Here is a 57,671-nt window from a genome sequence, read left to right as displayed (position 1 = left end):
CGGCGACCCGCACCTGACCGGGGAGGTACCACTCGAGTTCGTCGTTGGTGGCGATCGTGCAGCCGCCCTCGTCCCACCAGTGGCAGGTATTCCACACCCCGGCGTCGAGTTCCGTGCCGGCGAACTCCTCGTCGAGGATGAGCCGCTCCCCGTTGTTGGCGACCCTCTGTGGGCGAACCGTGCCGTCCGTCGGGGCCGGTGCCGTCGACTCGTCCGCGTCGACGCGACCGGATCCCAGGTAGATGTCGACGGAGCACGAGGAGACCACGGCCACGGTCAGGACCGCGGCGCCGATCGAGGCCCACCACCGACGGGTCCCGCGTACGCCGCCGCCGCGCCTACTCATCGCTGAAGCCGATCATGCGCTTGATGCCGTTCCGGACGGCGGTGTCTGCTCGTGTCCACGGCAGCCTCTCGATACGGACCTCGGCGTAGTCGTGCGCGCGGGCGCCGAACTTCTCCTTGGCCTGGGCCAGCGTTCGGGACGTCCCGGACTCGCCCATGTGGAATGTCGTGCAGCCGGACTCGCAGGCCAGCTCGATCGCCGTCCAATAGACCAGCTCACTGGCATGGGACCTGCCGATCCGGTCGCGGTCCATCGCCGCGCGCGTCCCGTGTCCGGTGCGCGGGCCGTAGAGCACGATCGCCCCCGCCACGGGGCCGTCGTCGAGGTACGCCAGGATGACGCAGAAGCTCTCCCCGAGGTGGCTGCCCATCGCGCGCAGCTTGCCGATCGGATCTCGGAGTCGCGCCCGGGCCCGGGCGAGGGCCAGCGGCTCGTTCTGGTTGCCCGCCCATCGGTCGACCGACGAGAGGAACAACTCGTAGTACTGGTCGAGCAGTTCCCCGCCGCGTCCCGTCTCGACGCGGACACCGGCGCGGCGGGCCAGACGCACATTGCGTCGGCCCGACTGGGACATCCCGTCCCACACGGCGTCGACGCCTTCGGTCAGGTCGAGCACGTGAGCTCGCCTCGGCACCGACAGGGCGTTCTCCGCCCGTGCAGCGGCCGACCAGACGGGACCGTCGAGGGGGTTCGGCCGGAGGCCGATACGTTGGTAGCCGAGTCCGCGCAGGTCCCGCAGGATCAGTCGCGCGGCCCTCGGGGTCAGACCGGTGTCGAGGGGTCCCCCGATACCCCAGGCCGCCGGGTACGAACCCGCCCAGCCCCCGATCCCCGCCAACCCCCGGCGTGCCACGAGCGGGAGGACGGCCTCACTGCCGTCGTCGAAAGAGTAGTGCCGGCTGACGTCCGAGAAACGGCCCGACGCGCACATCGCGTCCGTCCATCCCGGCGCGTGTTCCGGCAGCGCCCTGTCGGACACCGAGAGGAGCCGCCCCCACCTGTCCCGGGGCGCGGGGGAGATGACCTGGACGGTGCTCACCGGGTCGCCTCCGTTCGGTGACGCAGCCGGCGGACCTGACGGCCGGCCCTCGTCCGCATCAGTTGCCGACGGGGCGCGGGCCGGGCGCCCTTCCCCTGGAGGAGCCGACCGAGATCCGCCGTGGTGGTGGTGTCGGTGATGGTCCACCGCGCGATGGCGTACACGTCATCGCGGTCATGACTCAACATGTTCCGGACCGCCGCCGCCGAGGTGTATCCCGCCTCCGCGACGAGGTCCTTGACTGCCGCGGTGTGGTGCCCGTGTGGGTAGGCGAACGTGGTGACCGGTCGCCCGAGGACCTGTTCGAGGACCTCCTTGGACTCCGCGATCTCCCGTCGGGCGCGGGCACGCGGCAACAGGTCGAGCTGTGGGTGCGTCATGGTGTGCGCCCCGATCTCGACGCCGTCGGAGGCCAGGTCCGACAACTGGTCGGCGGTGAGCATCTGCGTGTCGGCGGCGGCCCCGTCGAGCCACCGGCTGCGGTCGCCGAGGTATCCGGCGACGGCGTACAGCGTGGCGGGGAGACCCCGCCCCTTCAGGAGCGGCCAGGCGTGCTGTGCGAAATCGGCCAGCCCGTCGTCGAAGGTGATCGCCACCGCGCCCTCCGGTAGGGAGGTCCCCGACCGGAGGTGTTCGGCGATGCGGCCCAGGGGCAGGACCACGCGATCGTCGTCGATCAGGTGGTCGAGGTGTGCCGCGAACCGGCTGGGCGGAACGGTGAACCTCTCGAAGCCACGCACGTGCTCCTCGGTCACGGAGTGGTACAGCAGGACGGGTATGACGTGTCTCATGTGGCGATCCGTTCCCGGACGTCACCGCGGGTGCGGTAGCGACTGATCAGGTACCGGGCCGGGCCGGTGGCGAGTCCGCTGCGTTGGGCGCGCGACAGATCGCGCGGGTAGGCGGGCAGGCCGCGGGCCGGCGGCGGGTTGAGGATGGTGGCGAGCCGGGCCGCGGCGGCCCGGTGGTGGCGCACCATCGTCACCGCCGCGCGCGGCTCGTCGAGGACGCACCGCATCAGATGGGCGCCCAGGCCCGCCCCGTACCCGTACACCTGGCGGCGCAGAGCCGCATAGTCCCGGTGATGCGGGTGGAGCACGATCGCCGACGGCGCGTAGGTCAGGCGCCCGCCGTGCCGGATGACGTCGTAGAACACCGCGAGGTCGTCGCCGCCCCGGGTCACCGTGCCGGTCCCGAGGGCCCCGTCGAAGCCACCGATGGCTCTGAGCTGGTCGGTTCGGAACGCCATGTTGGCGCCGGAGCCGAACGCCCCTGCCGCGTAGGGGTACATCGGGTTGTCCGCCCGGTGTTCCGCGTTGTCGAACACCAGTCGACGGAGCCCCTTGCTGTAGACCCCCTGCGCCTCGACCCACTGCTGGGCGACGGTGTCGAGTTCCCTGGGCGCGATCATGCCGGTCGCACACACGGTCTCCGGATCGGCGTCGAACGCCCCGGTGATGTTCTCGAGCCAGCGCTCGTGCACCCAGACGTCGTCGTCGGTGAAGGCGACCAGGTCCGTCACTACGCACCGGAGGGCCGCGTTGTGGGCGTGGGCGAGGCCCGGGCGGTCCTCCCGTACGTACTCGACCACGCTGCCCTCGATGCGGTACCCGCGGATCAGCTTCTCGGTCTGGTCGTCGGGCCGGGCGTTGTCCACCACGGCCACCCGGCCGGGCAGGATCGTGCCGGCGGCGATCGAATCCAGGCATTCGGCGAGGCGGGCGGGCCGGGCCCGGGTGGCGATCACCACCGTGGTGTCGTCCCGGGTGCGGGCGCCGTCGGCCTGTGACCGCGGCCGGGCGGCGCCGGGCGCCGCGAGGCCTCCAGCCCGCGCCAGCACGTCGGCGGTGGTGGCGACCGTCCCGTCCAGCTCGACCTCGCGCTCGCCCACCGGGACACCGTCGTCGAGGAACAGGCACCAGGCCCGGGCGTACGGCCGGTCCCCCGGAGCCGCCGGCAGTGGCCGCGGCGGGTCACCCACCTCGATGACCAGCGGCAGGACCGGGGCGACCGGAGGCAGTGGCGGTTCGGCCGCGGATGACCGCGCCGAGCGGAGTCCGGCCGCCAGGAACCCGGCGGCGGTCGCGCCGAGCCCGACGGCGATCACCGCCGCGCGCGCGAGGCCGGCGGCGTCTCCCCGCACCGCGTCGGCCAGGTCGCGCACGATCCCCGTCGGCAGGGCGCGCCGGACGTAGGCCGCCTCCGTGGACAGGGCCGCCCCCGCGCCGGTGCGGCGGGACACGAGACGCTTCGACACGCCTTCCGCGAAGCACCTCGACCGGAAGTAGGCGACGGTTCCCCGTGCGGACGGGACGTGGTGCCGCACCCGCGCGCCGGGATCGTGGAGGAAGACCCCGCCCGGGAAGCCCTCCACGGCGCGGATGCACAGCTCGGTCTCCTCACAGCCGGCGGCGCCGGAGCCGGTCCGGCCGAGTGCGGTGTCGAACCCGCCGACGGTCTCCACGACGTCGCGCCGCAACGCCATGGTGCAGCCCATCAGGTTCCGCACCGGTCCGACCGACTCCGGGAGTCCGCGATAGCTGCAGCCGACCACCCAGTCGAACTCGTCCGGCCACCAGCGCGGCCTGCCGGCCGCCCACCGGGGCTCGGCGAACCCGCTGACGCCGAGGACCTCGGGTCGCACGAAGTGGGCCGTCAGGGCCTCCAGCCATCCCGGCTCGGCCACGGCGTCGTCGTCGAGATAGACGACGATGCCACCCGTGGCGGCCGCGGTCCCGGTGTTCCGGGCACCGGAGAGCCCGGGCGGTCCCGTGTTCTCGAGGACGGTCACCTCTGGGAAGCGACGCGCCGTCCGCTCGAACAGGCCGGGGTTGTGATCGATCACCACGACGGCCTCGGCCGGCGGGCGGGTCTGTCCGAGGACGGACCCGACCGCCGCGACCAGCTGTGGGAATCGATCGGAGGAGTTCGCGCACACGATGACCGAGGCGCGCTCCCCGGTCATTGAGCGTGTCCTCGGAGGGCGCTCCCCTCCGAGACCACGGCCGCGACGGCCACCCCGGCGACCGCGGACCCGGACGCACTCGTCAACGTCGTCGCCGGGATCCCGGCGTGACTACGGTGCTCGCGGAGGGCGATCACCGGATGGGGCATCGGCGAGCCGCTGTGCAGGTCAGGGCGGTGCAGCCCCAGGCTCGCGCGGTACCGCCGCACCCGGCGGCGCTCCCGGACGATCGTGCTCAGCACTCGGTACCCGTCCTTGATGGCGCTGAGGTTGCTCTCGCCACTGAGCCGGTGCTCCTCGTACGACGCGACCTCGACGACCCGCAGGCCGGCCGCGAGCGCACGCACGTTGAGGAACGTCTCGATCTCGAACCCGCCGACCTCTTCGTCGAAGAACGGCAGCACGTCGCGCCAGAACGCCATGTAGCCGTAGCACAGGTCCGAGAACCGTCCCCCGAAGGTCCATCGGACGGTGCGCGTGAGCACGGCGTTGCCGAGCATCCGCACACCCGTGAGGTCTCCACTGCCCCCGCCCTGGAGGAACCTCGATCCCTTGACGACGTCCGCGCCCGCCTGGAGCGCCGAGACGAACGTGTCGATCTCCGCCGGGGCCATCGACCCGTCGGCGTCCATCATCACGATGATGTCGCCGGAGCAGGCCGCGAATCCGGCCTGCAGCGCGTATCCCTTCCCCGCGCGCTGTTCGCGGACGATGACGGCGTCCGGGCGCAGCTCGAGCGCCTTCTCCACCGTCCCGTCGGTGGACCTGCCGTCCACGATCACCAGCTCGTCGACGATCCCCCCGATCGTCGGCAGCAGGCAAGCGAGGTTCTCGGCCTCGTTCAGTGTCGGTATGACCAGACTGACCCGCGGCGGGCACGGACTGCTATCCAGCACCGTCCCCCGCGTCTTTCCGTTGACGTCCTTGTTCACGTCGAATTCCCCCTCGTATACGTGGACCCTCCGGCCCGGACCCCCCCTTGGGTCTTGATGAACATATCTTAAAGTTGAGGCGATAAGTTACGGATTTTTTATCTCGGATCGGCAACGTTCTGACTCCTGATCTGCACCGGGTGACCAGTTCAGACCGCCAGTCGCCGTTGACCAGACGTCGTGCGGCGCGCCCGAGCGACCGGCGCAGGACGGGCCCCGGACCGCCGCGGGACGGGCCCGGGAGGGCGGGCGCGACGGGCCCGCCCTCCCGCAAGACGAAGCGCGGTGTCGCGTCGGCGGGGACACCGTTGAGACCGGCCCCGGGGCGCGGCCGGGCCGCTTCACGCGTGCTTCCGGTGGCCGTCGCCTCTATGATCGACCGGATGCCGCCGCGGGGCGGCGTGAGCGAACCCGCCCGGGCACCGGGCGGGATCGGACCGGGTGGAGAGGAGAGTGAGCGTGGGAATCGTCGGCAAGTTCGAACGGACCCTCCAGGGCGCCGTGGGCGACGCGTTCGCCCGACTCTTCGGTGGCCGGGTGGTGGCGGCCGAGGTGGAGGCGCAGCTGCGTAAGCAGGCGGAGGCCTCCCTCAAGGTGGTCGACGGCCACCTGCTGGTCTCCAACAGCTACACCATCACTCTCGCGCGCTCCGACTACGCGTCGTTCACCGAGGACGAGGCGCTGGCCGTGAAGACCTTCTCCCGCCACCTGTCGGATCACATCAGCGAGCAGGGCTGGGAGACCTACGGTCCGGTCACCGTGACCTTCGTGGAGCGCGACGACCTCCACACCGGACAGATGCGTATCGACGGGGTCGTGGACCCCGATGCCGTCCCGTTCCACATCTCGGCCGCCGCGCCGGCACCGCGACCGGGTCATCCCGCGCCGTCGTCGCCGTCGCGCCGCGAACCGAGTGCGAGCAAGGAGAACTTCGACATGCAGGCACCCGCCTCCAATTATCCCGTCGCGGCCGAGACCGGCCCCCGCAGCTCCGGCTGGGGCGGTCCGTCCGACGCGCCCACCCAGATCACCCAGGGGCGCTCGTCCCTGGCGGTCACGCTGCACCTCGAGGACGGCTCGGGCCGTACCTTCCGCCTCCAGCGGGGCTCCAACCTGCTCGGACGGGGTCAGGACGCCGCCTTCCGACTGCCCGACACGGGCGTGTCCCGGCAGCACGCGGACATCCACTTCGACGGGCGGGAAGCGGTTCTCACCGACCTGGGCTCGACCAACGGCACCACGGTCAACGGCGGCCCGGTCCAGGACTGGCAGCTGGCCGACGGCGACGTGATCCGGGTCGGACACTCGGAGATCACCGTCCGGTTCGACTAGCCTCGACACGAATGACCCCCGGAACCACCGGGGGCGGTGACACGTTGGTAGAGGTGACCCGACCGGCGAGGGGAGGACGGCACCAGTGCAGGGACTCGTTCTGCAGCTGTCGCGCGGCCTGTTGCTGGTGCTGCTGTGGCTGTTCATCTATCTCACGCTGCGGGCGCTGAAGACCGACGTCTTCGGCAACGTGGGCATGCGCTCCGGCGGCCGCGCCGAGCGCCGCGGCGGCGTGTTCGGTCGCGGCGCCAAGGCCATCCGCCACCTCGTCGTCACGCAGGGCGCGCTGGCCGGCACCCGCATCACGCTGTCGGAGCAACCGGTCCTGCTGGGCCGGGCGGACTCGTGCACGTTGGTGATAGACGACGACTACGCGTCCAACCAGCACGCCCGGCTGTCGCCACACGGCCCCGACTGGTTCCTCGAGGATCTGGGTTCGACCAACGGCACCTATCTGGACAGGACGCGGGTGACGACCCCGGTCAAGGTGGCCGCCGGCACGCCGATCCGGATCGGCAAGACCGTGATCGAGCTGCGCGCGTGACCCCGGCGCTCGTCTACACCGCCCGGTCCCACCTGGGGATGGTGCGGGACAACAACGAGGACTCGGCCTACGCCGGCCCGCGCCTGCTCGCGCTCGCCGACGGGATGGGCGGCCACGCGGCGGGGGAGATCGCCAGCCAGTTCGTCGTGGCCGCGCTGGCCCGGCTCGACGAGGACGAGCCCGGGCAGAACCTCACCGCCGCCCTCACCCGCGCGCTCACCGTCGGCAACGAGGCGATCGCCGCCCACGTGGAGGCGCACCCGGAGACCGAGGGCATGGGCTGCACCGCCACGGCGTTGCTGTTCGACGGCCGCCGCATGGGCCTGATCCACGTGGGTGACTCGCGCGCGTACCTGCTGCGCGACGGCACGCTGAGCCAGATCACCAAGGACGACACGTTCGTGCAGTCCCTCGTCGACCGCGGGGAGCTCTCCGCCGACGAGGCGCACTCCCACCCGCGCCGCTCGCTCATCCTCAAGGCCCTGACCGGCGAGCCGGTGGAGCCGACCGCCGTCATCCGCGAGGCCCGGGTCGGCGACCGCTACCTGCTGTGCTCGGACGGCCTGTCCGACCCGGTGAGCACGGAGACCATCGCCGAGACGCTCGCCACGGGCACGGTCGAGGAGGCGGCGGACCGGCTGGTGCAGCTGGCGTTGCGATCGGGCGGGCCGGACAACATCACCGTCGTGCTGGCGGACGTCCTGGACTCGCCCCGCGACGCGCCCGTGGTGCCCGTGGTGGTGGGCGCCGCGTCCGGCGACGAGCCGGGCCAGATCGACCCGGCCGCCGATCCGTACTCGGACACCGCGGCCGGCAAGGCCGCCGCGTTCTCCCGCGCCCAGGTCGCGTCGCGCGGCGGGGAGGTCGGTGGGTCCGGCGCGGGACGTGGAGCCGACGGGTCGGGCCCCAGGGGCGACGACGACGACGAGGGCGATCCCGCTCCGCCGCGTGGCAGCAGATGGCGTTTCGCGCTGAGCGTCGTCGGGGTCCTCGCGGTGCTGGCCGGGATCGTCGGCGTGTCGGCGCTGCTCGTCCGCAGCAACTACTTCGTCACCGAGGAGGACAACCAGGTCGTGGTGAAGAGGGGCATCTCCGGGGAGGTCTTCGGCATCTCGTTGGCCTCGGTCAGCCAGGTCGCCTGCCTGGCCGCCGACGGTGACCTGACGATGCACTCCCCCGACGCCATCCCCACCGGGTGCGACGTGTTCACGCTGGGAGACCTGCGCGAACCCGCCCGGGAGACCGTCCGCGCCGGGATGCCGTCGGGCAGCCTCTCCGAGGCGACCGCCCAGGTCTCCCGCCTCGCGCAGGACAATCTCCTGCCGGTGTGCGAGCCCACGCCACGTGACCGGGACCGCGACGGGGCCACCTCGTCGTCGCCCTCCTCCCCCACCGACGCGCCCGCGTCGCCCGGGGCGCCCACGGGTGAGCCCGCGCGGTCACCCGAGCGCTCCCCCGTCGAGTCACCCACGTCCCCCACCGCCCCCGCGCCGCTGCCCGGTGAGACCTGTCGGGCGGTGAGCTGACCGTGCCCGCCGCCGCATCGACCTCGCCCGCGTCCGACCCCCGGGGCCAGGCGGTCCCCGACCGTCCCCGCCGGGGCAAGGAACTCGTCCTGCTCATCGCGGCGACTGTGATCGTCGGGTTCGCGCTCCTGCTCGTCCAGCTGGCCCAGGAACAGGAACTGTCGCCGGCGCTGCTGTGGATCACGCTGGCGTTCCTCGGCCTGTCCGGCGGCGCCCACCTGCTCATCCGCTGGCTCGCCCCCTACGCCGACCCCGTGCTGCTGCCGGGCGTCGCGCTGCTCAACGGCCTCGGGCTCGTGCTCATCTACCGGCTCGACCTGGCGTACGCCGCCAACGCGGTGGCCAGCGGCAACGACCCGCCCGGCATGGACGTGGCCCGGCAGTTGCTGTGGACGTTCATCGGGCTCGGCGTCATGGGCGCGGTCCTGTTCCTCCTGCGCGATCACCGGGTCATGGCCCGCTACGGCTACACGCTGGGGTTCGCCGGGCTCGCCCTGCTGGCGATCCCCGCCCTGCTGCCCGCGCGGTTCTCCGAGATCAACGGCGCGAAGAACTGGATCATCCTGCCCGGGTTCACCATCCAGCCGGGCGAGTTCGCCAAGATCCTGCTCATCATCTTCTTCGCCTCGATCCTCGTGGAGAAGCGCGAACTCTTCACCACCGCCGGCAAGCGCGTGCTGGGGATGGACCTGCCGCGCGCCCGCGACCTCGGGCCCATCATCGTGGCGTGGTTCCTGTCCCTCGGCGTGCTGGTGTTCAACACCGACCTGGGCATGGCGCTGCTGATCTTCGTCACCGTGCTGACCATGCTGTACGTCGCCACCGAGCGGGTGAGCTGGCTGCTCATCGGCGTGGTGCTGGTGGCGGTCGGCGGTGTGCTCGCCTACGCGCTGTTCGGGCACGTCCGCGTGCGGTTCCAGATCTGGCAGGACCCGTTCGCGTTCTTCGACACCGGCGGCTACCAGAGCTCGCAGGCCCTGTTCGGGCTGGCCTCCGGCGGGATGGGCGGCACCGGGCTCGGCAACGGCCGGCCCGACCAGGTGCCGTTCGCCAACACCGACTTCATCACCTCCACCATCGGCGAGGAACTGGGCCTCATCGGCCTGGCCGCCGTGCTGATGGTCTACGCGATTCTCGTGCTGCGCGGCATCCGCGTGGGGCTGACCATCCGCGACAGCTTCGGCAAGCTCGTCGCCGTGGGCCTGGCGTTCACCGTGGCCATCCAGATGTTCGTCGTGGTGGGCGGCGTGTCCACGCTCATCCCGCTCACCGGCCTCACCCTGCCGTTCATGGCCTACGGCGGGTCCAGCCTGCTCGCCAACTACGCCCTCCTGGCCATCCTGTTGCGCCTGTCCAACGACGCACGTCGGCCCATGCCCACCCCGCGCCAGGCACCGGCGCTCGCCGAGGCCGCCACGGGCCTGATGCGCACGCCGCGGCTGCTGCCGGGGCGGAGGAACGGGTGAGCGCCGCGTGAACGCCGCCATCCGCAGGGTCGCCGTGGCCGCCATGGTCATGGTGGTGGCCCTCCTCCTCCAGCTCACCTGGGTGCAGGTCTTCCGCGCCGACGAACTGCGCGCCGACCCGCGCAACACCCGCATGCTCCTCGACGAGTACTCCCGCCAGCGCGGACAGATCACCGCCGGCGGGCGCGTGCTGGCCATGTCCCTGCCCTCGGATGGGCGCTTCGAGTTCGAGCGCACCTACCCCACCGACCCCGAGGTGTTCGGCCCCACGGTCGGCTACTACTCGCTGCAGTTCGCCACCGCCGGGATCGAGCAGTCCCAGGACGCCTTCCTCAACGGCTCCGACCCGCGCCTGCTGTCCCAGCGCATCACCGGCCTCATCTCCGGCCGTACCCCCCAGGGCGGTTCCGTCGAGCTGACCCTCGACCCGGTCGGCCAGCGCGTCGCCTACGACGCCCTCCGCCGCGGCGCCGGCCAGGGCCCGTTCGTCGGGTCCGTCGCCGCCGTGCGCCCCTCGACCGGCGAGGTGCTCGCGCTGGCCTCCAGCCCCTCGTTCGACCCGGGCGCCCTGTCCAGCACCGACCCGGACGTGCGCGAGGCGGAGATGGCCCGCATCGAACAGAGCCCCGACCGACCCCTGCTCAACCACGCCACCCAGCAGGCCCTGCCGCCCGGCTCCACGATGAAGGTCATCACCACCGCCGCGGCCCTCGAGCAGGGCATGGGTCCGGACACCCCCGTCTCCGGCGCCGACCGCACCCTCCTGCCCGGCACCGCCACCTACCTGCAGAACTACGCCGGCCAGACCTGCGGCGGCGGCACGGTCACCCTCCGCACGGCGCTCGAACTGTCCTGCAACGTCCCGTTCGTGGAGATGAGCCAGGAGATCGGCCCGGAGGCGTTCACCGAGATGGCCGAGAAGTTCGGCGTCGACGGCACCGCACCAAAGGATTTCGGTGTGCCCGTCGCGCCGTCGGGGCTCGGCCAGATGGAGGACGCCGCCCAGCTCGCCATGAGCGCGATCGGCCAGAGCGACGTCCGCATGACCACCCTGCAGAGCGCCATGGTCGCCGCGACCGTCTCCAACGGCGGCGTCCGCATGGAGCCGCAGTTGATCAAGTCCCTGACGGCGCCCGACCTCTCCGTCGTCGAGGGTTTCACCTCCCGCGACGCGGCCCGCGCCCTCACCGACGACCAGGCCGCCACCCTCACCGACATGATGGTCGGCGCCGAGGCCCACGCCGGCGGCGGCCTGCCCGGGGTGACCATCGCCTCCAAGACCGGCACGGCCGAGCACGGCGTCGACGCCTCCACGTCGATCCCCTACACCTGGTACATCGCCTTCGTCCCCGGCCGTGACGTGGCGGTGGCCGTGGCGATCGAGTCCGGCCCCGGCATCACGCGCGACACCGTCGGCGCCACCTACGCCGCCCCCATCGGGCGCGAGGTCCTGGGCGCCCTCCTCGGGGGCGCACCGTGAGCCTGAACTCCGGGGCTCTGCTGTCCCAGCGCTACCGTCTGCTGCGGCTCATCGCCACGGGCGGGATGGGCCAGGTCTGGGAGGCCGACGACTCCGTCCTCGACCGGCACGTCGCGGTCAAGGTCCTCAAGGCCGAGTACTCGTCCGACCCCGAGTTCGTCGAGCGGTTCCGCTCCGAGGCCAAGGTCACCGCGCGGATCTCCCATCCCGGGATCGCCACCGTCTACGACTACGGCCAGATCACCGACCCCGCCTCGGGCAGCCCGCTGTCCTACCTCGTCATGGAGCTCGTGGTGGGCGAACCGCTGTCGGACGTCCTCGCGCGCGAGGGCACGCTGCCCCTGCGCCACACGCTCGACATGCTCGAGCAGACCGGCCGCGCCCTCAACGCGGCCCACGCGATCGGGCTCGTGCACCGCGACGTCAAGCCGGGCAACATCCTCATCACGCCGACGGGGCAGGTCAAGCTCACCGACTTCGGTATCGCCAAGTCCATGGGCGCGTCCGCCGTCACCCAGACGGGAATGGTCGTGGGCACCGCCCAGTACATCGCGCCCGAGCAGGCGATGGGACACGAGACCTCGCCCGCCGGGGACGTCTACTCCCTCGGCGTGGTGGGCTACGAGTGCCTGTCGGGGCGGCGACCGTTCGTGGCCGACTCGCCCGTCAGCGTCGCGATGATGCACGTGCGCGACACCCCGGCGCCGCTACCCGAGTCGGTGCCCGGCCCGGTCCGGCGCGTCATCGCCGAGGCGATGTCCAAGGACCCCGAGCGGCGCTACCCCGACGGCGAGGCCTTCGCCGAGGCAATCGCCGACATACGGGCCGGCCGCGATCCGCGCCCGCCGAGTGCGTTCCTCGCCGCCGCGGGCGGGGCCGCCGCCGGCGCGGCCGCGGGTGCGGCGGCCGCCACCGCGGCGACCACCGTCCTCCCCGACGACGGCTCAGGCGTGTACCGCGCGTCGCCGGCCGGAGCGGACCCGACGCGCGCCTACACGAGCATGCATCCGGGCACCCAGGGCGCACCGCGCACACAGGGCCAGCCCCGCACGCAGGGACAGCGGGCCGCGCAGGCCCCGGGCCGGCCCCCCCGGTCGCCGGCCACCGGCCGTCAGCCCGCCCCGCCGGTCACCACGCGACCGCCCCGGCGGCGCCGCGGGGGCGGGTGCGCGGGCTGGTTCCTCGTCGTGTTCGTCCTGGTCGCCGCCCTGGCGGTCGCCGCGGCGGTCGCGCTGTCCAACCTCGGCGTCTTCGGCCCCGGCGGGTTGTTCGGCGGCGGCACCACCACTCCGCGGACGCCGTCCACCACGCCCGTCACCACCGTGACCACCCAGGCGCCGGCCCCCGCACCCACGCCGCGGCCGAGCCCGACCCCCTCTCCCACGCCGACACCGGAGCCCTCACCGTCACCGACCGGGGCGCCGGCCACCACCGACCTGCAGGACATGCTCGACTCGATCACCTCCGAGTTCAGCTCGTTCCTGCCACAGCAGGGCGAGGGCCAGCAGGGCGCACAGGGTCAGGGCCGGCGCCAGGGTGGCGAAGGCGGCGGCGAGGGTCGCGGCGAGGGCCCCCAGGCCAGCGGGCGGACCGACGGTGACGTCGTGCCCGTGCCGGCGCGCGGCGGAGGTGAGGGCGCATGACCACACCGTCCGTCCTCGCGGGCCGGTACGAGATCGGCGAGACCCTGGGCTTCGGCGGCATGTCGGAGGTCCACCGCGGCCGGGACACGGTTCTGGGCCGCGACGTCGCCGTCAAGATCATGCGGCCCGAGCTGGCCCGCGACGAGACCTTCTACCAGCGCTTCCGTCGGGAGGCCCAGAACTCGGCGTCGCTCAACCACCCGTCGATCGTCGCCATCTACGACCAGGGCGAGGAGCACACCGACGACGGCTCCCTGCCGTACATCGTCATGGAGCTCGTCGAGGGCGACACCCTGCGCGACCTCATCCGGATGGACGGCCCGATGTCGCTCGAGCGGGCGCTCGGCGTGATGGCCGACGTGTGCGGGGCGCTCGACTTCTCGCACAAGAAGGGCATCATCCACCGCGACGTCAAGCCGGCCAACGTCATGATCTCCCGCGACGGCGCGGTCAAGGTCATGGACTTCGGCATCGCGCGCGCGGTCAGCGACTCCTCGTCCACGCTCACCACCACCTCGTCGGTCCTCGGCACCGCGCAGTACCTGAGCCCGGAGCAGGCGCGCGGCGAGAAGGTCGACGCCCGGTCGGACCTGTACTCCGCCGGCTGCGTGCTCTACGAGATGGTCGCCGGGGTGCCGCCGTTCACGGGCGAGTCGCCGGTGGCGGTGGCGTACCAGCACGTCCGTGAGTCCCCGCGACCGCCGTCGGCGGTCAACCCGGAGGTGACGCGGTACGTCGACGCGGTGGTCATGCAGGCCATGGCCAAGAACCCGGAGAACCGCTACACGTCGGCCGGGGAGATGCGCACCGACCTCATCACGGTGCTCACCGGGGGCCGCCCGGCGGCGCCATTGGTGTTGTCCGACGACGACCTCGACGACGACGAGCGGCCCGACGCGCCACACGGGTTCACCGGCGCGGGGTACGGGACCGGCCGACCCCAGCAGTCCCCGTCGGACGCGCTCACCGAAGCCCACGATCTGGCGGGCGTGTCCGGTGGCGCGGCCGGCGGAGCCGCGGGTGCCGCGGCGGGGTCCCGTCCCGCGTCCCACTCGGCGGGCGGTCGCCGACCGGGCGCCCGGGACGGCGAGCGCCGCAGGCCGCGAGGGGTGGCGATCGCGTTGGCGGTGCTGCTCGTCCTGGGTGGCGTCACCGCCGTGTCCCTGTGGGCGACCTCGAACGGCGGTAACGGCGGAATCTCGCGGACGCAGGAGGTGACGATCCCGGAGGTGGCGCAGCGGCCGGTGGCCGAGGTGGTCGAGGAGCTCGCCGCGCTCGGCCTGGAGCCGGTGCAGGCGCCGGCGCCGCACCCGGAGATCCCCGAGGGTCACGTGATCTCGTCGGACCCGATCGCCGGCAAGCGCCTGGCGGTGGGCTCGGAGATCAACCTCGTCGTGTCCACGGGCAAGCCGATCCTGTCGGTGCCCAACGTCATGGGGATGTCGCCCGCCGACGCCCGGTTGGCGCTGGAGGAGGCCGGGTTCCAGGTCGTGCCGGAGAACGAGGCCCGGCCGTCGACACCGGAGGACCAGGACAAGGTCGTCGACACCGAACCCGCGCCGGGAGCGCAGGTTCCCTCCGACCGGCCGGTCCGCCTGACGGTGGGGTCCGGGCCCGAGCAGGTCGCGATGCCCGGGGTGGTGGGACAGGGCGCCGAGTCCGCGCGCGCGACGCTCGAGGCCGCGGGCTTCCGGGTCGACACCCTCCGCGTCGACGGCACCGCGCCGGAGGGCCAGGTGGTCGGCCAGTCGACGCCCGCCGGTCAATCCCAGCTCAAGGGCGCGACGATCACGTTGCAGGTCTCGGCCGGGAACCGCTTCGAGATGCCCAACATCGTCGGCGACACCGTCGAGGAGGCGCTGGGCAAGCTCAAGCAGGCGGGCTGGCGTGGCGGCCGCGGCCAACTCGTCGAGCTCCCGCAGAACGACCCGGACCTGTCGCGGGTGGGCCAGATCTACTCCCAGCAGCCGCCGGTGGGAGAGGCGGGCGTCAACGACCAGGTCGTGGTCCGGGTGATCCGCTTCGGCCTGGTGCCCGGGCCCGGCTGACCGCCCGGGGCGTGCCGGCCCCCGCAGCCCCGCCCGGGGCGCGCCGGGCCCCCGCGGCGCGGTCAGGCGAGGGCCGCGCCGCGGGTCCGGTCGAGCTCCGACTCCAGCCGCGTCACCAGCGTCTCGGACGGCCGCTCCCCGCACATCCCCAGCCAGTTGGCGAGCATGCGGTGCCCGCCGTCGCTCATCACCGACTCGGGGTGGAACTGCACGCCGTGGACGGGCATGTCGCGGTGCCGCATCGCCATGACCAGCCCCGACTCCGTCCACGCCGTCGGCACGAGCGCGTCCGGGATCGTCTCGGGCAGCACGGTCAGCGAGTGGTAGCGCGTGGCCGTGAACGGGCTGGGGATGCCGGCGAGGACGCCGGAGTCGTCGTGCGTGACCCGGCTCGTCTTGCCGTGCATGAGCTCGGCGGCGCGGTCTACGGTCGCGCCGAACGCCTCACCGATCGCCTGATGCCCCAGGCACACGCCCAGCACGGGCACGCCCGCGCGTCCACAGACCCCGATCAGCGGGACCGTGGCACCCGCCCGGTCAGGCGTTCCGGGCCCCGGGCTGAGCAGGACGCCGTCGTACTCGCCGATGACGCGTTCCAGACCGGCCGGGTCATAGCGGCCGTCCGGGCCGGCGAGCCGGGAGTCGTCGTTCCTCCACACGTCGCACGTCGCGCCCAACTGGCCCAGGTACTGGACCAGGTTGTAGACGAAGCTGTCGTAGTTGTCGACGACGAGAATGCGCATAGACGCAGCGTACTGCGCTCGGGCCGGGGAGCGTCTCCGGTGGGCTTGGTAGACTCGCCCCCGACATCCCCCACCACGAGGACTGAAATGCCCAAGTCAAAGGTCCGGTCCAAGACCGAGTACACCGAGGCGGCCGTCAGCCGCACCCCCGTCAAGGTCAAGGGGACCCCGACGGCGCGCTGGTACATGGTGCTCATGCTGGGTCTGATGATCGTCGGCCTGCTGTGGCTGGTCACGTACTACATCGCCGGCGAGCAGATCCCGTTCATGCGCGATCTGGAGACGTGGCAGAACTTCGCGATCGGCTTCGGTGTGGCCGTCGTCGGTCTGCTCATGACGATGAACTGGCGCTGACGGCTCTCCACAGACTCCCGCCGCGAGGCGCGCTCGCGCTTTCCACAGGCTTTTCCACAGGTCACCCCCCGCACGACGCGGGGGGTGACCTGCATTTTCTCCAGAATCTGTTCGTTTGTGCAGGTCAACAGCCTGATCGCAAGGCCGCCACCGACAGTGACCCCGCTCTTCCACACCCCTCACACACTGTGGACAACTCCCTCCACACTGGGGATAAAGCCTGTGGGACGACGACCAGGTCGACGCCGCAGGTCGGGCCCGCTCCGACTCGAACGACTTTCGAACTCCACGCGTGTTATTCCTCCACAGTGTGGATAACGCCTGTGGATAAGGGAGGATGGGCGGTGTGAGTGGTGAGGCGGTCTCCGGATCGGAGCCCAGGGCTGTGTCGTGGTCGCCGGGCGCCGTGTGGCCGGGCCTGCAGATGGCCGCGGGCCTCGTGCTGGTGGTGCTCGGGCTACAACGTCAGGAGCCGCTCGCGCTGCTGCTCACGGGCCTGGCGGCGCTGTTTCTCATCCCGTCCGGGGTCTCACAGCTGCTGCGGCGGCCTCGAATCGAGGTCGTCGACGGACAGCTGGCGATCAAAAAGCTCGGCCGGGTGTTGTTCGTGCCCCGGTCCGAGGTGGTGGAGGTGCGCGCCCTCGGGTCGGCCCGGTGGGGCGTGCGGCAGCACATGATGCGGCTGGAGTACACCGACGAGCGCGGCCGCGAGCAGCTCGACGTGTTCACCCGGCTCGATCTGGGCACCGATCCCCGCGACGTGGTGGAGACGCTGACGCGGCTGGGGTTCGGCGACCGGCGCGGCGACACGTAGGTCGGCGGGTAGGCGCCGCCGGGAGGCGCGGGGACTCGGGGCGCGCGTGGCGCGGCCGGCGGGGTCAGCGGAGGAAGACGAGGCCCGCGGTCATGGACTCCGCCGCGTACCACGCGGCGAGTCCGACGAGGACGACGACGACGAGGTACGCGGTCCACGACACGACCTCCCGCCCCCCGCGACCCACCCGGGCGGGCAGCCGCCGCGGCAGCACCACCAGCGCGACGGCGGCGACCGCCCCCACCGCGAGCCCGCCGAGATGCGCGCCCAGCGACACCCCGGGGACGAGGAAGCTGACGCCGATGTTGAGCACGAGCAGCAGCCCGATGCCCTTGACATCCAGGCGCAGGGACATCGCGACGATGGCGTACGCCCCCATCAGCCCGAAGATGGCCCCGGATGCTCCGGCGGTGAGGGCGTTCTGGCTGGTGAACATCACCGCCAAGGACCCGCCGAGAGCGGAGACCAGGTAGAGACCCAGGAACCGGGCGTGCCCGATGCTGCGCTCGATCCCCAGGCCGAGGATCCACAGCATGTACATGTTGAGCAGCAGGTGCATCGGACCGAAGTGCTGGAACGCCGAGGTGAACAACCGCCACCACTCGTCGCGGGCCGCCACCATCGGCGGGAACAGGGCCGTGGTCTCGAACAGGGCCGACGCGCTGTTCGCCATGAGGCTGCGCGCCTGCGCCGCGGTGGCGACGTAGACGGCGAGGTTGGCGGTGATGAGCCACGCCGTGACCGGCTGGAGGCGGAAGAAGCGCGAGACCGCGCCACCACGGTGGGTCTGGATGCTCATGGCTCCCGGTTCGTCGTGCTGCGGATAGACGTGCGGCGCGGGTCCGGGTGTCCCGGGACCCGCGCCGCCGACCGGCCGGGGAGGTCGGTCAGGAGATCTCGATCGACTCGATCACGATGTCCTCGGTCGGACGGTCCATCGCACCGGTACGGGTGGTGGCGATGGCGTCGACGACCTTGCGGGAGTCCTCGTCGGCGACCTTGCCGAAGATGGTGTGGCGGTTGTTCAGGTGCGGCGTCTGGCCGACCGTGATGAAGAACTGCGAACCGTTGGTGCCCGGGCCGGCGTTCGCCATGGCCAGCAGGTAGGGCTCGGAGAACTGCAGCTCCGGGTGGAACTCGTCCTTGAACTGGTAACCCGGGCCGCCGCGGCCGGTGCCCGTGGGGTCGCCGCCCTGGATCATGAAGCCGGAGATGACGCGGTGGAAGATGGAGCCGTCGTAGAACGGGCCGGAGGTCTCACCCTTGGCGTTGGCCTGGGAGTACTCCTTGGAGCCGTCGGCCAGCCCGACGAAGTTCTGCACGGTCTCCGGGGCGTGGTTGCCGTACAGCTCGACGACGATGTCGCCCCGGTTGGTGTGGATGGTTGCCTTCTGCGTTGCGATGCTCACGCGTCCCATCCTGCCACGATGGTGGAACCGATGTCGGCGAGGTGGTGGTCGGTGTCCGAGCGCTGTGCCACCATCGTCTCATGAGCACACGAAGCGATCGCGCCGCCCAACGTAAGGCCGTCAAGCAGGCGGACAAGGACCTGAGCAAGGCCGGGACCGCCGCGCGCAAGGCGTTCGACCTCAAGGACCCGCGGTTCCTCGGCGAGGCCGCCGTCGCCGCCACCCGGGGCCCGGTCGGTCTCGCCCTCTTCGGAGCCAGCCGTGGCATCCAGGTGCTCCGGGAGCGCCGCGCGGAGCAGGCGGAGGTCCTCGGTGACCTCGCCGCCGACGCCCGCCAGCACGCCGACTCCGTGCGCGAGAAGACCTCCGCCCTCGCCACGCCGGAGAAGAAGCGCAGCCCGCTGCGTCGCTTCGCGCCGCTGTGGATCGTGGGGCTCGTCGGCGGGGCCGCCGTCGTGGGTGCCACCGCCTACTTCCTGCGTGACCCGGGTTCGCCCGCCCCCTCCTCCCCGCCGGCGCCCAAGCCCACCCCGGCGCCGCCGCGGACGCCGACCCCGGCCGAGGCGGCCGCCGACTCTCCGGGTGCCGCGACCGGATCCGCGAGCCCGGACGCCGGTGCGTCCGAGGCCTCGGAGACGGGCGAGGACCTGACCATCGAGTCCCCGGATCCCGAGGGCCCCGCCGACCAGGGCGCCGAGTCCTCCCCGGCCGCGGGCAGCGCCGTGCCCGGCCCGGCGGCCGGTTCCGCGCCGCAGCCCTCCGATGACGCCGCTGCGGACGACGCCGCGACCGGTGGCCAGACCACGGACGGGAACATCACGGACAGATGAGCCGTTCCGACGCGCCGGCCCACGACCCGGCGCTCGAGATATCCGCGTCGGCCCTCGAGGAACTCGCTCCACTGGACATCCACGCGCTGTACCGACTGCGCGTGGACGTCTTCGTGGTCGAGCAGGACTGCCCGTACGCCGAGATCGACGACGTCGACGCCGACCCGGGCACCACACATCTCCTCGCGCGGGCGCCGGGCGGCGAACTGGTGGCGACACTGCGCGTCTTCGCGGACGACTCCGCCGACGGCCTCATGCACATCGGGCGCGTGTGTACGGCGCCGTCGTGGCGGGGGCGTGGTATCGCGGCCGGGCTGATCCGCCGGGCACTGGAACTGTGCGGTGACCGGCCGGTCGAGATCGGGGCCCAGGCCCACCTGGAGCAGTGGTACGAGCAGTTCGGTTTCGCCCGGTGCGGGCCGGACTACCTCGACGGTCGGATCCCCCATCTGCCCATGCGACGCGACCTCCTAGGATGAGACCAGGCTCACCCTTCGATCCCTTCCGAGGACACACATGACGTCTGACGCCCCCGCCGTCCCGCTGGTCAAGGCTCTCCTGCCCGAGAGCGAGATGCCGACGCACTGGTACAACATCCAGGCCGACCTGCCCGAGGCGATGGCGCCCCACCTGCATCCCGGAACCAAGGAGCCGCTCGGCCCCGAGGACCTGGCGCCCCTGTTCCCGATGGCGCTCATCGAGCAGGAGGTCACCCCGGAGCGGTACGTCGAGATCCCGGAGGCGGTCCGGGAGATCTACCGGCTGTGGCGGCCGTCGCCGCTCATCCGTGCACGGCGTCTCGAGAAGGCGCTCGGCACCTCGGCCCGCATCTACTACAAGTACGAGGGCACCAGCCCCGTCGGTTCACACAAGCCGAACACCGCGGTCGCGCAGGCGTACTACAACGCCGCCGAGGGCATCACCAAGCTGACCACCGAGACCGGCGCCGGCCAATGGGGTGCGTCGCTGGCGTTCGCCGGGCAGGCCTTCGGCATCGATGTCGAGGTGTGGCAGGTCAAGGCCTCCTTCCACTCCAAGCCGTACCGCCGCATGCTCATGGAGACCTTCGGGGCATCCGTGCACCCGAGCCCGTCCGACCTCACCGAGGCCGGTCGCGCGTTCCTCGCCAAGGACCCCGACACCCCCGGCTCTCTCGGTATGGCCGTCTCCGAGGCCGTCGAGGTGGCCGCCGCGGATCCCGAGGCCCGGTACTCCCTGGGCTCGGTGCTCAACCACGTGTGCCTGCACCAGACCGTGATCGGCGAGGAAGCCATCAAGCAGCTGGCGATGTTCGGCGAGGGCGCTCCGGACTACGTCTACGGGTGCGCCGGCGGCGGCTCCAACCTCGCCGGACTGGCGTTCCCGTTCGTCCGGGAGAACCTCGCCGGCGCCGGAACCCGGATCGTCGCGGTCGAGCCCACGGCCTGTCCGTCACTGACGGAGGGCGAGTTCCGCTACGACCACGGTGACGTCGCCGGCCTGACCCCGCTGATGAAGATGTACACCCTCGGCCAGGACTTCGTCCCGGATCCCATCCACTCCGGCGGCCTGCGCTACCACGGCATGGCGCCGCTGGTCAGCCACGTCAAGCACCTCGGCCTGCTCGACTCGATGGCGGTGGAGCAGAACGTCGCGTTCGCGGCCGGCGTCGAGTTCGCCAAGGCGGAGGGCATCGTGCCCGCGCCCGAGTCGACCCACGCGCTGGCCGGCGCCACGGCGAAGGCCCGCGAGCACACCGGCGAGGCCGGCACCGGGCCGTCGATCGTGATCGGCCTGTCCGGTCACGGCTTCCTCGACCTGCCCGCGTACGAGTCGTTCGTGCGCGGCGAGCTGGGCTGACGCTCGGCACGGGAGCTGTGCCCCACGAGACCACCAGACACGTTCCCCACCCTCGATAAAGGAGCCCCTAATGACCAAGACCATCGAGTTCACCGACCGCGTCGCGATCGTCACCGGTGCGGCCGGCGGCCTGGGCCGCGCGTACGCCCTGGCGCTGGCCGAGCGTGGCGCCAAGGTCGTCGTCAACGATCTCGGCGGCGACGTCCACGGTGAGGGAGGGACCCCCTCGCTGGCCCAGCAGGTCGTCGAGGAGATCACCGCGGCCGGCGGCGAGGCGATCGTGGACGGCAGCGACATCACCGACGAGGCGGCGGTCGAGGCCATGGTGTCCACGGTCATGGACAAGTGGGGCCGCATCGACATCCTCATCAACAACGCCGGCATCCTGCGCGACAAGTCCTTCGCCAAGATGGACATCGCCGACTTCCGCAAGGTGCTCGAGGTCCACCTCATGGGCTCGGTGAACTGCACCAAGGCGGTCTGGCCGCACATGGCCGAGGCCGGCTACGGCCGCATCCTCATGACCACGTCCTCCTCGGGCATCTACGGCAACTTCGGCCAGGCCAACTACGCCGCGGCCAAGTCGGGGCTGGTCGGTCTGATGAACGTCCTGGCCATCGAGGGCGAGAAGAAGAACATCAAGGTCAACTCCATCGCTCCCACGGCCGCGACCCGGATGACCGAGAACCTGCTGCCGCAGCGGGTGCTGGACATCATGGGCCCGGAGACCATCGCCCCCGGCGCGCTGTTCATGGTCAGCGAGGACGCGCCCACCAAGACGATCCTCGGCGCCGGCGCCGGCGTGTTCGCGGTGTCGCAGATGGTCGAGAGCCGCGGCGTCTACCTGCCGGACGGTGCGCGCACCCCCGAGGTCGTCGCCGAGCGCTGGAACGAGATCGCCGACGTCACCGACGCCAACCCGCTGGAGTCGGCGTTCGAGCAGACGTCGAAGTACGCCGCGTTGGCCGCTCGCGAGCTCGGCCTGCACCTGGAGAGCTGACCGCCCGGGGCCTCGCCCCGCGAGCGTCGACCCGCGCCCCCGGCCCGCGCACATCCGGCGCCCGGCCCGCGCCCGGCCCCGCGCGCACCCGGCGCCCGGCCCCGCGAATCGAGAAGAGCGTTCCGCACACGTTTCCCGAGTAAGGGTGTGCGGAACGCTCTTGTCGATGGTCCAGAGGGCGGCAAGGCCGGCGCGGGCGGGCGGCGCGGGCGGCGCGGGCGGCCAGCGCGCGGGTTACTCCTGATCGGCGAACTGCGTCTCGTACAGCTCCGCGTACCGCCCGCCGCCCGCGAGCAGCTCGGCGTGGGTGCCCGACTCCACCACGCGCCCCGACTCGAGGACGAGGATGCGGTCCGCGGCCCGAACGGTGGACAGGCGGTGCGCGATCACCAGCGACGTCCGGTCGGACATCGCCTCCGTCAGCGCCTCCTGGACCGCGGACTCGTTGGTCGAGTCCAGCGCACTCGTCGCCTCGTCCAACACCACCACCGACGGCTCCGCGATGAGCAGGCGCGCAATGGTGAGGCGCTGACGCTCTCCACCGGAAAGCCGGTACCCGCGGTCACCGATGACCGTGTCGAGCCCGTCGGGCAGCGATGCGACCAGGCCCTCGAGCCGGGACCGGCGCAGCGCGTCCCACACGAGATCGTCGGTGACCTCCGGGCGCGCGAAGGTGAGATTCGCGCGGATGGTGTCGTGGAAGAGGTGGCCGTCCTGGGTGACCATGCCGACCGTACGACGCAGCGACGACGACGTGACCTCACGCACGTCCAGTCCCGCGACCCGCACCGCGCCCGAGTCGACGTCGTAGAGGCGGGGCAGGAGCGAGGCGATGGTCGACTTGCCGGCGCCCGACGACCCGACGAGCGCGACCATCTCGCCCGGCGCGGCGCGGAACGAGATCCCGTGCAGTACCTCCTGCCCGCCGCGGGTGTCGAGGACCGCGACCTCCTCCAGGGAGGCCAGCGAGATCTTGTCCGCCGAGGGGTAGGAGAAGTGGACGTCGTCGAACTCGATGGTCGCGGGGCCCTCGGGGATGTCGACGGCGTCGGGGGCGTCGGAGATCAGGGGCTCCAGGTCGAGGACCTCGAAGACTCGCTCGAAGCTGACGATGGCCGTGACGATGTCCATCGGGGCGTTGGCCAGCGCCGTCAGCGGGCCGTAGAGGCGGGTGAGCAGCAGCGCCAGCGCGACGACCGACCCGGCGTCCAGCCCACCGTTGAGGGCGAACCAGCCGCCCAGTCCGTAGACCAGTGCCAGCGCCAGGGTGGACACGAGCGTGAGCGAGTTCATGAACACGCTCATCAGCAGCGCGGTGCGCACCCCGATGCCGCGGACCCGCCCGGCGCGAGCCGCGAACTCCGCCGACTCCGCGGTGGGCCGGCCGAACAGCTTGACCAGGGTCGCGCCACCGGCGTTGAAGCGCTCGGTCATCTGGTCGTTCATCGACGCGTTGAGGTCCGAGGCCTCGCGACGGAGCCGGGCCAGACGCTTGCCGACGTACCGGGCGGGGAACAGGAAGATCGGCAGCAGGAGGACCGACAGCACGGTGAGCTGCCAGTTGATGCCGGCCATCACCGCCAGGGTGAGGACCAACTGCACCAGGTTGGACACGACCCCGGAGAGGGTGTCGGAGAAGGCCCGCTGGGCACCCATGACGTCGTTGTTGAGGCGACTGACCAGGGCGCCGGTGCGGGTCCGCATGAAGAACGCGACCGGCATCGTCTGCACGTGGTCGAACACGGCGCGACGCAGGTCGAGGATCAGGCCCTCGCCGATACGCGCCGACCACAGCCGGGTGAACACGGCCGCCACCGCCTCGACGACACCGATCGCGGCGATCAGGACCGCGAGCCCGATGACCACCTGAACCGGCGAGGACTCGACGATCGCGGTCACGACCCGGCCCGCGAGCACGGGGGTCAGGACCGCCAACGACGCCCCGAAGACGGAGAGGATCAGGAAGACGACGATCCGCCGGGTGTGTGGGCGCGCGAACTGCCCGATCCGGCGGAAGTTCTCGCGGGTGAAAACACTCCGGTCGAGCGAGATGCCGTTGTTCTCGGCCCGGTACAGCGTCCGCATGGCGGCCATGTGCATGGACAAGCCGGGCCACTCCTCTCACGCCGGTCGAGGGGTGTACCGACGACACCTCCGTACAACCCGGCCGGTGCCCGGCCTATTCCGGACCGGGTCGGCGATCGCGGGTCCTCGTCGTCGTCATCCTTCGGGCCTTCTGGACAAAGACCGACGGTATGTCTAGACACGGCGCGGGTTTTTGTCTAATCTCGGGTGCAACGCAGTGGCGTATGCCACACACAGTTGATTCGGAGGTCGTCAGCGATGTCCAGCACCGAGTACATCCGTCCCGCCGAAGGGACCGACGAGCACGAGGCGCCTCAGGCGCATCATGACCATCACGGGCACGACCACGCGGACGTCGAGCCGTACGCGTGGACCGACGCCAAGCGCTACCTGTGGCTGCTCGGAGTGATCCCGGCGATGGGCCTGTTCCTGTCCATGCCGTTCGTCGCCGGCTTCAACGCCCTCGGCTGGGAGATCCCCGCGACCATCGCGTGGTTCCTGCTGCCGTTCCTCGTCTACGTCGCCATCCCGCTCGGCGACCTAGTGATCGGCGCCGACGGGGAGAACCCGCCGGACGAGGTCATGGACAAGCTCGAGGCCGACCCGTTCTACCGCTGGTGTACCTACCTGTACATCCCGCTGCAGTACGCCTCGCTCATCGCCGCCTGCTACCTCTGGACCGCCGACGACCTGTCGTGGCTCGGTTACGACGGCGGCCTGGGCATCGCCGCCTCCATCGGCGTCGCCTGGACCGTGGCCATCACCGGCGGAATCGGCATCAACACCGCCCACGAGCTCGGCCACAAGATCGCCGGCAGCGAGAAGTGGCTGTCCAAGGTCGCGCTCGCCACCACCGGTTACGGCCACTTCTTCATCGAGCACAACCGCGGCCACCACGCGCGCGTCGCCACCCCGGAGGACCCCGCCAGCTCCCGCTTCGGCGAGTCCTTCTGGGCGTTCCTGCCGCGCAGTGTCGTGGGCTCGCTCCGCTCGGCGTGGTCGCTCGAAAAGGAGCGTCTCGGTCGCCTGGGCAAGAGCCCGTGGACCCTCCGCAACGACAACCTCAACGCCTGGCTCATGACCGTCGTGCTGTTCGGCTCGCTCATCGCGATCTTCGGCTGGGAGGTCGCCCCCTGGCTGATCGTGCAGGCGATCTTCGGGTTCTCCCTCCTCGAGGTCGTCAACTACCTCGAGCACTACGGCCTGCTCCGTCAGAAGACCTCAGCCGGCCGGTACCAGCGCTGCCGCCCCGAGCACTCCTGGAACTCCGACCACCTGGTGACCAACATCTTCCTGTACCACCTGCAGCGTCACTCGGACCACCACGCCAACCCGATGCGCCGCTACCAGATGCTCCGCAGCTTCGCCCAGGCCCCGCAGCTGCCGTCCGGGTACGCGACCATGATGGTCATCGCCTATGTCCCGCCGCTGTGGCGCAAGGTCATGGACAAGCGCGTCCTCGACCACTACGACGGCGACATCACCCGCGCGAACATCCAGCCGTCCAAGCGGGAGAAGATCCTCGCCCGCTACGCTGCCGGCTCGACCGCGGTGGCGGAGAAGGTCATCGCCGATTCCGACATCGCGACCGACCAGACCTCGCCCACCGGTGAGTACGTGTGCCCCAACTGCGGGAACCACTACTCCGAGGCCGCCGGCCTCCCGCGCGAGGGCTTCCCGCCCGGCACCCCGTGGTCGGCCATCCCCGACTCCTGGCAGTGCTCGGACTGCGGCGTGCGCGACAAGGTCGACTTCCTGCCGGTGAAGTGACCCCCGCGTATGGGGTGGGGACCCGACCCTCCCCCGCCCGGAACCGGGTTTCCGCAACAATGGACACCATGCCCCGTCACCGCCAGACCAGTGACCGACTCTCCCCCGGGGACGCCCGCGGGGAGCGTCGGCCGCTCCGCAGCACCGTGTTCGAGGCCATGCACGAGCTCCTCGGCTCGCGCGACTGGTCCGCGGTCACCATGTCCGACGTCGCCAAAGCCGCCGGACTGAGTCGACAGACCCTCTACAGCACGTTCGGCAACCGGCAGGGTCTGGCGCAGGCGTACGCGCTGCAACTGTCCGAGACGTTCGCCGGTGAGATCCGCGACTCCATCATCCGGTACCCCGGGCAGATCGAGACCGCGCTGCGCGAGGGCATCAACGGCTTCCTGCTCTCCAGCCAGCGCGACCCGCTCATCCGGGCCCTGCTCACCGGGGACATCAAGCCCGAGCTGCTGCGGCTCATCACCACCGAGGCCGGCCCGCTCATCGAGCGGGCCACCGAGGTGCTCACCCCCGCGCTCGCCGAGAGCTGGATGCGGATCGAGGAGTCGCAGGCCCGGTTGGCGGCCTCCATCATCGCCCGCATCGGCATCAGCTTCATCTCGCTGCCGCCCGAGGATCCCGACCAGTTGGCCTCCGGTCTGACCGAGGTCATCGCGCCCTACCTGCAGAAGGTCGTCCAGGTGGACCTACCGAGCTGAGCCGGCGCGGACCGGTCTCGGCCGGTCCACGCCGCTCGGCTCGCTCGGGCTCGGGCTCAGTGCCCGCGCTGAGGTTCGGGCTCGGGCTCGGTGCCCTATCCCCCGTCGCCGAGCATCGACTCGGTGCCCGGCTGGCCCGGGACCGGCACGCTCGCCTCCAGGAACAGCCCCCGTGCCTCCACGCACAGACGCTCGCCGGCGTGGATGGTCGCGTGCGTCCACGTCTTGCGGCCCTCGCCCTCCTGGACCCACGCGCGGAGCGACAGCGGCTCGAGCAGCGGGGTGGGCGACCGGTAGTCGATCTCGTAGTGCGCGGTCATCCCGAAACGGCCGCCCCAGTGGTTGGCGAACCCCATCATGTGGTCGATGATCAGGGCGCTGACACCCCCGTGGACACACCCGGGAGGCCCCTGGTAGACGGGGCCCAGCGTCACCTCCGCCCGCACCGAGCCGTCATCGCAGCCGTAGAACTGCACCGGCGGGGCGAGCGGGTTCTCCGGCCCGGCGACCGGGTTCGACCGGCGGGTGCCCGCACCCGTCCACATGGTCTCCAACCGCTTCGAAGGCGACGGGACTCGCGGTTCGAGCAGGTCAGCCACCTCGGCCAGGCGGTCCGCGATGTCCCCGAGTTCGACCTCCGAGTGCGCCAACGCCGCTGTCGCCTCGCGGAGCCGACGCAGCTCGGCCACCGCGCGGTCCAGATCGGGATCCGCCGGCGGCAACTCCGGGGTGGGGATCGGCTCGAACGTCTCGCCCAGTCGCTTCCGCGCCGCCTCGAGGGAGAAATCCTCGTTCGGCCCCAGCTTCGGCAGGGGCACGCCGCCGAATCCGGGACTATCGCTCTGTTTAGTCATACTCTTAGGATATGTCGACACCTGTCAATCCGAAGCCGTTCGATCCTGCTACCTATGGGCCCTGGGCCCTCGTCGTGGGCGGAAGTGAGGGCGTGGGCGCCGAGATCGCCTTCCGCCTCGCCGACCAGGGGGTGTCCACGGTCCTCGTCGCCCGCAAGACCGGGCCCCTCGAGGAGACCGCCGAGGCCGTGCGCGCCAAGGGCGTCGAGTGCCGGACCCTGTCCGTCGACCTCACCGAGCCCGGTGCCACCGAGGGCATCGCCGCGGCCTGCGAGGGTCTCGACCTCGGCCTGATCGTGCTCAACGCCGGCGCCAACACCTACGGCTCCGAGTTCGTCGAGTCGGACATGGCGCAGGTGCAGAAGGTCATCGACCTCAACATCACCTCGCCGATGCAGATCATCCGGCAGTTCGGCCCCGGACTCAAGGCCCGCGGCCGCGGCGGGATCGTCGTGATGGGCTCGATGGCCGGCTACCTCGGGCACGCCGACATGAGCGTCTACTCCGCGGCAAAGGCGTTCAGCCGCGTCTTCGTCGAGGGCCTGTGGCTCGAGATGCGCGAGTACGGCGTCGACGTCGTCGAGGTCATCCTCGGCGTCGTCCGCACCCCCGCGATGGTGCGCGCCGGCCTCGACATGGATCTACCCGGCTTCACCGTCAGCGAGCCCGAGGAGGTCGCCGAGGAGGTGCTGGCGTCCATCGGCAACGGGCCGATCCACGTCTGTGGCGGCGAGAACAACCGCAAGGGCGTCGAGTTCTCGTCCGGCGTCGAGCGCGGCCGGATCGTGGCCGGCTCCCACAAGCGGATGAAGGCCCTCCGCGGGAACTGACCCCCGGGTCCCGGGCGCGCTCCGGGGTCACCGGCGTGGGTACATCCCGCACCGGTGGGCCCGGGGGGCGTTGCTGTGTCGGGGAGGGCGCGCCAGTCGGGGCCTCGGTCAGCCCTCGATGGGCTTGCTCTGGTCCCCGTCGAGCATCCAGCGCGGCGTGACGAACATGCCCCTGACCGACGCGCAGAGCGTGTCGCCGGCGTGCAGCGTCCCCGCGCACCACAGTTTGCGTCCGTCCACCCTCTCCTGGCGGGCCTCGAACCGCAGGGGCGTGTCCAGCGGGGTGGGCGCGGAATAGGTGACCTGCAGGTCCACCGTCATCCCGATGTGCTCCGCCGCGGCGTTGGCCAGGCCGAGCATCTCGTCGAACAGCATCGCCACCACGCCGCCGTGCACGCATCCGGGCGGGCCCTGGAACTCCACGCCCAGCGTCAGGTCGGCGCGGACGGTGCCGTCCGGGAAGACGACGGCGTCCAGCGGCGGGGCGGCCGGGTTGCGCGAGCCGATCACCGGGTTGGAGGCGATGTGCTCGGGCACGCCCCACGAGTCGTACTGGGCCGGGGGGTGGGGGGTGGCCGCGTTCTCGATGCGGTCGGCCAGCTCGCGGGCCAACTCGATCTCCGCGGACAGGTCCTCGAAGTCCGCGCCGGAGACGAGGCCGCGGATGCGCCTCAGCTGGCGGGCGAGCTCGGTGGCGCCGGAGGCGTGGTCGGGCTGGTCGAGGAAGGTCTGAGCGGAGACGGCTTCCCCGGAATCTGGCTGTTCGGTCACGTCGTGTGACGTTACTCCGCGGCCGGGCGCCGCCCGCCGCGGCCCGGCGTCAGGGCGGTGCTGGCGCGGGCGTCAGGCCGACGTGCCTTCCTCGTCCCGGTGCTGCTGGTATTCGGCCACCCACTGCTCGGGCATGACGAACAGGCCCTCCGCGGTGGCACACAGGCGATCGCCGTGGTGGATGGCGCCCTGGGACCACACCTTTCGGCCGTCCACCCGGACCTGGCGTCCGGTGATCACGATCGGCTCGAGGATGGGTGTGGGGCTCCGGTAGTCCAGGTCGAGGTACATCGTCATCCCCGTGGTGCCGGCGTGGTGGTTGGCCCGGCCCAGCACCGCGTCGAACATCAGGGCCACGATTCCACCGTGCACACAGCCCGGAGGTCCCTGGTACTCCAGCCCGAGGGTGATCTCGGACCGGACGGTGCCGTCCTCGAGCAGCTCGAACTCCGCCGGCGGCGCGAGGACGTTGGACCGCCCGATGACCGGGCAGTTGGGGACGTAGCGGCGCTCCCGCCAGCTGACCTCCTGCCGGTGCTGCGGGCTCGCCGACGCGGCCTCGAGCTCGTCGGCCACCTCGCGGAGCCGGGCGGTCAGCGGGCCCAGGTCGGTGTCGAAGATCCCGCCGGTCGCCAGCGCGCGGATCCGGCGGACCTGCTCGACCATGTCGTAGAGGCCCGCCTCGTCGTCGTCCATCCGGTCGACAGGGCGACCACCGCCGCGCGCGGGGTCCAGCGGACCCAGGTCGATCTCCGGCCGTTCCCGTCGCACGACGGCGACCTGCCCGCTCACGCCTGCACCGACTCGACGGCGTCCGCGGCGGCCGACGCGCCGGTCGCCCCCGCCGCGCCCAAACCCGCGCGACGGCCGAAGAACGACCCGTCGCCCAGCGAGGTACCGGAGATGTAGCCGTCACCGTGGAGACCGTGCGTGCAGCGACCGGCGGCGAACAGGCCGGGGATGGGCTCGCCGGCGCGGCTCAGCACGCGCGAGTCCAGGTCGGTGTGCAGGCCGCCGAGGGTGAACCCCTGCGCCTTGAGCGGCAGGCCGTTGAAGGTGTCCGGTCCGCCGGCCCCCGTGGGGTACGCGCCGAACGGCGGCTCGAGCGGGCGCACCCACTGCGCGCTCTTCCCGAACTGCGGGTCCTCGCCCCGCGCCGCGCCCTCGTTGTAGCGGCGCAGCTGGTCGGCCAGCGCGTCGGCGGGCAGACCGCAGTCGGCCGCCAGCTCCTCGATGGTCTCGGCCGCGTGCATGGGCTGCATGCCCCACAGCTCGGACTCCGGGACGTCCTCGATGCCCTTCTCGTCGATGATCACCCACACCGGCGGGCGGCGGTGGTGGACGGCGGCGTGGCAGTACAGGCCCGGGTAGACCTCCTCGTTGATGAAGCGCTGACCGTCGCCGTCGACGAGCATCGAACCCACGACCAGGCGCGGGATGATGAGCATCGCGGTCTCGGTCTGGTGCATGCGCCGCACCGCGGCGCCGGCCTCCATGCCCATCTCGATGCCCGAGCCGTCATCGCGGCCGTCGGAGACCTTGTCCTTGCCCAGCTGCTGGGGCGCCCACTGCTCGAGCATCCGGTCGTTGTCCACGAACCCGCCGGTCGCCAGCACGACTCCGCCGGTGGCGCGGTACTCGCGCTCGGAGCCGAACTGCGTGGCGCGCACGCCCACCACACGGCCGTCCTCGACGATCAGCGAGCGCGCCTTGACGTCGCAGTGCAGGTCGACGCCGGCCTTCTCGGCGGTGGCGACGAGCGAGTCCATGAGGACGTTGCCCGCGAAGTTCGGGGCGGGCGGGCGGTGACCGCGGGCGGCCGGCGTCGCCAGCGAGGCGTAGGGCTCGGCGCGCTCCCCCATCCACATGAGCCCCGAGTCGTCACCCGGCATCCACGTGGGGGTGTCCCACAGTTTGTGGTTGAACACCGCGCCGTGGTCGACCAACCAGTCGTGGTGCTCGACGGCGCCGTCGCAGTACGCGTCGATCTTGGCCTGATCGGCGTTGGGTCCGAGGGCGGCGGTGAGGAACGCGCGCATGTCCTCGACCGTGTCGGAGATGCCGAGCGCCCGCTGGGTGGCCGTACCGCCGCCCAGGTAGACCTCCCCGCCGGACTGCGCGGACGAGCCACCGGGCCCGGAGGCGCCCTCGAGCGCGATGACCGTGGCGCCGGCCTCGGCGGCCTCGATCGACGCGCACGCTCCGGCGATGCCCATCCCCACGACCAGGACGTCCGCCGTGAAGACCGATGGACTGGTGTCCGATGTAGTGTCCGCCATACCGGAACTATAACGTGTTCACCCGCTCAGGCGGCGCATTAATGTGGGAGCCATGACTTCCTCCTCCGAGGCCTTGAGCCTCGATTCCCTCGACGCCCGACTGGCCACCCTCGAGGCGCGCCTCGCCGGCACGCACGACCGCCTCGCCGCCGCCGAGGACGAGCTGGCGATCCTCCGTATCCTCGCGGCCTACTCCCCGCGCGTGGACTCCGGCGACGCCGAGGGCGTGGCCGAGCTGTGGACGTCCGACGGCGTCTACGACGTCGACACCGGCCGCCTCGAGGGCCATGACGGTCTGGTGGAGATGGTGACCGGCGACGCGCACCAGGGCCTCATCGCGCACGGGTGCGGGCACGTCCCGAGCCTGCCGGTGGTCCTGCTCGACGGGGACCGCGCCGTGGCGACCGGCTACACCCAGCTCGTCGTCCGCTCCTCCAAGCCGGGTCGGTACACCGTCGTGCGGGTCACGGCCAGCCGGTGGGAGCTCGAGCGACTCGGGTCGGTGGACGCGCCCGACCGAGGGTGGCGCGTCGTGCTGCGCACCGCGCGCGCGATGACCGACGACGGCGAGGGCCGTGCCCTGCTGGGACGGTCCCGCGAGAGGTAGCGTGGCGGGCATGAACCGCCGACGCCGTGCGTCCGCCGATCCGACGCTCCGAGCGGGCCGCCTCGCGCTGCTCACGACGTCCGCGGTCCACCTGGGTTTCCAGTCGATGGTCACCTCGGTGGTCTATCCCCAGCTGTTCGACGGCCCCACCCACGGGATCGCAGAGCGCCAGGCCGATCACGCCCGCCGCATCGCCCCCGTGGCCCTGACGCTGTACGCGGCGGGCCTGGGGGCGACGGCGTGGACGACCTACGGGTCCTTCCGCTCGCGCGAACGCACGGGGCTGACCGCCACGGTCGTCGCCTGCGCGGCGGGCGTCGCGGCGCCGGCGATCACCGCCGGCGTCGTGCCTCTGCACGTGGGCATCGCTCGTGAACAGGTCACGCGACCCCGCATCGCCGCACTCCTGGCCTCGGACCGCCTGCGCACCGGCCTCGCCGCGCTGGGCGTCGTGGCCGCCGCACAGGCGTTGAGCCGAGGCTAGGGCCGCCGGGCGTGTACCGGACCTCCGGCGCCTGGTCGGTCAGGGCCGCCGGGCGCGCGTGACGGCGACCAGCGCCCCCAGGGCGACGACGCCCACGACGAGCGCCAGCACGTGGTAGGCGGGGATGAGCCCGATGCCCTCGGCGATGACCGCCGCCACCACCGCCGGGACGCCGAGCGAGGTGTAGGCCACCACGAACAGCGCGGAGAAGACCTGCCCGCGCACGGCCGGGGGCGCGCTCTGCGCCACCAACGTGTTGCCCATGAGGAACAGCAGACCCATGCCCAGCCCCGTGAGCGCGGCCGCGGCGATGAAGCCCGCCACCTGGCCGGCCTCCAGCGACAGGGACGCGACGACGAGCCCCGCGACCAGGGCGCCGACCCCGACGGCCACCCCGAGCCGCCACCGCTCCGGCCCGGATCGCAGGTTCCACACGAGCTGGGCGATCCCCGCCGCCGCCTGGAGGCTGGCCACCACGAGCCCGGTGACCATGTAGTCGGACCGGCCCATCAGGTCGCGCGCGATCGCCCCGCCCAGGCCCAGGAAGACGCCGCCGACGGACCACGAGACGGTCACGCACACCGCCGCGAGGGCGAACGTGGACCGGGTCTCCGCCGGGACCGTGGGAGGCCGCACCCGGAGGGCGTCGCGCGCCGTCGAGGAACCGCCGGCCGTCTCCGGGACGAGGGTGGCCACGCCGACGAGGAGCGCGACGGTGGCCGCACCGATCACGAGGTAGGGGTGCACGAGGGGTGACGACGACGAGGTGGCCACGGCGCCCGCGAGAAGCACTCCCACGGCGATGCCGAAGTTGGTGGTGGAGCTGCTGGTGAGTGCGCCGACGCGTGAATCACGGTTCGGATGGAGCTCGATCAGCGCGGCGGAGGCCGAGCCGGTGATCAAGCCCACCGCCAGACCCTGGATGACACGGGCCGCGATCAGCCACGCGACCGACGGGGCGGCGGCGAGCATGCCCATGCTCACCGCCAGCAGCGTCAGGCCGGCCAGGATCACCGGGCGGCGACCGATGGCGTCGGAGAGCCGCCCGAGGAACAGCAGGGGCACGAGGACCGCGAGTGCGTACACGGCGTAGACGACCGTGATGGTGGTGCCGCCGACGTCCCACGACTGCTGATAGTCGACGTACAGCGGCGAGGGGGTGGCGCTGGACGCCAGTGCCACCGTCACCACCAGGGCCATGAGGACGAACGGGACCCATGACGAGCGGGGGGTGGTCTGCACGGTCTCCCTATCCGCCGGATCCGGCGTCGGTCGGGGTGGCGTCCTGTGTCGCGGCGGGCTGCGGGCGCGGTCCGCGCGCCGGGCGCCGATGAGTGGAGCCTAGGGGATTCGAACCCCTGACATCTGCCTTGCAAAGGCAGCGCTCTACCAACTGAGCTAAGGCCCCGTCACCGCCAAGCATAAACGCCGGACCGCATCGTGCGGATCCGGCGTCTGCCTTGCGGAGTGGGCCTAGGAGGACTTGAACCTCCGACCTCCAAATTATCAGTTTGGCGCTCTAACCACCTGAGCTATAGGCCCTCGTACCGATGGATGAATCTACCCGACGCACTCCCCCGGACCCAAATCGGCACCCCGGACGTCGTCCCGGACAGCGCGCCGGGCGGCCTCGCGGCCGTCCCCCGGCGCCGTGTCAGTTGCGGCGGTCACTGAGCGTCACCTGCACTCCGCCGCCGGTCAGGCCGGCCGCGAGGTTGTAGATGAACACCGAAAGAGTGGCCAGGATCGACAGCAGAAGGACGTTGAGCAGACCCACGCCGCCGCTGTAGAGGAAGATCGTCGACGGCCCGATCACGGACGCGGACTCGTCGCCGGCCACCCCGGACAGCAGCCCGCCGAGCCGGTCCCACACGCCCATGCCCGACAGCAGCAGGTAGGTCACGCCGATCGCGACCATCCACACGAGGTAGAGGGCGAACATGAGCCCCAGGACGGTGGTGAACGCCGACCACGGGTCGATCCTGCGCAGCACGAGGACGGACTCGAGCGGCCCACGACGCTCGGTGGGCGATACGACCGGTGCGGCCCGACCGGCGGCCCCGCCCGAGTGGGCCTTGGACAGGCCGCCGCTCACGCCCTCGGCCCGGTGCTGGGTCGCCGCCGGGAACGCAGTGGTGGCCGCCTCGCTCGCGCCGGTCCCGGACTCCGCGGTCTCGGAACCCGCGGTCTCGGGACGCGCGGTGGCCGGATCGGTCGGGTCGGTCATCGCCTACTCCTCCGTTATGGACTCGGCCTCGGCCTTGTCCTCGTCGTCGGGCTCGTCCGCGTTACGGGCGATGGCCAGGAGCGAGTCGCCCTCGGCGAGGTTCATCAGGCGCACGCCCTTGGTCTGCCGACCGGCCTTGCGGACCTGCTTGGCGAACGTGCGGATGACACCACCACTGGACGTGATCGCGTACAGCTCGTCCTGCAGCTCCACGATCGTCGCACCGACGAGCTTGCCGCGCTTCGGATCGAACATGAGGGTGAGCACGCCCTTGCCGCCGCGCCCCTGGGCCGTGTACTCGCTCAGCGCGGTGCGCTTGGAGTAGCCGCGCTCGGTGGCCACCAGCAGGAAGTACTTCTCCTGGTCCGAGGTGTCCGCGCGGACCACGGACATGCTCAGCAGCGCGTCGCCGTCGTTGAACCGCATACCCATGACACCGGACGTCGCGCGGCCCATCGGGCGGAGCGTGTCGTCGTTGGCGTGGAAGCGGATCGACTGGCCCTTCTCCGACACCAGCAGCAGGTCGTCGTCCGGCCCGGCCAACGCGGCCCCGACCAGCTCGTCCCCGTCACGCAGGTTGACGGCGATGAGGCCGCCGGAGCGCGGGGAGTCGTAGTCCTCGAGCCGCGACTTCTTGACCAGGCCGTTGCGGGTGGCCAGGACGAGGTACGGCGCGTCCTGGTAGCTCTTGATCCGGATGACGCCGGCGATCCGCTCCTCCGGCTGGAACGCCAGGAGGTTCGCCACGTGCTGGCCGCGGGCGGTGCGGTTGGCCTCCGGGAGCTCGTAGGCCTTGATCCTGTACACCCGGCCCTTTGTGGTGAAGAACAGCAGCCAGTCGTGCGTCGAGGAGACGAAGAAGTGGCGGACGATGTCGTCCTGCTTGAGCTCCGCCCCGCGCACGCCCTTGCCGCCGCGCTTCTGGGCGCGGTAAAGGTCGGTCCGGGTGCGCTTGGCGTACCCGGTCTCCGTGATCGTGACGACGACATCCTCGCGAGCGATGAGGTCCTCGTCGGTGACGTCACCGTCCGCGGGGATGATGCGGGTCCGACGCTCGTCGCCGTACTTCTCGACAATCTCGCGCAGCTCGTCGCCGACGATCGCGCGCTGACGCTCCGGCTTGGCCAGGATGTCCTTGTAGTCGGCGATCTCGAGCTCGATCGCGGCGAGCTGATCGATGATCTTCTGCCGCTCCAGGGCCGCCAGACGGCGCAGCTGCATGTCGAGGATGGCCTGCGCCTGGTCGTCGTCGATCTCGAGGAGGTCCTTGAGGCCCTCACGGGCGACCTCGACCGTTTCCGATCGACGGATCAGGGCGATGACCTCGTCGAGCGCATCGAGTGCCTTGACCAGACCACGCAGGATGTGGGCGCGCTTCTCGGCCTCGTCGAGCAGGTACTGGGTGCGCCGGACGATGACCTCGATCTGGTGCGTGACGTACAAGCGCACGAGATGGTTCAGCGCCAGTGTCCGGGGCACCCCGTCCACGATGGACAGCATGTTGGCGCCGAACGACGTCTGCAGCTGCGAGTGCTTGTAGAGGTTGTTCAGCACCACCTTGGCCACGGCGTCTCGCTTGAGCGTGACGACGATGCGCAGGCCGACACGGTCCGAGGACTCGTCGTCGATCTTGGAGATACCGGCGATCTTTCCGTCGCGCAGCTGCTCGGCGATCGACAGGATCATGTTGTCCGGGTTGACCTCGTAGGGCAGCTCCGTGATGACGATGACCGTCCGGTTGCCCTCCTCCTCGATGGAGGTCTTGCCCCGCATCCGGATCGAGCCGCGACCCGTGGAGTAGGCGTCCTTGATCCCCTGGTCGCCGACGATGTAGCCGTGCGTCGGGAAGTCCGGGCCCTTGATCCGTTCCATGCACGCCGCGAGGGTCTCCTCTTCGTCGGCGTCCGGATTGTCCAGGCACCAGTAGATCGCCTCGGCGACCTCGCGCAGGTTGTGCGGCGGCATCTTGGTGGCCATACCGACGGCGATACCGCTCGAGCCGTTGACCAGCAGGTTCGGGATGCGCGAGGGCAGGACGACCGGCTCGGACGTCTTGCCGTCGTAGTTCGGCTGGAAGTCGACCGTGTTCTTGTCGATGTCCCGGACCATCTCCATGGCCAGCGGGGTCATCTTGCACTCGGTGTAGCGCATGGCCGCGGCGCCGTCGTTGCCCCGCGAGCCGAAGTTCCCCTGCCCGTCGACCATCGGGTAGCGCATGGACCACGGCTGGGCGAGACGCACGAGGGTGTCGTAGATCGCCGAGTCACCGTGCGGGTGGTAGTTACCCATCGTGTCGGCGACCGGCTTGGCCGACTTCACATAGCTACGCTCGGGGCGGTAGCCGTTGTCCCACATCGCGTAGAGGATGCGACGGTGCACGGGCTTGAGCCCGTCCCGCACATCCGGGAGTGCTCGCCCGACGATGACGCTCATCGAGTAGTCGATGTAGCTTCTCTGCATCTCGGCCTGGATGTCGACCGGCTCGATCCGGTCGTGGCCCCCGGCCTCGGGCGGCAACGTCGTGTCCGTCATGGGCTCCTCTTCTGTCGCGCTCGAAGCAGCGCCACCGGGCACGCTTCGACCCCACCAGTCTATAGGACCAGCGGAAACGCAGGGTCGGGCGCGCGGGGGTGCCGGGTCAACGCCCCACCACGGCGCCCGCTACGGCGCCGGTCGGAAGCGCACCTCGTCACCGGGACCGGCCTGGCCCAGCAGCGGGAGATCCTCCGGGTCGACCACCGCGATCACCGGGTAGCCGCCGGTGGTGGGGTGGTCGGCCAGGAACACCAGAGGTCTGCCGTCCCCCGGCACCTCGACCGCCCCGTCGGCGATGCCCTCGCTCGGCAGCTCGCCCCTGTCCACCCTTCGGAGCGGCTCCCCGTCGAGGCGCAGTCCCACCCGGTTCGAACGCGGGTCCACCCGGTACGGACGGGAACACAACGCCTCGAACTCGCCGTCGGCGAAGAAGTCGACCCGCGGCCCCCTGTGCAACCGGACCGTCCACACGTGCCCGATCGGCGCCACCGGCGCGAGCTCGACGTCGGGAGGGCTCACCTCGTCGTCGTCACACAGCGCCACGTGGTCGCCGTCCGTCACCGGCTCCGGCCCGAGTCCCGACAGCAGATCGGTGGACCGACTCCCGTACAGCTCCGGTGCGTCGACACCCCCCGACACGGCGAGATACGAGCGGACCCCCGCACGGGGTGCGCCGATCCGCACGCGGGAGCCACGGCGTACGCGGATCCGTGCGTTCAGCCCTTCGGTCCTCCCGTCGACGACGAGCGTCGCGTCGGCTCCCGTGACCGCGATCGCCGCGGGGCGCCCGAACTCCACCTCGAGCCCGCCGAACGTCACCTCGAGGGTGGCGCACGACTCGGCGTTGCCCACCAGTCGGTTGGCCAGGCGGTGCGACCGTGCATCCAGCGCGCCGCTGGTGGCCACGCCGACGTCCATGTGTCCGGCGCGTCCCAGGTCCTGGATCGTCGTCAACGGCCCCGCGGTGAGGACGCGCAACCCGCCGCGCGGGTCCCGGCCCGCCCCGCTCATCCCTGACACGGCACGAACCTCACGGTGTCCCCGGGCGCGAGGAGGTTCGGCCGCTCCCACGACGAGTCCCACATCGGCACCTGAGCCGTCCCGATGAGGTTCCACCCGCCGGGAGACGGCCTCGGGTACACCGCCGAGAACTCGCCGGCCACGCCCACCGACCCCGTCGGCACCTCGGTACGCGGATCCGGTCGGCGCGGCAGGTGGAGCACGGGCGGCAGCCCGGTGAGATAGCAGAACCCGGGGCTGAACCCGCCGAACGCGACCGTGTACTCGGCGCCCGCGTGCGCGGCGACCACGTCCTCGGACGCCATTCCGGTGGCGTCCGCGACCGCCTCGAGGTCCGGCCCGTCGTAGATCACCGGAATCTCGTGCAGCCGGCCCCCGATGTCGGCGAGGTCGGCGGGGGACCACGAGTCCACCGCGTCGCGGACCGCGGCCGCGGCGGCCGGGGACCCGTCGGTGGTCACGAGCACGGTGCGCGCGGCCGGGACGATGTCGACGACACGGCCGGCGAGACCCCCCTTCACCGCCGATGTCTCCACCACCGCTGCCGCCCGCAACGCCGCCGCCAGCGCCGTCGCCGCGGCCGTGTCGGCCACCTCGATGAGGTGCGCGGCCGGCCCGTAGGGCAGCACCTGCGCGGTCGGGGACGCGGAGTTTATCTCGGCGGCCATCACGGCACCGCGAAATCGTGGTCGGGGGTGTCCGTGATGAGCATGTGGCCGGGGGCGTGGGTGATCGCCAGCGGGGGCCGGGACTCCATGATCATCACCTGGGGTGTGACCCCGCACGCCCAGAACACCGGCACGTCCCCGTCTTCCGACACCGGCGGGTCGCCGAAGTCGGGTGAGTCCGGGTCCGCGATCCCCAGGGCCGCGGGATCGCCCACGTGGACTGGCGCGCCGTGGACGGCCGGGAACCTCGCCGAGATGCTCACCGCTTCCGCGACCCGGTCCTCCGGGATCATCCGCAGGGAGACGACGAGGTCCCCACGGAGTCGTCCCGCGGGGCGGCACGGCCGGTTCGTCCGGTACATCGGGACGTTGCGGGCGGCGTCGAGATGCCGCACCGGCACGCCGGCTTCGACAAGAGGGTGCTCGAAGGTGAACGAGCACCCGATGAGCAGGCCCACCATGTCGTCCGTCCACCACTCGCGTGCGTCGGTGACCTCCTCGGCCAGCTCTCCGTCCCGCCAGATCCGGTAGGCGGGCGCGTCGGTCCTCACGTCCGCGTGCTCCCCGAGGACCGCGCCCGTGACCTCACCGGAGTCGATCACGTCGAGCACCGGACACGCCCCGGGATTGCGCTGGGCGAACAGCAGCGCGTCGAACGCCATCGACCTCGGCACGGCGAGGAGGTTCGCCTGCGCGAACCCCCGACACCAACCCGCGGTCGGGGTCACGAGGCCGGCACGGAACAGTCGCCGCGCCTCGGCAGGGGTGGCCTCCGCCCGGCTCAGCTCGTCCGGGCTCACCTCGGCCGGGGTGACGCCGCCCCGCTTCACGCCGGGGCTCCCGCCATGAACGGGCGAACCGCGATCCCCGCCTCGTCCAGGGCTGCCCGGACCGCGCGTGCCATCGCCACGGCGCCGGGCGAATCACCGTGGATGCAGACGGTGTCCGCGTCGAGCTCGATCTCCGTTCCGTCGACAGCCCTCATACGACCGGTCGAGGCCAGGGCGACCACGCGGTGCGCGACCGAGTCCGCATCGTGGACGACGGCGCCCGGCTCACGCCGACTGACCAGGCTCCCGTCAGGGTTGTAGGCCCGATCGGCGAAGGCCTCTCCGACAATCGACAGCCCACGTTCCCGCGCCGCCTCGAGGAGGCGAGATCCCGGGAGCCCCACCATGGTCAGCGCCGGGTCGTGCGCGACCACCGCGTCCGCCACCGCCGCCGCCTGGACGGGGTCGGTCGAGGCGCGGTGGTACAGCGCTCCGTGCGGCTTGACGTACCGGAGCGCTCCGCCAAGTGACCTGCACATGCCGTCCAGGGCACCCAGCTGGTAGAGGACGTCGGCCTCCAGTTCGTCAGGGGCGATGTCCATGAAGCGGCGCCCGAACCCGGCGAGGTCACGGTATCCGACGTGTGCTCCCGGGACCACACCGCGCTCCACCGCCGCCCGGCACGTCCGCCTCATGCCGATCGGGTCCCCGGCGTGGAATCCACAGGCGATGTTCGCCGAGGTGACCACGTCGAGCATCGCCTCGTCGTCACCCGTCGTCCACTGCCCGAAAGACTCTCCCAGGTCGGCGTTGAGATCGATTTCTGGTCTGTTGATGCTGGTCGTCATCGGTCCGCCTTTCGTGGGATGGGTCCGCCCTGGTCATGGGTCACCGTGTTCAGGTCCACAGCTCACCGATCCCCTGCAGGGCCTGCACGCCCAGCCAGATGGTGAGCAGCCAGACGAGGACACCGAGCGCCAGCAGCCAGACCGGATAGGTGTACCCCTGCAGCAGGTCGCGCCGACGCCAGGCCGCCCAGAGGATCACCGTGAACCCCAGGGGCAGGATCACGCCGTTGAAGGCGCCCGCGAAGATGAGCAGGGTCTGCGGAGCCTGGCCCAGGACGAGGAACAGCACCAGACACACGAGGATGAACCCGACCGTCATGGCATTCCGCACCCTCGGTCGGACCTTCTGCGTGGTCAGGAAAGACACCGTCGTATAGGACGCGCCGATCACCGAGGTCAGCGCGGCCGCCCAGAAGATGATGCCGAACATCCTGAGTCCGACCTGGCCGGCCGCGTGCTCGAACGCGCTCGCGGCGGTGTTGTCCGCGGAGAGAACGGCCCCGCCGGCGACCACGCCGAGAATCGCGAGGAACAGCAGCGCCCGCATCACGCCGGTGACGATGATTCCGATCACCGAGCTGCGGGTGATCGTCCGGACGTTCTCGGGCCCGGTGACTCCCGAGTCGACGAGCCGGTGGGCTCCGGCATAGGTGATGTAGCCGCCGACCGTGCCCCCGATCAGCGTGGTGATGACGAGCGCGTCGATCTTCTCCGGGAGGACGGTGTTTCGCAGCGCATCACCGACCGGAGGGTTCGACGTGAAGGCCACCCAGAGCATCAGGGCGATCATCAGTACGCCGAGCCCCACCACGACGCGGTCCAGGGCCGCTCCCGCCCACTTGACGAGGAAGATCACCACGGCGAACGCACTGGTGATCACCGCGCCCAGTGTCGGGTCGAGCCCCAGCATCGCGTTGGCGCCCAGCCCGGTGCCCGCGATGTTGCCGATGTTGAAGACCAACCCTCCGGCGAAGACCAGGAGCGCGAGCACCCAGCCCAGGCCGGGGAGGACCGTGTTCGCGAGTTCGTTGGCCCGCAAGCCGGACACGCCCAGCACACGCCACACGTTCATCTGAACGGCGATGTCCGCGAGAATCGAGATGACGATCGCGAAGGCGAACGCCGCGCCGAGCTGGACCGTGAAGCTGGTGGTCTGGGTGATGAATCCCGGGCCGACCGCCGACGTGGCCATGAGGAACATCGCGCCCATGAGGACGGTTCGCGTCGACGTCGAACGCCCACTCTCGCCCGATGTCGTTTCGGCCCTCCCGGCCGCTGATTCCGTCGCGCCCATGGCGGTTCCCTTCGTGTGTGACAGCAGTCACCCTCTTGGATTGTTGAACGATACTACTGATTCTCCGGCCCTGCGCAATACCCGTCGTGAGCCGAGGAGGTAGGTTCCAGGGAGCGGCCCGGTACTCCGGACCCGGTACTCCGACGTGAGAACAGGAGGGGCGATGTCCGTCCCAGACGACGTGGACGTGGACGCGATCGCACGTCGCTTCCTCCGGACTCGCCGGCTCGGCACTCTCGACGTCATCGCCGATTCCCTTCGGGAATTCCTTGTGTGTGGTGAGCTCCCGCCCGGTTCCCGGCTCGGCGAATCCGCCCTGGCCGAGCGCTTGGACGTCTCCCGCAACACCCTTCGGGAGGTGCTCCGAATTCTGGAAGCCGAGGGCCTGGTCGAGCGTCGTCCGCACCGTGGCGTGTTCGTCCGGGCACTCACCCTCGACGATGTGCGAGACGTCTATCGGATCCGTCGCCTCGTCGAGGTGGAGGCGGTTCGCCGCGCGTCCGAGGCTCCCGGGGAACTCCTCGACGAGCTCCGTGAGGCGGTCGCCGAGGCGACCTCGGCGCTCGCCGAGGACAACCCGGTGGCGATGGGCACCGCCGACGTCCGGTTCCACTCCGCCATCACCGCCCTCTGCGACAGCAAACGGCTCACGGCTCTCATGGACCGGCTCAGCGCGGAACTCCGTCTCGCGTTCGCCCAGGTGGACTCCCCGATGGACTTCCACCGTGCTTACGTCGAGCGCAACGGGGCGCTGGTCGCATTGCTCGAGGAGGGGCGCTACGAGGACGCGGCCGCCGAGATGGAGCACTACCTCGACACCGCGGAGTCGGATCTGATCAGCCGCGCGTTCGGGACCCCGGGAACAGGGTCCCCTGGCTGAGATCGCGTCACGCCCGTATCAACTCACGCGCATCGGCGGCGACCCCGTGCGCCCCTGAAGGGCGCCTCGCGCCGCCTCCGGACGACTCGATCCGACGGCGTTGGAAGGCCCCCCCACGATTCGGTGATGTCGGCCACCATCCGACTACCCGGTGTCCGCTGAGCGGGCGGTAAACGTACGACATAACTGGCTTACCGTCCAGTTCTCAGCTAGCATCCCGTCTTCTCAGCATGCGGAGCGCGCCCAGCCAGGCCTCAGCACCTGGTTTTTCAGTGTGAACGCCGTGATCACAGCACGTTGGACACATTTACCCGTATGTGACGCGTCCGCTAACCACTCCCCTCCATCGCCCGATCGCAACTGATTGCTTAAATAAGGGCTGACTTATAGTAAAGGGATTTTCTTGGGAGATAGTCCTGCTAGGACTGTTGTGTGGCCCGGTCACCGGGCGCACACTTTCCCTGTCGCACGGAGCACCGTGCGAGGGGATCGGGGCGAGAGTCCGGATCCCCGGGGGGACGCCGCCACTCCCGAGGGGGATCGGGAGTGGCGGCACTACAACAGGGATAAATATGTTCAACACCGCTGCGCGCGGTGGCTCGAGCCGGGGGCTCTCGCCTCTGCAGCGATCGGGTCTCCGCGCGGTCACCGCTCTCGCCGTGACCGGCGCCATCACCGCTCCGCTGGTGGGTATCGCCACCGCCCAGACCGGGTCTCTCGGATCATCCGGATCAGGCGGGTCCACACCGCCCGCGTCGAGCACGACGCCGACCTCCAGCACCACCCCGACCACGACCCCACCGCCCTCCGCCGCCCAGGCGACGGTCGAGCTCCGGGTCCTGGTCCTCGACGACGGAGACTTCAGCGGCGAGGCGTTCGCCACGCGGCTGGCCGCCGAGGGCGTCGAAGTGGACCGAATCAACGTCACAGCGACCGGCCGACAGGCCATCACCCGGGCGATGCTCGCCGACGACGCGACCAAGACCGCGCGCTACATGGGCATCGTCTCCGTGGCCGCCGATCGCACCGGGCTGACCCCGGCGGAGAACGCGGTGATCGACCAGTTCACCACCGACTACGGTATCCGCGAGGTGTCCGCGAACGTCGCGCCGGTGGCGGAGGTCGGCCTCGTGCCGACCACCAGCGGCACCAGCTTCGACGCCACCACCGCCACGCTGACCGCGGGAGCACTCTCCGGCGAGTGGTCCTACCTCGACGGCCCCCTGCGCTTCGAGGATCTGAGCTCGACGGTGGCCGAGTCGTGGGGCTACGCCGCGACGCCGGCTGCGGGCGCGCAGTTCGTACCCCTGCTGACGGGCCCGTCCGGCGGCGGTGCCGGCGTGATGATGGGCGTCCACACCCAGGGCACTCGCGAGCGCCTCGTGATGACCGTCGCGATGAACCAGTACCAGCACCACTTCAAGGCGCTCTCCCACGGGATCGTCACGTGGCTCACCCGCGGCGTGTCGACGTCGCTCTACCGCAACGTGTTCAACGTTCAGGTCGACGACGTCTTCCTCGCTGACGACGAGTGGAACGCCACCGGCAACTGCACGTTCGGGGTGAACTGCAACGGTGAGCCCGAAGACGGGGCCCTCACCGAGTCCCGCATGGTCGCCTCCGATGTCGGCGTGGCCACGAGCTGGGAGGATTCGAACGGCATCGAACTGGACATGACCTTCAACGCCTTCGGCGCGGGCGACGACGAGCTCACCGGCGCCCTGCTCGCGGCGAAGAACCAGCTGCGGTGGATCAACCACACGTGGGACCACACCAACCTGGACGACCTCGGCCGGGCGGAGATCACCGCGCAGATCCAGCAGAACATCGACTGGGCGCGGGAGAACGACGTCCCACTCAACCCCACTGAACTCGTCACGGGTCAGCACTCGGGCACGGCGTCGGGACCCGCCGGGCGCGACAATTCGGCTCTCGCGCCCGCGCTGGCCGACACCGGCATCACCTGGATCGCCGGCGACGCGTCGGTCGAGCCGAACCAGCGGCCGCTCGGAGACGCGCTCACGGTTCCGCGCCACCCGATGAACATCTACTACAACACCTCGACCAAGGAGAACGCGGTCGACGAGTACAACTGGATCTACACCAGGTCGAACCAGGGCGGTTCCGGGATCTGCGAGACGAACGCCGCCTCGACCTGCCTGCCCGCTCCATTGCCCCTGGAGACCGGCTTCGACGACTACATCGTCCCGCAGGAGGCCCGGCACGCGCTCAGCCACGCGCTGAGCATGGACCCGCGGCCGCACTACGTCCACCAGTCCAACATCACCGGAGACCGCATCCTCTACCCGGTGTTGGACACGATGGTCCGCGACTACCGCGCGCTGTTCAACGACCGGTCCGCACCGCTGCTCAACCCCTCGCACGCCGAGCTGGGACGCGAGATGCAACGGCGCGCCGCCTGGGCGGACGCGGCGGACTCCGTCACGGCCACCGTCCGCGGCTCCACGCTCGTGATCGAGAACGGCGGTGCCGCCTCGGTCGAAGTCCCGGTCACCACCGGCAGTGACTCCGCCTTCGACGGCGAGGCCTACGCCGGGTCCAAGTCAGGCTGGGTGACGGTTCCCGTGGGCGGCGAGGTCACCTTCGAGCTCGGAGACGACGTCGGGTTCCTCACCCCGGACGAGGACGCGGAGGACCCGGCCGTCGCCGCCCGCGCTCTCCCGAGGGCCGCCAGGGCCGCCGCGGCCCCGTCGCCCGGTCAGAACTCCGTGGTCGTCCCGCCGATCAATGACGCCACCCGCGTCGGCGCCGTCGGCGAGGGCCCGTCGGCGAGGGGCTGACGACATGCGTATCGCCCTGATCAACGAAGGTACCTACCCCGTCAACACCGGCGGCGTCAGCACCTGGTGCGACCAGCTGGTGACCGGGATGCCGGACCACACGTGGGAGGTCGTCACCCTGACGGGCGGCAGCCGCACACCGATCACCTGGACCGTTCCGAGTCACGTCAGGTCCACGACCCTGTACCCGGTGTGGGCGCCCGTCCGGGCCGGCCTCCCTGAGAGCCAGCTCCTCACCCGGCGGAGGCGGGCCCGCGTGCGGGCCGCCCTCCGCGACCTCTGGGCGGCGATCCTGCCGCCCGCCGAGACCATCACGGTCGCCGACGGCACTGTGCGCCACGACCCAGCCCTCCTGGGCGCGGCGCTCCGCGAGCTACTCGCGGCCGGCGGCGGTGACCTCTTCCGACTCCTAGGGTCGGAGAGTTCCGCCGAGGCCCTGCTCGACGCGTGGTGGGGCCACTCCCCCGCGCTGGACCGGTCCGCCCGGCTCAGCGTGGGGGATGCGGTCGAAGCCGCCACTCTCGTCGACCGCACCCTCTGCGCCACCGACGTCCGGTTCGGCGACGTCGATGTGGTCCACGCCTCCTCCAACGGCAGCGCCGCGTTGGTCGGACTCGCCCGTAAGTGGCGCGACGGCGTACCGCTGATTCTCACCGAACACGGCGTCTACCTGCGGGAACGCTATCTCGCCCTGGCGGGCACCCAGCTCGGCTGGTCCGCCCGCTACGCCGTGTGCACAGCGCTCCGGGCCTTCTGCGTCCTCGTCTACAGCGAAGCCGACCTCCTGCTCCCCGTCAGCGACTTCAACGCACGGTGGGCCGTCCGCCTCGGTGCCGACCCGTCTCGGATCCACACCGTCCGCAACGGTGTGGACGTGTCGACGATGACACCGGTCGGCCCCGAGCCCGAGGTACCCACGATCAGCTTCGTGGGCCGCATCGACCCGCTCAAGGACCTCGAGACACTCGTCCGCGCCTATGCCCTGGTCAGGCGGGAACTACCCGCCACGCGGCTGCGGATCTTCGGGCCGTGCCCGACGGGCAACGCCCGGTACAAGGAGTCGATCGAGGAGATCATCGACGAACTGGGGATCGCCGACGGCGTCACCTGGGAGGGACCGACCGCCGGACCCCGCCCCGCGGTCGAGGCCGGCTCGATCGTCGCCCTGTCGTCGGTGTCCGAAGGCCTGCCCTTCACCACGATCGAAGCCATGATGTGCGGGCGCGTCACCGTCAACACCGACGTCGGAGGTGTCTCCGAGGCGGTCGGCCGGGACGGTCGATTGGGCGGCCTGGTCCCACCGCGGAATCCCGAGGCCTTCGCAGACGAGTGTCTCCGGTTCCTCACCGACGACCGGCTCCGCGAGCAGACCGGCCGACGCGGCCGGGAACACGCCTTGGAGTCGTTCGACCTGAGCAGCTGCATCGACACCTTCCGGGGCTGGTACGAGATCGCCGCCGGCATTCACAGAGACCACTTCACCGGTGGAGCTCTCGAGTACATCGCGAGTGTGGCGTCATGAGCGAGACCTTCCTCATCCCCGATCCACCCGGCCGGTCTCCGCGGCACGCGCGGCCGCTGGTCGTCGCCGCCGTTCCCGCCGAGGCCCACCAGGGCCTCGTCGGGCGCGCGGTCGACCGGTTCGACGTGGCCGCCCACCTCGAGGCGTCCGGCTTCGGCGATGCGCTCGCCCGGCGACACGGTGCCCACGACGTCTACGAATACGCCCGCACCCTCCCCGCCCTCGCCCCCGGAGCAGCCGAGACCGCCATCGTTCGTCCTCGCGTCCGCCGCGAGGGGTGGGTCCGCGCACTCCTGCTCCTGGCCGGCGCGGTCGTCATGGCGCTCTGCGCACCCGCCGCGATCGGCGTGGGCGCCGATCTGTCCATCGCGATCGTCGCCACCGGCCTCTCCGGCTGGGTCCTGGGACAGCTCCTCGGTTTCGTCACGTGGCGAAGGGTCGGCCTAGGGGATCTCCCCGGCGCTGCGCGCATCTCGGTCGGCCTAGCACCACTCGTCGCGGTCCCTCTCGTCGGCGTCGTCACCGCTGCGACCTGGTACCTCGGCGACGCACCTGCCCTGCCCACCGCCGCACTCTGCGGCGCGTGGACCCTGTACGCCGCTTCGCTGACCCTCGTCTCCGTACTCGGGGGTCTGCGACTGCTCACCGTACTCGCCGCGGGCTGCGCTGCGGTCGCCGTCGCCGCGACTTTCGCCGGCGCGGCGCTCGTGCCGATCATCGCTCTCGGGGTGCTGTCCCTGGGCGGCGCCCTCCTCGCCGCCCGGACGTACCGGATGACTACCCCGCTCCCGCCGGCGTGGCCCTCCCGGGACGACATCCGCGCGGCATTCGACGGCACGTGTCAGGCCGCTCTCATGTCGACCGCGCTGCTCCTGGCGCTCAACCTCGCCGACTCCGACGACCGGATCCCGCTGTCCATCGCGGTCATCCTCGCCGCCGCACTGTGCGATCCGGCGATCGAGGACCTCGGCATCCGGCTCAAGTCCCTGTCCTACCGCTCCGGCCGCTGGCGGTTCGTCCTCCGCGGCGTCCTGGTCCGGACTCTCATCTATCTTGGGGTCATCGCACTGGCGACCCTCTCCGCGACGTGGATCGTCGACCGGATCCTCGGAATAGCGGAAGACCCCGCCTCCGGACTCGTCCCGGACATCGTCGTCCTCTGCGTTGTCGCCCCGGTGTTCGCCGTGTTCGCCTTCGGTTCCGCGATCGTCCTCCGGGCCGGCCGCGTCGCCGAGGCGGTCTGGATCTCAGCGCTCGCCTGCCTGGGATTCGCGACGCTCCGCTTCGGACTACCGGTACCCGTCGGGATCGCCATGCTGTGCGGGGCCTGCCTCCTCGCGGTCTATCACGCGGTCTCAGCGGCTCTACACCCCCACAGCTGGTGAGCACACCACGCGCTGCGGTGCCGCTGTACCTCCACCCCGCATACGATCGCGAGCTCTGGGAGCGGGTCCTGCATCCGGGTGCCGCGGACCTCGTCGTCGTCAACGTCGACTCCGGGCCCGGACGCACCACCGACCCGGTCTTCGCCGAGGCCCTGCGCACCACACCCATCGACGGGGGTCCGACACTCCTGGGCTACGTCGACACCGACTACGGGCGGCGCAGCCTCCGGGACGTCCGCACCGATGTCCGCCGCTGGCGGGAGGAGTACGGCGTGACCTCGGTGTTCCTCGATCAGGTGGCGTCCGGCGTCGGGACCGACGGTCACCTCGACGCCCGGGTCATCGTGCCCCTGACCGGGCTCGTCCACGCGCTCCGCCGGGACGGCGCCCGTGTCATCGCAGGGAACCCGGGCACGCTCCCACACCCGTGGATTCTCCGGCTGCTCGACGTCACCTGCGTCCGCGAGATCGACCTCGAGACACACCTGACCGGCCCCGGTGAACCACCGGGAGGCGTCGACCCGTCGCGCGTGTGGCACCTCGTCTACGACTGCCCACCCGACCGCGCCCGCGAGGCCATCGACCGGTCAGTCGAACTCGGTGCCGGCTACGTGGGCCTCGCCGCCGACGGGTTGCCCCACCCGTGGGGATCCGTCGAATACCTGAACCCCGACGCGACCCCTGTCAGCAACTGCGGTTGACGTACCCGCGCTCACCCCGGGGCACCACGTCCCGGTCGCGCAGGAGAACCGAGATACGGTCACCCCGGAGACGGCACGCGGTCTCGAACGCCCGGGTGCCGCCGTCGGTGTACTCGATCTCGATCACCCGGTCGCCGTACGCCGCCAGATAGCGATCGCACTCCGAACCCCGCCCCCACGAATACCGCTGGCAGTCCTCGGCGACCGCATAGTCGAAACCGACCCGACGGATCTCCTCGTCCGTCAGCTCCGCCGCGTTCTTCTGCGCGACCGCGAGGCCCCGGGCGTGCGCACGGTCAGCCAGCAGCTCCGCATACGCGACCGCGTCCGCCCTGGTCAGACGTTCCCGCGACCGCGTCCAGGAGTCGAGATTGTCCGGCTCGACCGCGCGGAATCCGCGGTCGGCGCAGTCGGCCAGCCACGCGTCCACGATGGCGGCCAGTCGCGACCGCTTGGCGTCGGACGAGATGTCCAACAGCGGCTCATCCCACTCGGTGTCCACCACCGCGTCCCCGCCGGGGTCGCGCAACACGAGATCGGCGTGCCGACCGGTCCACGCCGAGGCCTCATCGGGTTGTGCCTGGAACGCGTTGAGGTAGCAGACCGAATAGACCCCGTTGACCGGCGACTCCGAGCGATTACGGATGACCACCTCGACATCAGCGGCGGGCGCGTACGCGCCACCGATCTGGTAGTCGACCACCGCGCCCGCCGGCGGCGGCTCGACCCCGGGCGGAGGGGACCCGACCCCCGGCTGAGCGTCGGGGTTCGTACCGGGGACCGGGCCGGTCGCGACCGAACCCTGTCCGAGCACCTCGCTGCCACACCCGGACACCACCAGCGCGGCAGCGCACGACAGGGCGACAACGGCCCGACCCACGCCGGTGACTGTGGTCTGTTTCACGCGGCAATCATGCCACCATCGCGGCGGAATGATCGACCTTTGCCCCGACGTCAGGTCAGACGTCCAGGAACCTCACGTCACGAGCGTTGCGGGTGATGAAGTTGCGGCGCGCGTCCACGTCCTCACCCATGAGGATCGAGAACAACTCGTCGGCCGCCGCGGCGTCCTCGAGGGTGACCTGCCGGAGCGTGCGGACCGACGGGTCCATCGTGGTCTCCCACAGCTCCTTCGGGTTCATCTCGCCGAGGCCCTTGTAGCGCTGGATGCCGTCGTCGACGTTGATCTTGCGCTTGTTCTCCAGGCCGATCTTGAGGAGCTCGTCGCGCTCGCGGTCCGAGTACGCGAAGTCCGGCTCGCCCTTGCTCCACTTGAGCTTGTACAGCGGCGGCTGCGCGAGGTAGACGTACCCGTTCTCCACGAGCGGCTTCATGAACCGGAAGATGAGCGTGAGGAGCAGCGTCGCGATGTGCTGACCGTCGACGTCGGCATCGGCCATCAGCACGATCTTGTGGTACCGCAGCTTGTCGATGTCGAATTCCTCGTGGATGCCGGTGCCCAGCGCCGTGATGATGGCCTGGACCTCGGCATTCTTGAGGACCTTGTCGATCCGCGACTTCTCGACGTTGATGATCTTTCCGCGCAGCGGCAGGATCGCCTGGAACATCGAGTCGCGACCGGACTTGGCCGAACCACCGGCTGAGTCACCCTCCACGATGTAGAGCTCGGACTTGGACGGATCCTTGGACCGGCAGTCCGCGAGCTTGCCGGGCAGGCCGCCGATGTCGGTCGCCGACTTCCGGCGCACCATCTCGCGGGCCTTGCGGGCGGCGACGCGGGCCTGACTGGAGGCGATTGCCTTGTTGACGATCACCTTGGCCTCGGCGGGATTGGCCTCGAACCAGTGACCGACGTGGTCGGACACCTGCCGCTGGACGAAGCCCTTGACCTCGGTGTTGCCGAGCTTGGTCTTGGTCTGCCCCTCGAACTGCGGGTCGGCGATCTTGGCGGAGATGACGGCCGCGAGACCCTCGCGGATGTCGTCACCCGTGAGGTTGGGGTCCTTCTCCTTGATGAGCTTCTTGTCCCGCGCGTACTTGTTGACCAGCGAGGTCAGCGCCGCACGGAAGCCCTCCTCGTGGGTGCCGCCCTCGTGGGTGTTGATCGTGTTGGCGAAGGTGTGGACGGACTCCGAGTACCCGGAGTTCCACTGCATGGCGACCTCCACCTCGTGGCCGGTGCCCTTGCCCTCGAAGTAGAGGATAGTCGGGTGGATCGCGGTCTTGGACTTGTTGATCGCCTTGACGTAGTCCTTGAGGCCGTCCGGGTAGTGGAAGGTCCGCTTGCGCTCGCGGATCTTCTCGGGCTCGGCCGCCGCCTCGCCACCGTCACCGGCGCCCTCGACGAACGCCTGCTCGGCGTCCACGGCGCTCGCCAGATCCGAGCCCTCGTCCGAACCCGGCGCGGAATCCTGGCCGCCACCCTCGCTGTCCGCGATCGCGTCGAGCTCCGCCGCCTTCTCGGCGCGCGGTCGGCGATCGGTCAGCGTGATGGTCAGTCCCTTGTTGAGGAACGCCATCTCCTGCAGGCGGCGGGCCACGATGTCGAAGTCGTACTCGGTGGTCTCGAAGATCGACGGGTCCGCCCAGAACCGGACCTTGGTGCCGGTGCCCTCCGCGGGCCCGGCGTCGACCAGCTCCGCCGGCACGGCCATGTCGAAGTCCTGCTTCCACAGGCGACCATCGCGCTTGATCTGGACCTCGACGCGGGTCGACAGCGCGTTGACCACGGAGATGCCCACGCCGTGGAGACCACCGGAGACCGCGTAGGAGTCCGAGTCGAACTTGCCGCCCGCGTGGAGCTGGGTCATGACGACCTGCACGGTGGGCATGCCCTGCTCGTGCATCTCCACTGGGATGCCGCGGCCGTCGTCGATGACCTCGACGCCGCCGTCCTCGAGAAGGGTGACCTTGACGCCGGTCGCGTGACCCGCCATGGCCTCGTCGACCGAGTTGTCGACGACCTCCCAGATCAGGTGGTGCAGACCCCTCGGCCCGGTGGAGCCGATGTACATACCCGGCCGCATCCGGACGGCCTCGAGCCCTTCGAGGACAGTGATCGATGAAGCGCCGTATTCCTTGGCTCCGCCGTTGTCGGCCTGGCTCCTGGCGTCCGCCACGTGCGAACTCCTCGCGTCTCGGGGGTCTGGGACCGGCCCAGTCTACCTGCGGGAACCGCCGCGCGGGCCGCGGGCACGCCCGACCCTCACCCGTAGGTGTCCCGCGGACCGCGACCCGACACATGCAGGGGGCCCTTCCGCCAACTCGGTTTCTCCGGTCCCTCCACCTTGAGCCGGCGGACGTGGCCCGGTCCCATGGCTGCGGCGATCTTGCGGAGGATGTCCGCGGACATCAGCCGCAGCTGCGTGGCCCACGCGGTACTCGACGCCCGCACGTGGAGGATCCCCTCCTCCAGACGCTCCGGCGTCGCGTGGCTCGCGACGTCCTCGCCGACGATCCGTCCCCACTCGGCGAAGAGCCGACCGGTGGTGACCTTGTCGTCCCATCCGCGCTTCTTGGCGACCTGGCCGACGAGACGCCCGAGCGGCTGGGGGTCCCACGGATCGGCGCCGGAGCCTGTCCACCCGCGCTTGCGCAGCCGACGACCCGCGCCGACCGGGCCGGTCCGTCCGCGACCGACCTGTTTGCCTTCCGCGCGCGCCTTCGCCCTGGCCTCCTCGAGCGCCTTCTTGGCAATGTCATAACCACGTTGTGGCTGGTCAGACGGTGTTATGCCGTCCCCGCCGGTTCCGCCCGTCATGCCCGGCCCCCACTTTCCGTATCGGTGTTCTCGTCGTCGTCGCCCTCGTCGTCCCGGGGTCGTGACAGCGTCATCGCGGAGTGACGGTCCAGGCCCTCGCCCGTCATCACGACGTCATGACGGACGCCGCGCAGTCCGGCCGGGACGTCCTCCCCGACCGCCGCGGTGATGAGGACCTGCTCGACGCCGGCCGCGACATCGGCGAGTGCGGCGCGGCGGTGGCGGTCGAGTTCGGCGAACACGTCGTCGAGGAGGAGGACCGGTTCGGCACCGTCGGCGCGGAACAGCTCCAGGGAGCCGAGGCGCAAGGCGAGCGCGAACGACCACGTCTCCCCGTGGCTGGCGAACCCCTTCGCCGGCTCGTCCCCGAGAGTCAGGACGAGGTCGTCCCGGTGCGGTCCGACGAGCGACATGCCGCGGTCGATCTCGTCGCCTCGCCGCCGACCGAGCTCCGCGAGGAGCACCGCCTCGACGAGTTCCGGATCGGTCAGCTCGGGCTCGTCGGGGGTGTCGGCAACGCGGAACCGGTAGGTGAGATCGGCCGGGCGGGACTCGGGGGCCAGCCCGCGATAGGCGTCGACGACAAGGGGCCGCAGCTGCCGGAGGAGGTCGATCCGCCCGACCACCAGTCTGGCCCCGAGTTCGGCCAGCCGGCCGTCCCACACGTCGAGGGTGTCCAGCACGGCGGCGGATTCCTCGGGCCGGCCACGCCGCATCGCAACGGACGCGGACTTGAGCAGCGCGGTGCGCTGGCGCAGCACGGACGAGTACTCGGCCAGGTCGCCGCCGAGCGAGGGTCGGCGTTGGGCCATGAGCTCGTCGAGCAGCCGACGCCGCTCGGCGGGCTCGCCGCGCACGAGGGCGAGGTCCTCGGGCGCGAAGAGCACGGACTGGACGACCCCGAGGATGTCGGAGAGTCGGCGGCACGGTGAGGTGTTGAGTCTCGCGCGGTTGGCCTTGCCGGAGTTGAGCGCGAGTTCGACGGTGAGTTCCCGCCCGGCGTTGTGGGCGAGGGCGCCGACGAGCGCGGTCCCGGCGCCGGTCCGGATCATCGGCGCGTCGCCCGCGACGCGGTGGGACCGGAGGCTGGCCAGCACGCCGATCGCCTCGAGGACGTTTGTCTTTCCGTGACCGTTGCGGCCGATCAGGGTGGTGACCCCCGGCTCGAGATCCAGTTCGAGCAGCGGCCAGGAGCGGAAGTCCAGGAGCCTGAGGTGACGCAGGTGCATACCGGATCGGTCCCGGGTCGCGGGCTCAGCCCGGCAGGCGCACGGGCATGAGCAGGTAGGTGTGGTCCGACTCGACGGGCGCGATGGCGCCGTCGGCACCCGGCTGGGGGAGGGTCTCGGGTGCGGGACGCAGAACGGCGGGGCGGCTGGGCTGCGTGAAGCCGAACGCGACGCGGGCCGAGTGGATGCTTCCCAGTCCGTCGAGCAGGTACCCGGGGTTGAAGGCGATGGTCAGCGGTTCGCCGACGAAGTCCACCCGGAGTGACTCGTTGGCCTGCGCGGCGTCGTCGCCGCCGGCCGAGAGCGCGAGCTCGCCCTCGCTGAACGCCATGCGGACCTGCACGCCACGGTCGGCGACGAGCGCCACTCGCTTGATCGCCTGCACGAGGGCGTCGACCTCGACGACCGCGATGGACGTGTGCTGGGGCGGCAACAGCTGCCGGACCTTGGGGAACTCCGCGTCGAGCAGGCGAGTGGTGGTGCGCTGACCGGAGACCAGCACACCCAGGATGCCCTCGGCTCCGATGGCGGAACCCGCTCCGAGGCTGAGGTCGACGCGACCACCGTGTCCGGCCGAGCGGGTGACCTCGGACAGCGCCTTGGCCGGTATGAGCACCTCTACGGCGACGTCCTCGCGAGCCGGCTCCCAGTCGAACTCCCGGATGGCCAGGCGGAACCGGTCGGTCGCGATGAGCGTGACCCGGGTGCCCTCGATCTCCATCCGGATGCCGGTGAGCATCGGGAGGGTGTCGTCCTTGCCGGCCGCGACGACGACCTGGCCCACGGCCTCCGAGAACGCGTCCACCTCGGCGGAGCCGGTGACCTCCGGCATGGCCGGCAGCTGCGGGTAGTCCTCGACCGGCATGGTCGGGAGGGTGAACTTCGCCGAACCGCAGGTGATGTACATCTTCTGCGCGGTCACCACCACCTCGACCGGGCGGTCGGGCAGGGCGCGGGCGATATCGGCCAACAGTCGTCCGGACACCAGCGTGCTGCCGGGCTCGGACACCTCCGCGGGCACCGAGACCTGGGCCGACGTCTCGTAGTCGAACCCCGAGATCGTCAGACCCGAGTCCGCCTCGAGCAGGACGCCGCCGAGGATCGGCACCGACGGCCGCGAGGGCAGCGTGCGGGCGACCCAGGCCACGGAATCCGCGAAGTCCTCGCGGGTGACGCGGAACGTCGGATCCGTGATCTCCATCGATGACCTCTTTCAGGCGGGGCGGATACCGGCTGCGGTATCTGGACGAGTGGTCTGTTTCGGGGGTCGTGCCGTGCGTCCCCGCCGAGACCGGCGGAACGTCTCCATGAGGGTAACCGCTCGCACCGACAGTGGGTACACGGAGTCGGTGGAACCCGGTCAAGCAGGCTCGCCGCTCCACATCCCTACTTCTTACAAGAACTCTCAAGAGAGATAAGAGGTAGTGGTAGGTCCTGTGAAATTGTGAGCCGAGCCCTGTAATCACAGGTCTTCGCCGATTTCGCCGTGTGAACGCCGCTGTCGATTCTTGTGATTTGGTTGAGCGCCCCGGTGGAATCACAAGTCTGCGTCCACCCTCTGTCCACCGTCGGTCCACAAGATCCCACAGCTTTGTCCACAGCTGTGAACGATGTGACGAAGGGGGTCGCGTGGGTCTCGGTTGTGTCGCGACGCGGTCGCAGGCGCCGTGACATGGCGGTGGCGGAGGGATGACACGGCGTCGCGGGCGACGTTCTCGGGGCCGACCCCGGGTCGTCTGCGGGAGGCTTCGGGCCGTCGTCGAGGCGTGACGGAGGCACGTGGAGGCGCCTCGGGGTCCGCACGAACCGCGCGCACGACGAATCAGCCCGTGTGGCGGGAAGGGGGCGGTCCGAGGAGCCCTCAGAGCGAGCGGGAGCGCTCCTTGATCCGGGCGGTGAGCTCCTGGATCTGGTCGTAGGTACGCCGGTCGTCCTTGATCTCCTTGAGGATCTTGCGCTGGGCGTACATGACCGTGGTGTGGTCCTTGCCGCCGAACGTGACGCCGATCTTGGGGAGGGAGAGGTCCGTGAGTTCGCGGCAGAGGTACATGGCGATCTGCCGCGCGCGCGAGAGCGACCGCGTCTTGGACGTGCCGCACAGTTCGTCGATGCTGGTGGAGAAGAACTCCGCGGTCACCGCCATGATGGTCGCCGCCGAGATCTGCAGGGAATCGTCATCGGAGACCACGTCGCGCAGAACGATCTCGGCGAGCGGCACGTCGATCTCGTGCCCGTTGAGCGACGCGAACGCCACCACGCGGATGAGCGCGCCCTCGAGTTCTCGGATGTTGCGCTGGACACGGGTGGCGATGAGCTCGAGGACCTCCCGGGGGACGACGTAGTTCTCCGACTTCGCCTTTTTGTCCAGGATCGCGATGCGTGTCTCGAGTTCGGGCGGCTGGATGTCGGTGATCAACCCCCACTCGAAGCGCGTACGAAGCCGGTCCTCGAGGGGCTGCAGCTGCTTGGGCGGCCGGTCGGAGGAGATCACGATCTGCTTCTGCGCGTTGTGGATCGTGTTGAAGGTGTGGAAGAACTCCTCCTGGACCTGCTCCTTGCCGATCAGGAACTGGATGTCGTCCACCAGCAGGATGTCCGCCTCGCGGTACCGCTTCTTGAACATGTTCTGGCGGCCGTCGCGGACGGAGTTGATGAAGTCGTTGGTGAACTCCTCGGTCGAGACGTACTTGACCTTCTGCTCGGAGTACATGCGCAACGAGTAGTGCCCGATGGCGTGGAGCAGGTGGGTCTTTCCGAGACCGGATTCACCCCAGATGAACAGGGGGTTGTAGGCGCGGGCGGGCGCCTCGGCCACGGCGAGAGCCGCGGCCCTGGCGAACCTGTTGGAGTTGCCCTGGACGAACGCGCTGAACGTGTAACGCTCGTTGAGGCCGGGAGCCGTCGCGGCGGACAGCGCCTCGTCGCGGTCGCTGCCGTGGAGGAGTCGCTCGGCGGCGATCTGTTCCTCGGTCATCCGCCGGGGCCGCGGGGTGGCGGGCGGGTGCTCCTCCTCGGCGGCCGGGAGATGGATCTCGTCGGCGTCGATGACCTGTTCGTCCGGGTCATCGGTGGGCGGTTGCCCGCCGGCCAGGGAGGTGTCGACCTTGACGGCGAGGTCGACGGGTTCGCCGAGCTGTGCGCTGAGGGCGCGGGTGATGGGCCCGCGCAGGACCGATTCGATGTTGTCGCGGGCGAAGGCCGACGGCGCGGCGAGCATAGCGAAGCCGTTGACCACGGCGATCGGCTGGACTAGGCGGAGCCACGCCTGCTGCTGGCGGGACAGCGCGGGATTGTCGTCGCTGGCCAGCTCGGGATCGGTGAGCCTGTCGAGGACGGCACTCCACACGTGTTCGAGCTCAGGAGACACGGTGGGTGG

50 protein-coding genes and 2 tRNA genes (1 of these 52 running past the window's edge) are annotated in these 57,671 nt (G+C 70.8%); 23 read left to right on the top strand and 29 right to left on the bottom strand.

Annotated elements, in window-relative coordinates; genetic code table 11:
* The 5 genes in view from A6035_RS00255 to A6035_RS00235 are tightly spaced (each overlapping or abutting the next) and all read right to left on the bottom strand, a layout consistent with a single transcriptional unit that may run on beyond the window.
* On the bottom strand, positions 1-346 hold the 5' portion of the coding sequence (locus A6035_RS00255) for a glycoside hydrolase family 16 protein (RefSeq protein ID WP_108846133.1). Its footprint begins 578 nt before the window's first position; only the first 346 of its 924 coding nucleotides appear in the window; it begins with the start codon at positions 344-346; its stop codon lies off the left edge, out of view.
* A complete protein-coding gene (locus A6035_RS00250) occupies positions 339-1,385 on the bottom strand; it encodes a GNAT family N-acetyltransferase (protein ID WP_108846132.1) in 1,047 nt (348 codons plus the stop codon). The genes A6035_RS00255 and A6035_RS00250 overlap by 8 nt, the downstream gene beginning before the upstream one ends.
* Positions 1,382-2,176: a polysaccharide deacetylase family protein gene (locus tag A6035_RS00245; RefSeq protein ID WP_108846131.1), complete on the bottom strand. Its 795-nt coding sequence runs from the start codon at positions 2,174-2,176 to the stop codon at positions 1,382-1,384. The genes A6035_RS00250 and A6035_RS00245 overlap by 4 nt, the downstream gene beginning before the upstream one ends.
* Positions 2,173-4,350: a glycosyltransferase gene (locus A6035_RS18130; RefSeq protein ID WP_162533963.1), complete on the bottom strand. Its 2,178-nt coding sequence runs from the start codon at positions 4,348-4,350 to the stop codon at positions 2,173-2,175. The genes A6035_RS00245 and A6035_RS18130 overlap by 4 nt, the downstream gene beginning before the upstream one ends.
* Positions 4,347-5,282 (bottom strand): glycosyltransferase family 2 protein, encoded by a 936-nt coding sequence (locus tag A6035_RS00235; protein ID WP_167400687.1) that lies wholly within the window; start codon positions 5,280-5,282, stop codon positions 4,347-4,349. Before A6035_RS00235 ends, A6035_RS18130 begins: the two co-directional genes overlap by 4 nt.
* A gap of 459 nt (positions 5,283-5,741) precedes the next feature.
* On the opposite strand from A6035_RS00235, the gene A6035_RS00230 reads away from it, so the two are divergent.
* The 7 genes from A6035_RS00230 to pknB all read left to right on the top strand — a co-directional run bounded on the left by A6035_RS00230 (position 5,742) and on the right by pknB (position 15,321).
* On the top strand, positions 5,742-6,614 hold the full coding sequence (locus A6035_RS00230) for a DUF3662 and FHA domain-containing protein (protein WP_108846130.1): 873 nt from the start codon (positions 5,742-5,744) through the stop codon (positions 6,612-6,614).
* An 85-nt stretch (positions 6,615-6,699) separates the two neighbouring features.
* Complete coding sequence (locus A6035_RS00225; RefSeq protein WP_061916654.1) at positions 6,700-7,158, top strand: FHA domain-containing protein FhaB/FipA; 459 nt, start codon at positions 6,700-6,702, stop codon at positions 7,156-7,158.
* Positions 7,155-8,684 carry a PP2C family protein-serine/threonine phosphatase gene (locus tag A6035_RS00220; RefSeq protein WP_108846129.1) on the top strand — a complete coding sequence of 510 codons (1,530 nt, stop codon included), beginning with the start codon at positions 7,155-7,157 and terminating at the stop codon, positions 8,682-8,684. Before A6035_RS00225 ends, A6035_RS00220 begins: the two co-directional genes overlap by 4 nt.
* A complete protein-coding gene (locus A6035_RS00215) occupies positions 8,681-10,150 on the top strand; it encodes an FtsW/RodA/SpoVE family cell cycle protein (protein WP_412523652.1) in 1,470 nt (489 codons plus the stop codon). Before A6035_RS00220 ends, A6035_RS00215 begins: the two co-directional genes overlap by 4 nt.
* Before the next feature lie 7 nt (positions 10,151-10,157).
* Positions 10,158-11,630 (top strand): penicillin-binding transpeptidase domain-containing protein, encoded by a 1,473-nt coding sequence (locus A6035_RS00210; RefSeq protein ID WP_108846127.1) that lies wholly within the window; start codon positions 10,158-10,160, stop codon positions 11,628-11,630.
* Positions 11,627-13,273, top strand: a complete 1,647-nt coding sequence (locus tag A6035_RS00205; protein WP_108846126.1) for a serine/threonine-protein kinase — start codon at positions 11,627-11,629, stop codon at positions 13,271-13,273. The genes A6035_RS00210 and A6035_RS00205 overlap by 4 nt, the downstream gene beginning before the upstream one ends.
* A complete protein-coding gene (pknB, locus tag A6035_RS00200) occupies positions 13,270-15,321 on the top strand; it encodes a Stk1 family PASTA domain-containing Ser/Thr kinase (protein WP_108846125.1) in 2,052 nt (683 codons plus the stop codon). Before A6035_RS00205 ends, pknB begins: the two co-directional genes overlap by 4 nt.
* A 62-nt stretch (positions 15,322-15,383) precedes the next feature.
* Here the strand turns inward: pknB and A6035_RS00195 are convergent, their stop codons facing one another.
* Positions 15,384-16,064 carry an aminodeoxychorismate/anthranilate synthase component II gene (locus A6035_RS00195; protein WP_108846124.1) on the bottom strand — a complete coding sequence of 227 codons (681 nt, stop codon included), beginning with the start codon at positions 16,062-16,064 and terminating at the stop codon, positions 15,384-15,386.
* Positions 16,065-16,151: 87 nt separating this feature from the next.
* Here A6035_RS00195 and crgA point away from each other — a divergent pair, with 87 nt between their 5' ends.
* Together crgA and A6035_RS00185 are read left to right on the top strand one after the other, a co-directional pair.
* On the top strand, positions 16,152-16,418 hold the full coding sequence (gene crgA, locus A6035_RS00190; protein ID WP_108846123.1) for a cell division protein CrgA: 267 nt from the start codon (positions 16,152-16,154) through the stop codon (positions 16,416-16,418).
* 346 nt (positions 16,419-16,764) lie between these two features.
* Positions 16,765-17,232 carry a PH domain-containing protein gene (locus A6035_RS00185; RefSeq protein WP_108848977.1) on the top strand — a complete coding sequence of 156 codons (468 nt, stop codon included), beginning with the start codon at positions 16,765-16,767 and terminating at the stop codon, positions 17,230-17,232.
* 64 nt (positions 17,233-17,296) lie between these two features.
* On the opposite strand, the gene A6035_RS00180 is transcribed toward A6035_RS00185, so the two are convergent.
* Positions 17,297-18,031 carry a rhomboid family intramembrane serine protease gene (locus A6035_RS00180; protein ID WP_108846122.1) on the bottom strand — a complete coding sequence of 245 codons (735 nt, stop codon included), beginning with the start codon at positions 18,029-18,031 and terminating at the stop codon, positions 17,297-17,299.
* A gap of 88 nt (positions 18,032-18,119) precedes the next feature.
* On the bottom strand, positions 18,120-18,650 hold the full coding sequence (locus tag A6035_RS00175) for a peptidylprolyl isomerase (RefSeq protein WP_108846121.1): 531 nt from the start codon (positions 18,648-18,650) through the stop codon (positions 18,120-18,122).
* Positions 18,651-18,721: 71 nt separating this feature from the next.
* On the opposite strand from A6035_RS00175, the gene A6035_RS00170 reads away from it, so the two are divergent.
* The 4 genes from A6035_RS00170 to A6035_RS00155 all read left to right on the top strand — a co-directional run bounded on the left by A6035_RS00170 (position 18,722) and on the right by A6035_RS00155 (position 22,310).
* A complete protein-coding gene (locus A6035_RS00170) occupies positions 18,722-19,471 on the top strand; it encodes a hypothetical protein (protein WP_167400686.1) in 750 nt (249 codons plus the stop codon).
* A complete protein-coding gene (locus A6035_RS00165; protein ID WP_108846120.1) occupies positions 19,468-19,950 on the top strand; it encodes a GNAT family N-acetyltransferase in 483 nt (160 codons plus the stop codon). The genes A6035_RS00170 and A6035_RS00165 overlap by 4 nt, the downstream gene beginning before the upstream one ends.
* A gap of 37 nt (positions 19,951-19,987) precedes the next feature.
* Entirely contained in the window at positions 19,988-21,310 is a 1,323-nt protein-coding gene (locus A6035_RS00160; protein ID WP_108846119.1) for a TrpB-like pyridoxal phosphate-dependent enzyme, read from the top strand.
* A 70-nt stretch (positions 21,311-21,380) separates the two neighbouring features.
* Positions 21,381-22,310: an SDR family NAD(P)-dependent oxidoreductase gene (locus A6035_RS00155; RefSeq protein ID WP_108846118.1), complete on the top strand. Its 930-nt coding sequence runs from the start codon at positions 21,381-21,383 to the stop codon at positions 22,308-22,310.
* Between the two features lie 234 nt (positions 22,311-22,544).
* Here the strand turns inward: A6035_RS00155 and A6035_RS00150 are convergent, their stop codons facing one another.
* A complete protein-coding gene (locus tag A6035_RS00150; RefSeq protein WP_412523624.1) occupies positions 22,545-24,416 on the bottom strand; it encodes an ABC transporter ATP-binding protein in 1,872 nt (623 codons plus the stop codon).
* A gap of 237 nt (positions 24,417-24,653) precedes the next feature.
* Here A6035_RS00150 and A6035_RS00145 point away from each other — a divergent pair, with 237 nt between their 5' ends.
* On the top strand, positions 24,654-26,165 hold the full coding sequence (locus A6035_RS00145; RefSeq protein WP_108846117.1) for a fatty acid desaturase: 1,512 nt from the start codon (positions 24,654-24,656) through the stop codon (positions 26,163-26,165).
* A gap of 68 nt (positions 26,166-26,233) precedes the next feature.
* A complete protein-coding gene (locus A6035_RS00140) occupies positions 26,234-26,869 on the top strand; it encodes a TetR/AcrR family transcriptional regulator (RefSeq protein WP_235026679.1) in 636 nt (211 codons plus the stop codon).
* 95 nt (positions 26,870-26,964) lie between these two features.
* Here A6035_RS00140 and A6035_RS00135 read toward each other — a convergent pair whose 3' ends face one another.
* Positions 26,965-27,723, bottom strand: a complete 759-nt coding sequence (locus A6035_RS00135; RefSeq protein ID WP_108846115.1) for a PaaI family thioesterase — start codon at positions 27,721-27,723, stop codon at positions 26,965-26,967.
* Between the two features lie 11 nt (positions 27,724-27,734).
* Here A6035_RS00135 and A6035_RS00130 point away from each other — a divergent pair, with 11 nt between their 5' ends.
* Complete coding sequence (locus tag A6035_RS00130; RefSeq protein WP_108846114.1) at positions 27,735-28,553, top strand: SDR family NAD(P)-dependent oxidoreductase; 819 nt, start codon at positions 27,735-27,737, stop codon at positions 28,551-28,553.
* Between the two features lie 108 nt (positions 28,554-28,661).
* Here A6035_RS00130 and A6035_RS00125 read toward each other — a convergent pair whose 3' ends face one another.
* From A6035_RS00125 to A6035_RS00115, 3 genes are all read right to left on the bottom strand, one after another.
* Positions 28,662-29,324: a PaaI family thioesterase gene (locus A6035_RS00125; protein ID WP_108846113.1), complete on the bottom strand. Its 663-nt coding sequence runs from the start codon at positions 29,322-29,324 to the stop codon at positions 28,662-28,664.
* A 72-nt stretch (positions 29,325-29,396) separates the two neighbouring features.
* A complete protein-coding gene (locus A6035_RS00120; protein ID WP_108846112.1) occupies positions 29,397-30,116 on the bottom strand; it encodes a PaaI family thioesterase in 720 nt (239 codons plus the stop codon).
* The gene (locus tag A6035_RS00115; RefSeq protein WP_108846111.1) at positions 30,113-31,603 is read right to left on the bottom strand and encodes an FAD-dependent oxidoreductase; all 1,491 of its coding nucleotides are present in this window, start codon (positions 31,601-31,603) and stop codon (positions 30,113-30,115) included. Before A6035_RS00115 ends, A6035_RS00120 begins: the two co-directional genes overlap by 4 nt.
* Before the next feature lie 52 nt (positions 31,604-31,655).
* Here A6035_RS00115 and A6035_RS00110 point away from each other — a divergent pair, with 52 nt between their 5' ends.
* Positions 31,656-32,210: a nuclear transport factor 2 family protein gene (locus A6035_RS00110; RefSeq protein ID WP_108846110.1), complete on the top strand. Its 555-nt coding sequence runs from the start codon at positions 31,656-31,658 to the stop codon at positions 32,208-32,210.
* Positions 32,211-32,220: 10 nt separating this feature from the next.
* Positions 32,221-32,694, top strand: coding sequence for a hypothetical protein (locus A6035_RS00105; RefSeq protein WP_108848975.1), 474 nt, complete (start codon positions 32,221-32,223; stop codon positions 32,692-32,694).
* A gap of 39 nt (positions 32,695-32,733) precedes the next feature.
* Here A6035_RS00105 and A6035_RS00100 read toward each other — a convergent pair whose 3' ends face one another.
* From A6035_RS00100 to A6035_RS00055, 10 genes are all read right to left on the bottom strand, one after another.
* Positions 32,734-33,936 (bottom strand): MFS transporter, encoded by a 1,203-nt coding sequence (locus A6035_RS00100; protein ID WP_108846109.1) that lies wholly within the window; start codon positions 33,934-33,936, stop codon positions 32,734-32,736.
* 93 nt (positions 33,937-34,029) lie between these two features.
* Positions 34,030-34,102 (bottom strand) — tRNA-Ala (locus A6035_RS00095).
* Between the two features lie 60 nt (positions 34,103-34,162).
* Positions 34,163-34,236, bottom strand: a tRNA-Ile gene (locus A6035_RS00090).
* Positions 34,237-34,348: 112 nt separating this feature from the next.
* Positions 34,349-34,921, bottom strand: a complete 573-nt coding sequence (locus A6035_RS00085) for a DUF3566 domain-containing protein (protein ID WP_108846108.1) — start codon at positions 34,919-34,921, stop codon at positions 34,349-34,351.
* Between the two features lie 3 nt (positions 34,922-34,924).
* Positions 34,925-37,453: a DNA gyrase subunit A gene (gene gyrA / locus A6035_RS00080; RefSeq protein WP_108846107.1), complete on the bottom strand. Its 2,529-nt coding sequence runs from the start codon at positions 37,451-37,453 to the stop codon at positions 34,925-34,927.
* 129 nt (positions 37,454-37,582) lie between these two features.
* The gene (locus A6035_RS00075; RefSeq protein WP_108846106.1) at positions 37,583-38,467 is read right to left on the bottom strand and encodes a 5-oxoprolinase subunit C family protein; all 885 of its coding nucleotides are present in this window, start codon (positions 38,465-38,467) and stop codon (positions 37,583-37,585) included.
* Positions 38,464-39,144: a 5-oxoprolinase subunit PxpB gene (gene pxpB, locus A6035_RS00070; protein ID WP_108846105.1), complete on the bottom strand. Its 681-nt coding sequence runs from the start codon at positions 39,142-39,144 to the stop codon at positions 38,464-38,466. Before pxpB ends, A6035_RS00075 begins: the two co-directional genes overlap by 4 nt.
* On the bottom strand, positions 39,144-39,929 hold the full coding sequence (locus A6035_RS00065; protein WP_108848974.1) for a putative hydro-lyase: 786 nt from the start codon (positions 39,927-39,929) through the stop codon (positions 39,144-39,146). The genes pxpB and A6035_RS00065 overlap by 1 nt, the downstream gene beginning before the upstream one ends.
* Positions 39,930-39,970: 41 nt before the next feature.
* On the bottom strand, positions 39,971-40,762 hold the full coding sequence (locus A6035_RS00060) for a LamB/YcsF family protein (RefSeq protein ID WP_108846104.1): 792 nt from the start codon (positions 40,760-40,762) through the stop codon (positions 39,971-39,973).
* A 49-nt stretch (positions 40,763-40,811) separates the two neighbouring features.
* A complete protein-coding gene (locus A6035_RS00055; protein WP_412523621.1) occupies positions 40,812-42,056 on the bottom strand; it encodes an NRAMP family divalent metal transporter in 1,245 nt (414 codons plus the stop codon).
* A gap of 163 nt (positions 42,057-42,219) precedes the next feature.
* Here A6035_RS00055 and A6035_RS00050 point away from each other — a divergent pair, with 163 nt between their 5' ends.
* The 5 genes from A6035_RS00050 to A6035_RS18120 all read left to right on the top strand — a co-directional run bounded on the left by A6035_RS00050 (position 42,220) and on the right by A6035_RS18120 (position 49,345).
* Positions 42,220-42,936, top strand: coding sequence for a GntR family transcriptional regulator (locus A6035_RS00050; protein ID WP_108846103.1), 717 nt, complete (start codon positions 42,220-42,222; stop codon positions 42,934-42,936).
* 572 nt (positions 42,937-43,508) lie between these two features.
* A complete protein-coding gene (locus A6035_RS00045; RefSeq protein WP_108846102.1) occupies positions 43,509-45,737 on the top strand; it encodes a hypothetical protein in 2,229 nt (742 codons plus the stop codon).
* Positions 45,738-45,741: 4 nt separating this feature from the next.
* Positions 45,742-47,259 (top strand): GT4 family glycosyltransferase PelF, encoded by a 1,518-nt coding sequence (pelF, locus tag A6035_RS00040; protein WP_159149459.1) that lies wholly within the window; start codon positions 45,742-45,744, stop codon positions 47,257-47,259.
* Positions 47,256-48,644, top strand: a complete 1,389-nt coding sequence (locus A6035_RS18125; RefSeq protein WP_159149457.1) for a hypothetical protein — start codon at positions 47,256-47,258, stop codon at positions 48,642-48,644. Before pelF ends, A6035_RS18125 begins: the two co-directional genes overlap by 4 nt.
* Complete coding sequence (locus tag A6035_RS18120; protein ID WP_159149455.1) at positions 48,641-49,345, top strand: spherulation-specific family 4 protein; 705 nt, start codon at positions 48,641-48,643, stop codon at positions 49,343-49,345. Before A6035_RS18125 ends, A6035_RS18120 begins: the two co-directional genes overlap by 4 nt.
* Here A6035_RS18120 and A6035_RS00030 read toward each other — a convergent pair.
* The 6 genes from A6035_RS00030 to dnaA all read right to left on the bottom strand — a co-directional run bounded on the left by A6035_RS00030 (position 49,329) and on the right by dnaA (position 57,662).
* On the bottom strand, positions 49,329-50,249 hold the full coding sequence (locus tag A6035_RS00030) for an endo alpha-1,4 polygalactosaminidase (protein WP_200836352.1): 921 nt from the start codon (positions 50,247-50,249) through the stop codon (positions 49,329-49,331). The two genes, A6035_RS18120 and A6035_RS00030, sit on opposite strands and share 17 nt — an antisense overlap.
* A gap of 55 nt (positions 50,250-50,304) precedes the next feature.
* Complete coding sequence (gene gyrB, locus A6035_RS00025) at positions 50,305-52,425, bottom strand: DNA topoisomerase (ATP-hydrolyzing) subunit B (protein ID WP_108846100.1); 2,121 nt, start codon at positions 52,423-52,425, stop codon at positions 50,305-50,307.
* Positions 52,426-52,511: 86 nt separating this feature from the next.
* Positions 52,512-53,066, bottom strand: a complete 555-nt coding sequence (locus A6035_RS00020; RefSeq protein ID WP_108846099.1) for a DciA family protein — start codon at positions 53,064-53,066, stop codon at positions 52,512-52,514.
* A complete protein-coding gene (gene recF / locus A6035_RS00015) occupies positions 53,063-54,295 on the bottom strand; it encodes a DNA replication/repair protein RecF (protein ID WP_108846098.1) in 1,233 nt (410 codons plus the stop codon). The genes A6035_RS00020 and recF overlap by 4 nt, the downstream gene beginning before the upstream one ends.
* A gap of 25 nt (positions 54,296-54,320) precedes the next feature.
* Complete coding sequence (dnaN, locus tag A6035_RS00010) at positions 54,321-55,496, bottom strand: DNA polymerase III subunit beta (protein WP_108846097.1); 1,176 nt, start codon at positions 55,494-55,496, stop codon at positions 54,321-54,323.
* Positions 55,497-56,156: 660 nt separating this feature from the next.
* The gene (dnaA, locus tag A6035_RS00005) at positions 56,157-57,662 is read right to left on the bottom strand and encodes a chromosomal replication initiator protein DnaA (protein WP_108848970.1); all 1,506 of its coding nucleotides are present in this window, start codon (positions 57,660-57,662) and stop codon (positions 56,157-56,159) included.
* Positions 57,663-57,671: the final 9 nt, after the last annotated feature.

Origin of the sequence: Dietzia lutea, assembly GCF_003096075.1 — a bacterium.
Lineage (GTDB): Bacteria > Actinomycetota > Actinomycetes > Mycobacteriales > Mycobacteriaceae > Dietzia > Dietzia lutea.
The sequence above is the reverse complement of the archived record's forward strand: the minus strand, read 5'-3'. Positions and strand labels throughout refer to the sequence as shown.

What these genes read in the sequence shown, in the direction of transcription:
- A6035_RS00245 (WP_108846131.1), bottom strand. Translation starts at nt 2,176, where the DNA reads ATGAGACACGTCATACCCGTCCTGCTGTACCACTCCGTGACCGAGGAG.
- A6035_RS18130 (WP_162533963.1), bottom strand. Translation starts at nt 4,350, where the DNA reads ATGACCGGGGAGCGCGCCTCGGTCATCGTGTGCGCGAACTCCTCCGAT.
- pknB (WP_108846125.1), top strand. Translation starts at nt 13,270, where the DNA reads ATGACCACACCGTCCGTCCTCGCGGGCCGGTACGAGATCGGCGAGACC.
- A6035_RS00195 (WP_108846124.1), bottom strand. Translation starts at nt 16,064, where the DNA reads ATGCGCATTCTCGTCGTCGACAACTACGACAGCTTCGTCTACAACCTG.
- crgA (WP_108846123.1), top strand. Translation starts at nt 16,152, where the DNA reads ATGCCCAAGTCAAAGGTCCGGTCCAAGACCGAGTACACCGAGGCGGCC.
- A6035_RS00180 (WP_108846122.1), bottom strand. Translation starts at nt 18,031, where the DNA reads ATGAGCATCCAGACCCACCGTGGTGGCGCGGTCTCGCGCTTCTTCCGC.
- A6035_RS00175 (WP_108846121.1), bottom strand. Translation starts at nt 18,650, where the DNA reads ATGGGACGCGTGAGCATCGCAACGCAGAAGGCAACCATCCACACCAAC.
- A6035_RS00170 (WP_167400686.1), top strand. Translation starts at nt 18,722, where the DNA reads ATGAGCACACGAAGCGATCGCGCCGCCCAACGTAAGGCCGTCAAGCAG.
- A6035_RS00165 (WP_108846120.1), top strand. Translation starts at nt 19,468, where the DNA reads ATGAGCCGTTCCGACGCGCCGGCCCACGACCCGGCGCTCGAGATATCC.
- A6035_RS00160 (WP_108846119.1), top strand. Translation starts at nt 19,988, where the DNA reads ATGACGTCTGACGCCCCCGCCGTCCCGCTGGTCAAGGCTCTCCTGCCC.
- A6035_RS00155 (WP_108846118.1), top strand. Translation starts at nt 21,381, where the DNA reads ATGACCAAGACCATCGAGTTCACCGACCGCGTCGCGATCGTCACCGGT.
- A6035_RS00145 (WP_108846117.1), top strand. Translation starts at nt 24,654, where the DNA reads ATGTCCAGCACCGAGTACATCCGTCCCGCCGAAGGGACCGACGAGCAC.
- A6035_RS00140 (WP_235026679.1), top strand. Translation starts at nt 26,234, where the DNA reads ATGCCCCGTCACCGCCAGACCAGTGACCGACTCTCCCCCGGGGACGCC.
- A6035_RS00135 (WP_108846115.1), bottom strand. Translation starts at nt 27,723, where the DNA reads ATGACTAAACAGAGCGATAGTCCCGGATTCGGCGGCGTGCCCCTGCCG.
- A6035_RS00130 (WP_108846114.1), top strand. Translation starts at nt 27,735, where the DNA reads ATGTCGACACCTGTCAATCCGAAGCCGTTCGATCCTGCTACCTATGGG.
- A6035_RS00115 (WP_108846111.1), bottom strand. Translation starts at nt 31,603, where the DNA reads ATGGCGGACACTACATCGGACACCAGTCCATCGGTCTTCACGGCGGAC.
- A6035_RS00110 (WP_108846110.1), top strand. Translation starts at nt 31,656, where the DNA reads ATGACTTCCTCCTCCGAGGCCTTGAGCCTCGATTCCCTCGACGCCCGA.
- A6035_RS00105 (WP_108848975.1), top strand. Translation starts at nt 32,221, where the DNA reads ATGAACCGCCGACGCCGTGCGTCCGCCGATCCGACGCTCCGAGCGGGC.
- A6035_RS00085 (WP_108846108.1), bottom strand. Translation starts at nt 34,921, where the DNA reads ATGACCGACCCGACCGATCCGGCCACCGCGCGTCCCGAGACCGCGGGT.
- gyrA (WP_108846107.1), bottom strand. Translation starts at nt 37,453, where the DNA reads ATGACGGACACGACGTTGCCGCCCGAGGCCGGGGGCCACGACCGGATC.
- A6035_RS00075 (WP_108846106.1), bottom strand. Translation starts at nt 38,467, where the DNA reads ATGAGCGGGGCGGGCCGGGACCCGCGCGGCGGGTTGCGCGTCCTCACC.
- pxpB (WP_108846105.1), bottom strand. Translation starts at nt 39,144, where the DNA reads ATGGCCGCCGAGATAAACTCCGCGTCCCCGACCGCGCAGGTGCTGCCC.
- A6035_RS00060 (WP_108846104.1), bottom strand. Translation starts at nt 40,762, where the DNA reads ATGACGACCAGCATCAACAGACCAGAAATCGATCTCAACGCCGACCTG.
- A6035_RS00055 (WP_412523621.1), bottom strand. Translation starts at nt 42,056, where the DNA reads ATGGGCGCGACGGAATCAGCGGCCGGGAGGGCCGAAACGACATCGGGC.
- A6035_RS00050 (WP_108846103.1), top strand. Translation starts at nt 42,220, where the DNA reads ATGTCCGTCCCAGACGACGTGGACGTGGACGCGATCGCACGTCGCTTC.
- A6035_RS00045 (WP_108846102.1), top strand. Translation starts at nt 43,509, where the DNA reads ATGTTCAACACCGCTGCGCGCGGTGGCTCGAGCCGGGGGCTCTCGCCT.
- pelF (WP_159149459.1), top strand. Translation starts at nt 45,742, where the DNA reads ATGCGTATCGCCCTGATCAACGAAGGTACCTACCCCGTCAACACCGGC.
- A6035_RS18125 (WP_159149457.1), top strand. Translation starts at nt 47,256, where the DNA reads ATGAGCGAGACCTTCCTCATCCCCGATCCACCCGGCCGGTCTCCGCGG.
- A6035_RS00020 (WP_108846099.1), bottom strand. Translation starts at nt 53,066, where the DNA reads ATGACGGGCGGAACCGGCGGGGACGGCATAACACCGTCTGACCAGCCA.
- recF (WP_108846098.1), bottom strand. Translation starts at nt 54,295, where the DNA reads ATGCACCTGCGTCACCTCAGGCTCCTGGACTTCCGCTCCTGGCCGCTG.
- dnaN (WP_108846097.1), bottom strand. Translation starts at nt 55,496, where the DNA reads ATGGAGATCACGGATCCGACGTTCCGCGTCACCCGCGAGGACTTCGCG.